The sequence below is a fragment of the Morganella psychrotolerans genome (assembly GCF_001676055.1).
In the GTDB taxonomy this organism is placed as follows: Bacteria; Pseudomonadota; Gammaproteobacteria; order Enterobacterales; family Enterobacteriaceae; genus Morganella; species Morganella psychrotolerans_B.
The window spans coordinates 115,343-173,013 of sequence record NZ_LZEX01000023.1; the positions used below are offsets into that span (position 1 = coordinate 115,343).

The following is a 57,671-nucleotide window of genomic DNA, read 5'->3' on the forward strand; positions in this document are numbered from 1 at the left end:
GAGTTATTCAGAGGAAATTCAGCCGGTGTAGTGCTGCATGCTGATGATTTAACCGAAGAACAAATGCAGTTAATTGCCCGCGAGTTGCGCCATTCTGAAACAGCGTTTGTTTTGAAAAGTGAAGAGAGTGACCTGCGGATCCGTTATTTTACGCCATCAGCAGAGGTGCCGATTTGTGGTCATGCCACGGTATCGGTGCACTATGTCAGAGCAAAGATGCTGGGACTGAAAAGTTGCACCCTGTATCAATCCTCTTTGGCAGGTCGTCATCGTGTTGATATTGAATATAAAAATAATGATTACATCATCACGCTGGAGCAGGGGGCGCCTTCATTTGAGCCACCTCTTGAAGGGAATGTCCGTTCCCGTATCATCAGCGCGCTTGGTTTGAATGAAGACAATATTCTGACAGGATTGCCGGTACAGATTGTTTCCACCGGGCATTCCAAAGTCATGATCCCGCTGAACCCGGATGTATCTGTTGATAATATCCATCCTGATTTGGCCGCACTTGCGGCGATCAGCGGCGAAATTGGCTGCAACGGCTTTTTTGTTTTCACCATCCGTCCCGGTACCTGTGAAACTGACGGGCGGATGTTTGCCCCGGCGATTGGTATTGCTGAAGATCCCGTAACCGGCAATGCCAACGGCCCGATGGGTGCATGGATTGTCCGCTACGGGCTGATGCCGCATGATGGCAAAACATTGCGGATCAAAGGGCATCAGGGACGGGCTATCGGGCGCAGCGGGACTGTGCATGTGACTGTGAATATCAAAGAAAATCAGCCGCAGAAAGTCAGCATTTCCGGGGAAGCGGTTATTTTATTTGATGCGCCGCTGCCGCTGTTGGAGTGAATTGCACCGAAAACATCGTAAAGAGGGGAAGATATTCCCCTTTTGTCATCAAATTTTTGTATTTCACCTGTGTCAGACTCATCGACTGATATTTTGATGTATACCCTTATTCATTCAAACTGCAGGTGCGTTGGCCGCACTCAGATAGCCAAGTCACATACTGGTGTATGCTCCCCGTCTATCTTCCTTTGCCGCCTTCCTGCATCTTGAATGACGTTGGGTATATACTGTGAGGTATTATGGAAAAATTAATTGAGATATATGATTTTATCGCATCAAGCGCCGTATTATCAGCGGTGTTTTTGTTTGCGGTTCTGTTAGTCACCTGGTTTCTCGGGCGGATGATTTTTTTGCGGGTGGCAAAACGTCTGCTGTCATTATTTACCAATCTGACTGATGACGAGACTATCCACAGTGTTGCCAAAAAAAGCGCCTCTGTCGTTTCAGTCACTCTGGTTCTCTATATTAATAAAATGCTGCCGACATTCTCGGCAGAAATGAATATTCTGTTCAATACAGTATGCAGTGTTTTTCTTATTATTAATCTGGCATCGCTTATCAATGATGGTCTGGATATTTTTATTCTGCGCCATTCCGGACGGGTATCTAACCGAAACAGCTCAATAAAAGGCTATATTGAGATTGCAAAAATCGGGGTGTGGGTCATCACATTCATCTTAATAATAGCCTTAATGACATCTCAGTCGCCCCTGATTATTATTTCCGGTTTTGGTGCTATTGCCGCGGTACTGATGTTCGTTTTTCAGCATACATTATTATCATTTGTGGCAAATATTCTGGTTTCAAACGGTAAAGTACTAAAATTGTATGACTGGATAGAGCTGCCCAACAGTAATATCAGCGGGGAAGTGATTGATATTGCACTGCATACCATTACTATCCGTAACTGGGATAATACCATTTCCCGCATTCCGACCAAGGATTTCCTGACAGAGAAATACACCAACTGGCAGCCGATGTTCTCTTCCGGCGGACGCCGTATAAAACGCAGTTTTTATATTGACCAGTCTTCTGTTTCATTTGCCACAGAAGGTCTGCTGACCGAACTGCGGGACTCTGAGCCGCTGCGCCGTCCGCTGGAAGCCATGTTGGAAGAGAGCAATCATAGCGGTGATATTAATGAGTGGATGGTAAGTAACGGAGTGACTAATTTACAGCTCTTCCGTAAATATATTCTGAACTGGATAAAGGCGCGCGGTGATGTGCGGGCTGATATGTATCTGGTGGTCAGAACCATGCCGCCGACCCCGAACGGGCTACCGGTTGAAATATATTGTTTTACCCGATCAACAACCTGGGTTGATTATGAAGAAACGCAGTCACAGATTTTTGAGTATGTGAATGCATCAGCAAAATATTTTAAACTGGATATTTATCAGCATCCGTCAGGAAATGATTTATCAAACATGAGACGCTATTTATAATGGATTCATATTACAAGACACCGGCAGGTATATAATATCGTGCCGGATAATATCCGGCCATGCTGATTTTTTATTTTTTGCCTCGAAAGGATATGGCATAACCTTTCAGTCCATTACGGTCTGCATTGGCGCTGTCGGATAAAGAAACAGTATCACTTCCTCTCCCCCGCTGACGAAATCAGAATATTTAGTGAGCTAACCACTATTGATTCCTCATATGGCACTTGGTACTATAGTACTCATTACTACTGCGGGGGATCGAGTGGCAATATTTAAGATATCATCCTTCAAAAAAAACTTTAAAAAACATACCATAAGCGATATCCAGCTACTTAATGCTGCACATGAGGTTCAACAAGGAAAGTATGAAGCTGATTTGGGTGGTGGAGTTATAAAAAAAACGCCTAGCCGTCAAAGGGCAAGGTAAAAGCGGTGGTATCAGGGTTATCCTTTTCTTTAAGGTTAAAAATAACCTTTTTTTTGCAGATGGCTGGACAAAAAACGCAGTTAACGCAAAAGGAACAAAAGAAATAGAGGATGATGAATTGCAGGTTTATAAAAAATTGGCAAATGAGTTTTTGAATTTTGATGAATGCACCCTTAGTAACTTAATTACTAAAGGAATTCTGGAGGAAATTACTGATGAGTAACAAGCTGAACAACATGCTTGAACTGGCAAAAGAGTTGAATGCGGCAGGCGCATCACCTGAAAACCTTGTACAAGACATTCAGAACGTCATCCATGCTCGCGAACTTAATGATAAAATTAAAGAAGTCTCAGCCATGAGCGGTTCTGAAATCAAGACACTCCGGGCCAGATTCGGTATGTCTCAAGCCGTATTAGCTCGCGCCCTGGGTATGTCGAAAGAGAGTGTTTCCAAGTGGGAGCGCGGAGAAAAGAAACCAAGCGGCCCGGCGTTAAGAATGCTGCGTATTCTGGAAACAAAAGGCCCTGAAATCTTAGTGATCTAAATGATGAAAATCCCCGGGATATAAGGAGCTTTCATCAAATACATCTTTAGGTAAATGAATTGATACGAGAGTATAAAACATTAGAATCTTTACTCGCTTCATTATCAGCTCTTGAACAGAATGAGTGGATTTATACAAATATAAAAAAATGGAATAACAATCCAGAATCCGCTGTTTTTTATTATATTCCCTGGGATTATCTTCAAGAGTTAGATGATGAGGATATCTATCTCGATAATGAGGATTTAGAAATGCCAAAATCCCTTGAAAGCAAGAGTTTACGTGGTTGGATGGTAGTGTGTGATTTGGCTTTATTCTATCAAAAGCAGCAAGAACACGAAAAAACATTACAATGGGTAATCGCGGAAATTAATTATTATCGTGAATACGATGCATATCGCTGCTTAATGTAGTTTATTGTTTTCCCTGACAAAAAACCTCTATAGTGGACCCATTGACCCCATTGACCCCATTGACTTTTGATACAATTCCCGCGTTTTTTCTTCCGGTAACTCTGCGAATAGGTACAGCACTGTATTTGTTTCTGCTGGCAGTTTGCCTGTTTATCCGCAAACCTGTTCATGTCTCAGTACCCTGCTGACCCGCGCTATACAGCCGGCAGTATTGTGCGGTATGGTTACGCCATCCGTGCTTACCATTTGTGAGCCTAAGTTGATAAAGGAAGCGTTATGAAATCACGCGCAGCAGTTGCCTTCGGGCCGGGGTTACCCCTTGAAGTTGTTGAAATCGATGTTGCTCCGCCGAAAAAAGGTGAAGTACTGATTAAAATCAGCCACACCGGCGTGTGTCATACGGATGCCTATACCCTTTCCGGTGATGATCCTGAAGGGCTGTTTCCTGTGGTACTGGGCCATGAAGGCGCCGGCGTGGTGGTTGAAGTCGGGGAAGGGGTGACCAGTGTGGTACCGGGTGACCATGTTATCCCGCTGTATACCGCTGAGTGCGGCGAGTGTGATTTCTGTACCTCCGGCAAAACCAACCTGTGTGTTGCTGTGCGTGAAACGCAGGGGAAAGGGGTAATGCCGGACGGCACCAGCCGTTTTTCTTACAACGGACAACCGCTGTATCACTATATGGGTTGCTCTACATTCAGTGAATACACAGTGGTCGCCGAAGTCTCTCTCGCAAAAATTAACCCGAAAGCGAATGCAGAGCAGGTTTGTCTGCTCGGTTGTGGCGTGACCACCGGCATCGGTGCGGTACACAATACCGCAAAAGTGCAGGAAGGGGATTCCGTTGCCGTATTCGGCCTTGGCGGTATCGGACTGGCAGTTGTGCAGGGCGCACGTCAGGCAAAAGCCGGACGCATTTTTGCTATTGATACGAATCCGTCAAAATTTGAACTGGCAAAACAGTTCGGCGCAACTGACTGCATCAATCCAAACGATTATGACAAGCCGATCCAGAACGTGCTGGTTGAGATGACCAAATGGGGTATTGATCATACCTTTGAATGTATCGGTAACGTCAATGTGATGCGTTCTGCACTGGAAAGTGCACACCGTGGCTGGGGACAGTCGGTGATTATTGGTGTGGCGGGTGCAGGAAAAGAGATCTCCACCCGTCCGTTCCAGCTGGTGACCGGGCGTGTCTGGAAAGGTACTGCATTCGGCGGCGTGAAAGGGCGGACACAACTGCCCGGTATGGTCGAAGATGCCATGAGCGGAAAAATCGAGCTGGCACCGTTTGTCACACATACCATGGAACTGGATAAAATTAATGACGCGTTTGACCTGATGCATGAGGGTAAGTCTATCCGCACGGTCATCCATTATTAATATACCCTTATTCATTCAAACTGCAGGTTCGTTGGCGGAACGAGGATAGCCGGGTCACATACTCATGTATGCTCCCCGGCAATCGGAGCTTGCCGCCTTCCTGTATCTTGAATGACGTTGGGTATATACGGGTCACAGATATTATTTAAGGGAATATTATGGAACGGATTGAACACCATCAGTGTTTCGGCGGCAGCCAGGAAGTCTGGCGTCATCATTCAGAAACGACTAATACGCCGATGACGTTTTCTGTATTTTTGCCGCCACTGGCAAAAACAGAAAAGTGCCCGGTGCTGTACTGGCTCTCCGGGCTGACCTGTGACGAGCAGAATTTTATTACTAAAGCCGGCGCACAACGCTACGCTGCGGAGTACGGCATTATTATTGTCGCACCTGATACCAGCCCGCGCGGCAGTAATGTTGCGGATGATAAAGAGTATGATCTGGGACAGGGCGCCGGGTTTTATGTGAATGCCACACAAGCGCCGTGGAATGAACACTATCATATGTATGATTATGTTCTGAATGAATTACATGAGCTGGTTACCGTGCACTTCGGAACATCAGCAAAACGCAGTATCTGCGGGCACTCAATGGGCGGTCACGGCGCGCTGGTTCTGGCGTTGCGCAATCCGGATGCCTTTTGCAGTGTCTCTGCGTTTGCGCCGATTGTTTCTCCGTCACAGGTACCGTGGGGGGAGAAAGCATTTTCAGCTTACCTCGGGGAAGATACGGCGGCGTGGGAACACTATGACGCAGTAAAACTGATCGAATCCGGGCATAAGGTGGCGGATATTTTTGTCGATCAGGGGCTTGCCGATCCTTTTTTCAATAAGCAACTGAAAACCGGATTACTGAAGTCTGCCTGTGAAGCCAACGGGATCCCGCACAATATCCGTATTCATGTCGGATACGACCACAGCTATTACTTTATTGCGAGTTTTATCCCGGAGCACATTGCGTATCACGCCGCACGGCTGAACGCATAAATTTGCCCCGCAATATTAACCCGGCTTCGCCGGGTTTTTTCTATGAGAAGTATTTGATCGGAACATGTGGTGTCTGCCAGACACCGTCATCCGCCAGATAAAACGGATATCCGGTTTTAAACATTTCACCTGCCGCAATGGTCAGCACAACAGGATCACCGTGGCGCGCACCGGCTTCCAGTGCTGTATTTTTGTCGGCACTGAGATGCACATTGTTGCGTGACCCGGCTATCAGACCCAGCTCGCAGATATCACTGATAAAGCTTATCGCCGTACCGTGAAAAAGAATATCCGGCGGGGTCTGCGGCGGATGGTCAATAGCTGTCTGTGTGGCGCAATGTCCCTGTGCCGCGCGGATAAACAATCCGTCAGATGAAATTGTGAAAGGGTCGGTGTGGTTATCCTGAACAATTTTCGCAAGCATTTCACGGCTGAGTGGTGTGCCGTGTATCTGCAACTGACGGAGTAATACGGTGATATCAGTCCAGCCGTCATTATCCGGATGGATATCAATGAATTCAGGTTCATGTCTCAGAACATGGCTTAATAATTTGCTGACTCTTTCGTATTCATTCATCTTATTTTTTTCTGTTGTTTATTCTCCGGCAATATAAACAGATATATTGCCTGTGCATGATACCTGTTTATGACCGGCAACAATCTGATTCAGGTCAGATTGAGCTGAGTTCCCGGTTTTTAGTTTCCTGACCCAGGAAGATAACCGCGAGGACCGCAACCACAATGGCCAGACTGAAAATCATGAAGATACTGCTGACCGCAAACTGATACTGGATCATGTATCCCGCCAGTAACGGGCCGATGATCCCGCCTATCCGCCCGACAGCGGTTGCTGTACCGGCACCGGTTGCCCTGACACTGTCCGGATATTGCTCCGGTGTATAGGCGTACAGTGCGCCCCACGCGCCGAGGTTAAAGAAAGAGAGCAGCATTCCGGCTATCACCAGCATGGTGGCGGAGTCAGCACAACTGAACCAGTAAGCACTCACTGCGGTTCCGGTGAGGTAGGTGACTAACACAAATTTCCGGCCGTATCGTTCAATCAGCCAGGCGGCGCTGAAATAGCCCGGTAACTGCGCCAGGGTCATAATCAGAACATACTGGAAGCTCTTGATTAAACTGAACCCTTTGAGCATTGCCACACCGGGCAGCCAGAGAAAAATGCCGTAATAGGAAAAGACCACGCAGAACCAGAGGATCCACAGCATCAGCGTGGCACGGCGGTATTGCGGCGACCAGATAAGCGACATGGACTGCGCGATGGTGAGTTTCGGGCGGGTTTGTGCGGTATAACGGGATGCCGGTTCCGGCAGTTTTGCCCGCAGCCACAGGGCATACAGTGCGGGCAGCGCGCTGAGCAGCATGGCGGTGCGCCAGCCGTAATCCGGAATAATGTAATAGGCGATCAGCGCCGCAATCAGCCAGCCGACCGCCCAGAAGCTTTCCAGCAGTACAACAATGCGTCCGCGTTCATGAGGTGCGACACTTTCACTGACCAGTGTTGAGGCGACCGGCAGTTCACCGCCCAGTCCCATGCCGATAAAAAACCGCAGAACCAGGACAACAGCAAGTGAGCCGGCAACAGCGGTCAGTCCTGAGCCCAGGCTGAACAGCAGCAGTGTCAGGATAAAGACCGGCTTACGTCCTTTCCTGTCTGCCATAATGCCGAATACAAAGGCGCCGATTGCCATTCCGGCTGCATTCATACTGCCTATCCAGCCGAGTTGTGCCGCACTCAGTCCCCAGTCAGCCTGCAATGCAGCCAGCAGGAAGGCCAGCAATCCCACATCCATGGCATCAAATGTCCAGCCCATCCCGGCTATCCATAATAGTTTGTTCCGCGAGAGTGTTGCCGGTGCCTCAGGTGTATTTGCCATCGTCATGTGTATTGCCTTTTCCGCCTATCCGGATGAGTGTGTTTAGTATACTAAACAAAAAGTGAGGTAATGTTAATACTAAAATACAGGTTTAAAGAAACAGCAACATCTGCTCAGGCACAAGAGTGTCACAGGCTGCTTATTTTTAAGGTTATTCCGTTATCTTCCGGCAGATTGCTGACCTATTATAAAAGGTTATTAACAGTGAACGGATGGTAATTCTGATAACCGGGGAGTCAATGAAATGGCATTAACGTACAGCTTGAAAAGTACGCTGCTGGTGGCCGGTATGGTGATATCGGCAGGCGCGGCGGCAGATGCACAAAATGTAATTGTTCAGGATGTAAAACTGAACAGTGCGACGATTTTTCTGCGTGGTGCGGAATTGTTTAACAGTACCACACTGACACTGCCTGCCGGTGCCAGCGAAATAGTGCTGTCAAATGTGGCAAACAATATTAATCCTGCCAGCCTCTCTGTCATATTGAATAATGATGATGTGACGATTCAGTCAGTCAATTTGCGCAGTGAAGCAAAAGAGCCGGTTTACCCTGCGGATATCAATGCACTGAAAGCGCAGATTGACACCGCTGAGCAGGCGGTTGCGCAGCTGAATATGTTTATTCAGATAAATGATGAACAACTGGGATTACTGCGGGATCAGGATTTTTTCGGCAGCAGCGGGGCATTATCCACAGAGCAATCGGTGCAGAAGCTGGCGTTTATCCGTGAACAGATGACAAAAATTTATGGTGAACAGCTCAGTTACCAAAAACAGATCAATGATAAAACAGAAGAAATCACCCGGCTGAAAGCGTTGTTTGCAGAAAAAACAGCGCGGTTTGACGGACGGCAGCCACAAATAGTGGTCAGTGTGGACGCGAAAAAATCGGTTACCGCTGAGCTGGATATTGCTTATATCACCGCTGATGCCGCCTGGGCGCCTGCGTATGATATTCGTACCACCGGGTTGGATAAGCCGGTCACTCTGACATATAAAGCAAATGTTATTCAGAATACAGGCATTAACTGGGATCAGGTAAAGCTGACATTATCATCGGCAGACCCGGTACAGACTATTGCACCACCACAGCTTTTCCCGTGGTATTTAGCTCAGGTTCAGGACTATGAAACCCGCGATATGATGGCGGATATGGTCGCCGCACCCGCTCCGATGATGATGGAGAGGGAAAAGTCAGCGAAAAATAAAAAAGTAAGCCGCGGGATAGCTGACTTTGTCAGCACCGAAAGTAATGGTATCAGTCTCAGTTATACTATCGCACAGCCGTATTCACTGCCTTCATCGCAGGAGTCGCGCTCACTGACCATTAAACAGACAGAGCTTGCCGGGAAATACCGCTACATCACCAGACCTAAGCTGGATGAGCATGTCTATCTTCAGGCCGATATTGATAATGCTGCGGCACTGAACCTGCTCAGCGGCAACATGAATATTTATTTTGCTGACCGTTATATCGGCACCTCGTTTATTGATGCCGCTGCTCTGACTGATAAACTGGCGATCCCGTTCGGGATGAATAAAGATATTCAGGTATCCCGCACTGTGAATGCGAAACTGAAAAAACAACCGGGTATTCTCGGCTCTGCCGTTGAGCAGTCAGAAGGCTATATTATCAATCTGAAATCGTTTTACAGTGAACCCGTTACGGTACATGTCTTTGATCAGCTTCCTGTCAGTCAGGACAGTAAAATCCTGGTGAAAGATATGGAATTTGGTGACGGAAAACTGGATAAAAAAACCGGTGAGATTGAGTGGGAAGTGGCGTTAAAACCACAGCAGGAAGTGGAATTGCCGCTGAATTATACTCTTAAGTATCCGAAAGATACCCAGATTTACGGGTTATAATCTATACCCTTATTCATTCAAACTGCAGGTTCGTTGGCGGAACGAGGATAGACGGGTCACATACTGATGTATGCTCCCCGTCTATCTTCCCTTGCCGCCTGCCTGCATCTTGAATGACGTTGGGTATCTATATGAAAAGCCGGTTAAAATAACCGGCCTCTATGATTAATTAAATGTGATGGCAACCTCTGCCGTTGCATTTACTTTTCCGTAGGGTAACGGGTCTGATTTATTACCTGCGGAGCACAGCCGCCATGTTACAGGGGTATCAACTGATTTAGTTTTTTCGGCTGGTGTGATAGTGGCTATTTTTATTTTACTCTGATTGAATTTTATACCATTGGATAAATTACACTGCCCGTTAAAATTAGCACCGACAGAGTTTTTTATTTCACCGGTAATATATCCGCCACCTTCTTTTAACTTCAGCCTGGAGTAGTCACCATTATATATTCCGGATACGGCTCTGAATTCCAGGTTCATATTGTAATTAGAGCCCTGGCCATTCTGCGAACAGCCGGCATTAATCACTGAGGTTGTTTTGCCCAGTTCTTTACCTGCTTCATTACTGTAGGGAACATCGCCGAAATTGATGGTTGCCGGTGTACTGACATTACATTCCAGGGTGGATACCTTAATTATTGTGCCGGGAGTGAACACGGGTTCAACCTGCGTGTTTGCTGCCCATAATGTGACATGTGCTCTGAAGTCGGTAATAGTGGTATTTTTTTGTGTACCATCACCGTGAATAGCCCAGGTTCCGACCATCCATATCCTGCGTGTTGGAGAGCTATGAAACGGGGATACCGTATTAACATCACCAAAGTTTGCACAGTTTCCGTATTTTTGTGATATCTGAAGTGCCGGCGAACTGGCGGGACTTGTTGTCAGATATGAGTTCGTACCAAACTCACCTGTACCTTCTATTACTCTGCCCGCTGTATTGGTATAGGTTATCTGAAAACTGGCCTGAGGAACGATAATAATACCGGGAGCCAGCCTGAACCCCTGGGCTCCGTTTATCATGGCGGAGTAATCTCTGTCGGAACAAAAAATATAATTGGCGCCAATACCCATTCCAATATTGGGGAAACCAATGGTCGGTCCCATGTTTGATGCACCGGTCCCCGTCATTGTTATGTTGAACATCTTACCTGACCAAAGTTGTCCCTTTCCGCCATTAACTGTAATTGTTTCAGCGAATGAGGCAGAATAAAGTGTCAGTGACAGTATGCCTGCAGAAATTAAACATTTAGTTGTACTTCTTTTTATTGTTGTCATTTTTTTACCTGAAAAATAATAATCACTATTAATTGCAATCCGATATAGTTTGTTTTTCTGATGGTGTTATCCAGCCACTTTCATCAATCAGAGTCCATTCGGCTTGCTGGTGATTTAAATCACGTTTAATTTCATATGGATAACTTTCATGCGGCGGTATCATATGACGTAATTGCTCTTCGCCGATATTTTCTTTATCGGTTTTAAGGGAACTGAATACCAGCCAGTATGGCGTATTATTTTTTGCAATTAGCATATTGTCTTTTTTGCATAACGCCGGTAATGAAGATGATGCATAAATAAAATCCCGGGTTAATTCTTTTGGCCGATAAAATAATTTTAGATTAATAACGGTAGCCAGAACAACACTATTACCGGTGGCATCCGGCTGTTCAGTAACCGGAATGGCTTTTAACGAAATAAAGAATGCAGACTCGTCTTTATCTGACAGTGGAATACTGTTTACCCGGCGGATATGCAGTGTTTTTTCACTGTGTGCGGTAAATTTATCAAGTGGCGGAGTGATGATAAATGGCATCTTTTTACGTTCTGACTGACTTACTCCTCCTGTCTGCGGGTCAATATCACGGACAGTAGATTGAAGAAGGTAGTCATTATCTGAGTTGTTTATAATATTGAGTGTAACGCCTTTCTGGTCATCTTCATGATAAATAACCCGGGTAACATGCAAGGATAATCCGCCGCTATCATCAGGTGCGGCCTGAACATTTGTCAGTGAACTTAATAAAATACATAAAGTTATAAAGAGATATTTCATAATAAGTACCATTTTTTGATAAGTTTTACTGACACTGTAGTGAAACTTCTTTAATAAAATGATTATCGTCATCAATTGATGTACTGTCCTTTTTCAGGTTGTAATTACTGCGACAGGATTGGTTTTCCGAATTACCCCATTTTGCCAGTATAGTTCCTTCTGCGGGAAGACCGGAAAGATAAACCTGTCCGTTGTCACCAACAATTCCGCTATTTGTATTATCACTTTCAGTGGCGACAATTGTACCAAATGGTAATTCATTCCCGTTTTGGCTTAATGTAAAGAGTACCTGGTAGCCCTGTTTCGTTTTAAATTTTGCGAGAACAACAGCATCTTTTGTCGGATAAACATTAATAACAGAGCTATCGACTTCCACATTGTCCGGCAGTGTTGTGACATCCAATGCAACTGAATTTTTATTATAGGGATTACCGGCAAAAACTAATGCCTGTCCATTGCTGTTTATATCGGAAAGCCCTGTATTAATTTTTGTACCACCTGCACCCGGCGCATCAATAATAACTAATGCTGTATTGCCCGCCTGTTTAGAAAAAATCATTCCTTTTTCATGGAGAACAACTGTGCCATTAATGTTAGCATTCAATGAATTATAATTATTTCCGTAACTATAACCGACGCTGCTGTTTGTAATGTTTCCGGTATAATTGGCATTAATATTTGTATTATTGGTCTGGTCGCTGTTATGTGAGTAATCCTGATTTAATGACAAACCCACTTTATTATCAAGAAAAGAGGTTCTTAAACCAAGATTATTCGTGGTCGATGCATTCCTGCTGCCATTGAGTGAATAGGAAGCTGATGAATTTTTTGCAAATTCATTATTACTCATCATTGATAAAGGGATCTGTATATTAGCGGTCCAGCGCCGGTCTTCCGGCCAGGTATTGTTATCACCTTTCTTTTTTTCAATGCTGTAAGAAAATGAGTAATTTATGTTGCTGAGAGATCCGTTATAACCCATCGATAAATTGTTATTTACGGTTTTATTATCCCAGAAGTCTTCACGGTTACCGGCAACAAAAACAGACCCATACTTACCCAGCTGCTGGCTGACACTCAGGCGCAAACTTGAGCGCTGCTTTCCGTGTGTCCATGCATTATCAGTATACTGGAAATTATTAATTTCATTGAAATCATGGTAATTCTCAGTTGAGTAACGGTATGCCGCCAGGTCAATAGTTGTACCGGTGGATAACATGTTTTTTGCATATTTTATCCGGTAAGACTGACCTTTTTCCCGCTGATGTGTATTTTCCGGTGTTGTATCTGATGTCGTAATATCAACAGACAGCGCACCGAATTTACCCAGAGATGTACCGACCCCCATAACAGTGGAGTAATATTTTTCTGAAATCAGGGCGCCGCCATATACGGTGATATTTTTCGGCAAACCATAACTGAATGCGCCAAGAAGGAATGACTTCTTTTTTGAGTTTTTACTGTTATATTCCCCTGATGACGCTTCATATTTAAATCCGCCTTCCCGCTCCATAACAGGCAGCCCGCTGGATGCATAAATCTGTTTTCTGACTGTACCGTCGGCTTCTGTTATTGTTATTTCTAATTCCCCGGATAACTGTGATTGCCGGATATCATCAATCGAAAAGGGGCCGGGAGAAACATAAGTCTGATAAATCACATTATTATTCTGGCTGACAGTGACGGTAGCATTACTGTTGGCATAACCGGTGATAGTCGGTGCAAATCCACGCAGTGACTCCGGTATCATGTCGTTACTGCTTGATAATGATATTCCTTTGATAGGAAATGACTCAAAAATATCTAAGGAAGGGAAGATTTCACCAATTTTAAGATTAGATTTTAATGATTTAATGTCACGGTATAATCTGACATTATTAATATCATGATTGTTAGCAGATGTGGTTTTTCCATTTAAACTTGATTTGTAGTAGTTATTACTGGCATTCATTCTCAGACGCCATGCCTGAAAATTTATACCACCATATAGTTGTGTGAATAAATTTTCGGACTTAGTACCATTTGATTCTGTTTTTCCACCCATAACATTATAGTTTAGTATTAATGCCGGTACGCCATCATCCCAAAGCAATGGGTCAGTAGAGCCATTATCTTTATTTTTCATGACGATCTGAGGGAAGCTGAACAGCAGATCCAGTTTATTTTCATTAAATGTAAACTGATAGTCCGGTATTAATTCAGATAAATTAATAATAGGCTTGTCTTCAGGTAAATCTTTCAGCGAAGGTGTGTCTTTTACATTTACACCAAAATTAATTAACTGTAATGGTGTCAATAATGGCGTCAGTTTATTTTCTTTATCGGAGTCGAAGGTAATAAGCTCTTCATTATTAAATTTATTATTAACACTAATGTTGACATAATATTCACCCGGAGGGAGTTGATCATCTTTTTCATAACTGGATAAATCCAGATCAGACACTGTATTATCACCGAAAGATAAAAATGCAGGATCAAAAAAATCATCGGCAAATGCATAGTTTGCAGATAGAAAAACAGATACAGGTATCATTGTTAATACAAAAAAATGTTTATTTTTTATTTTGTGTTTTTTCATTTTTAAGTATTTCCTTGTATTAAAAATAATATTTTTCTATTAGTTGTTTTTTATTTTTCCATGGCAGTACTCAGAGACTGTTCCATAGTCATTGATATACCGCCATTTTATTTCTTGTGATTTCGGAGGTATGTTTATTTTGATTTTATCAAAAGGGTAAATCATTACGGGCTTATCTAATATATTTTCATTGTTACTAACTATTATTTCACTTATGGTGATGAAATAAGCGGTGGTATTGGTTGCGGTAACCTGCGTATTTACTGTTTTTTCAAAATCCATGCTACATGCTGAATGATGAGTGAGTTCAGGTAATGACGGCGGTCTTATAAATACTTTAATGACACTTCTTAATCCAACTGCAATATAATCATTATCAATATGGCTATCAGGCGTTGAAGGAATTGCAAGAACAGAGAGGTATGCAATATCCTCACGATCCGATACCTGATGCTTCTTTTTCCATAACCTCAGGGTCTTTGTTTCATTTCCCTTTATTTTTAATAAGGGAGGTGAAATAATCATGCTGTCATTTTTCTTGTCGTTAATTTCAGGCCCGGTCAATATGTCGCTTTTTATAAGATAGGTATCACCACCATTATTATTTATTGACAAGCTATCAGTACTATTAACGATAATTACTCTTGTTTTGTTAAGTGTTATTCCATTTGTATTGTTTTGTGCATGGCCACTCAATGTAAATAGAAATAACGCTATGAAAATAATGTGGTTTAATATATATTCTTTCATTTAGTCATATCTGAAATCAAAATAAACAATAGCTTTCATTTCACCAGGTTCTTTTTGTGCTTTATTACAAGTTACGGTATCACCACACGTAAGCCCGGCATGAAAGTTGATTGACTCACCTATAGGTAAATCTTGTCCGTTATAGTTAAATTCAACGCGGTCTCCGGGATTTAATTCTTTATCCTGGTATACAGGCGATTGATCTTTATGAAATATCATTGCACCGATATTTTTAAGTTTAGAATTATCCTGTCTGAAAATCCATTTTCCATCCTGGCTTTTAAATCCATTTCCGGAGATAACCACTTGTGGTTTCAGACCGATACCTGGTAATCCAGTACAATTTTTAATATTAATTGAAAATTGTTTTATATCCGACAACTGTGATCCTTTCAGTTGTGATGTTATTACCCGGTTAAATCGTATACTCGAATTTGATGCTGATAATTCACAGGATAAACGCATAATATTTGCTGTGAAATTTAACTGAGCTGTCGTTGCTGCCTTTGCCTGAAAGAATGGCAATAATATCAATAAACTGATAATTATTTTTTTTATATTAACGGGTAAATTCCAACAGGCCACCAGCATCATTGATAATTGTCCATTTTATTTTTTTGTCAGTGGCCATTTTATTCAGCTGGTATGAATGCTTTTCAAATGGAGCAAGCATTGGTTTTTCTGAAATACCAATATTTTCACTACCTATTTTCACATTGACTAAATTAATGTAATAAGGTGATGGGTTTGTAATGGTAAGCTTTTTATCAGTGACAGAAAGCATAAGGTTTTTTTGTGCATCATCCACTGTTACCGGAAGATTTGCAGGCCTGTAAAAAAGTTTAATTACAGATGCAATTCCGACATTAATACCACCACCTACAGTGTTATTATCACTATCATTTTTATTCGCAGCACTCAGTGCTTTGCTGTTTATATAAAAAAGTGATTCCCTGTCATCAGGCAAATTTCTGTTTGTCTGGATTATCTTAATCTGATTAGATGACCCCGGCAGTACTTTGGTTAATGGCGGAATAACCTTAAAGTCATTTACTGCTTTTCCTTTCGGATCATCAGTAATTATCGTCTGTGTCAGGATCGGAGTATCTGAAGAGTTGTTGATGAGATCCAGTGGAGCACTTTTTTGCCCTTCATCATAGACAACCCGCAGTGCGCCTAACTGAAATGATATTCCTGCCGTTTTTGCATGAGCAGATATTGTCATAAGTAAAAGAAAAGGAATTAATATATATTTCATTTTTTTTTTTCGTATAAAGAGGGAGGGATATACACAGTTATTCAGATAACGCTGAATAGCGTGGATGCCCTCCCTGAAAATTAATTACTGATAAACAAATGAGAACAGAACAGGTGCATTAAAAGTACCGACTGTTACATTTTGTGATGTTGCAGTAGATGCATATGCCGCAGTTAAAGTGACGGTATTATCAGTTAAAGGATTTAAGGCGCCGCCTTCTCCTTCAGTTACTTTACCAATTTCAACGAGTGAGCCGTTTTCTACAGGATTTGCACCATTCATCAGCATAACACCGACATTACTGGTTGGGTTTTTAGATTTCTGCAGGAAAATGTTGTTGGTACCTGATACGGTATCACCACTCACTTCCAGTGATGCAGTACCAGCAGCAGCAGGTGTATCACAACCGGTTAATGCAATCTGAAATTCTTTCTGTCCGGTAGTGATAGCGCTGTTAGCATTTATAAAGTCGGATGTTTTTACTGTTCCGAGAGAGACCTGGCTTTGGCCGTTCACATTAATATCACAGCTGATTGCCTGAACGTTACCTAAAAACTCGACACTTGTTTGGTTTGCAGCCTGAGCAGCAGTAGTACCGAATAAAGCAGCAATAGATAAAACGATTAATTTCTTATGCATAATATACCCTAGTTTGTTTATACAGATAATAAACGGATTGTAGATTTTTATTTTTTCATAAAATAAAAACAGAAAAACAAGTTAAAAATATTATTTTTACAAATTTCTTAAATGTTGAAATCAATATTTAAAAATAATGAATTTAATGTTTTTGGATGATTTCAGGTATTTGATTATACGTATTAAATAAATCATTCATATAGATTAATTATTTTTACTTATTGTTTGTGTGGTTTTGTTTATTATATTTCAGTGAATTTTATCTTTATAATCAAGTGTTTATTTTTAAATGTAGATTTTTTGTTATTGGTTTCTGGTTTTTTGTATGACTGTCAATCATAAAAGGAATGAAAAATAGTTATTTATATCTTATATGTTTATTTTACAGGTTGTATGTATTGCCGCGGCAGGCTGTTACAATTCATACGAGTAATTCATGTCAGTATGTAATCCATTATTGCTATTCATTTTAATTATGTCATTTACATATCAATTTTTTTATTTAATTGATTGAAATTAATCGAATTTTTGATGGGTTTGTTTATCCTGTCATAATTTCATTTATATGTTTCATTATGTGTCGCAGGAATACAATAAAAAACATTAGGTGGAAAAACTTATTGTTTTGTTAAATATGGGGGAGGAGTTATTTTATTCATGATGAAAAAAATGACCGGATATCCGGTCATTTAGTTATTAATGATTTTTTTATTACGAATAAAAAGAGGAATTAACCGGGAACCTACTGGTCGCTGATAACCGTCCCTGTTTTTCCTTCAATTCCGTCTTTTGCTTTGCTCAGCAGAGTGATCAGGGCTTTACGCCCTTTGCGGCTGCGGCTGAATGACAGTGCCGCTTCCACTTTCGGCAGCATGGAACCCGGTGCAAAATGTTTTTCATCGATATAGCGCTGCGCATCGGCTGATGTCAGTTTATCCAGCCACTGCTCATTTGGTTTGCCGAAATTAATCGCGATTTTCTCAACGGCAGTCAGGATGATCAGCATATCCGCATCAATCATTTCTGCCAGTTTGGCGCTTGCCCAGTCTTTGTCGATAACCGCATTTGCACCGCGCAGGGTATTGCCTTCACGGATAACAGGGATACCGCCACCACCGACAGTGATCACCAGTTGATCGGCATCCAGCATCGCTTTGACGGTTTCTTTTTCAATAATATCAACCGGTTTTGGTGAAGAGACCACACGACGGTAGCCACGCCCGGCATCTTCACGCATTTCAAACCCTTTTTTGGTCAGCTCATCTGCTTCTTCTTTGCTATAAAATGCGCCGATAGGCTTGGTCGGGTTAAGGAATGACGGGTCGTTTGCATCCACTTCAACCTGAGTTACCAGTGTGGCAACCGGTTTATGGATCCCTCTGTTCAGCAGTTCTTCACGCAGTGCATTTTGTAAATCATAGCCGATATAGCCCTGGCTGAGTGCAACACAGACAGACATCGGCAGAACCGGCGATTTGGCTTCGGTTTTGCTCGCGGCCTCAAAGGCCTGTGTGATCATGCCAACCTGCGGACCGTTACCATGAGTGACGACGACGCGGTATCCCTGCGCTATCAAATCAGCAATCACAACGGAGGTGGTTCTTACTGCTTCTCTTTGCCCCGGCAGGTCATTACCCAGTGCGTTGCCGCCCAGTGCTAATACGATTGTTTTTTTCATTCTTTCTTACCCGTATTGAATTAGTTGAAACGATAATCGGACAATGATTAATAGTGCCGGAGCGGTGCCTGAAACGGACGTCGTTTCAGGAAACGACCGCGACCGGGCTCTGCGGTAAATGCGCCATCATGGTAAATAATGTCACCGCGTGACAAAGTACAACGGATGGCGCCCTGTAATATCATGCCCTCGTACGGGCTGTAATCGGCATTATCATGCAGATCTGCATGGCGGATAGTGGTTGTCTGCGCCGGATCGATAATAGTAATGTCGGCGTCAGCACCCGGCCGGATAACACCTTTTTCCGGCCAGATCCCAAACAGTTCCGCTGGTTTGGCACTGGTCAGGGACACAAATCGCTCCGGTGAAATCCGTCCCTGCATAACGCCGGCTGAGAACATCAGTAACATGCGGTTTTCCACACCGGGCAGCCCGTTAGGGCAGCGGGTGAAATCGCCGCCGGAGAGCGCTTGGCGTTGCTGATACGGGAAGGTGCAGTGATCGGTTGCCACAACATCCACGGAACCATCATTTATCCCGACCCACAGCGCATCAAGTTCCCGCTGGTTACGCAGCGGCGGACTTAAAATAAATTTCAGTGCATCACTGCGCTCATAGCAACGCTCATCCAGAAACAGATATTGCGGACAGGTTTCTATCCAGACCGGCTGATGCCGGGCTTTCGCCATTTTCAGATAATCCAGCCCCAGCCCGTTGGACAGATGCACAATATAGAGCGGGGCATTGCCGGACAGTTGCGCCAGGTTGATCATTCTGCCGATAGCTTCCGCCTCACATTCAGCCGGGCGGCTCAGAGCATGGAAAATGGGTGCGGTCTGACCTTTTTTCACAAATTCAGCTTTACGCTGTGCTATCACAGCATCATTTTCCGGATGCACAGTAGTCAGCGCGCCTGAGCGGTTAAGCTGTTGCAGTGCCCGTAAAATATCGGGGTCATCCAGTTTGTACTGATAAGTCAGATAGAGTTTAAAACTGCTGATCCCGTCCGCGACCATCAGCGGAATTTCATTGAGGATATCATCATTGATATGCTGAATAACACCATGAAAACTATAATCAATAACAGCGCGTCCCTTGGCGTAGCGGTGATAATTCTCAAGCTGATGGTGCAATGAGCAGCCGGCAGGACCAAACCCCATATGATCGATAATGGTAGTTGTTCCGCCACAGGCCGCCGCACGCGTACCGGTATAAAAATCATCACAGCTGCGGGCAAGCCCGACATCAATATTAAAATGGGTATGAACATCAATTCCGCCGGGGAAGACGTAACATCCCTGCGCATTAATGACCTGACAGTCATCCGGAGGATTTATGGACGGAGCAAGCTGTGCGATGAGACCATTCTCTGTCAGTACATCCTGCCGGTATTGTCCGTCAGCATTGACGACGGTGCCGTTGATAATGAGTGTGCGCATAGGGGGGTACTCCGGAAAAAAGCCCCGCACATGAGTGCGGGGCAGATATTGCTGACAAGATTATTTTTTCAGTTCAGCCATATAGCTTAACGGAATGGCTGCATACATTGCCGCACAGGTAACCAGATGGTCTTTCCAGGTTTTTTCATTTGGTGCGTGAGCTTCAGGCTCTTTACCCGGACCAAAACCGATAACCGGAATACCATGGCGACCCATGATAGACACACCGTTAGTGGAGAATGTCCATTTATCAACAACCGGCTCTTTGTTGAACAGGCCGCGGAATGCGCGATCCAGGGTTTTGACAGTGAAATGATCTTCTTCCACTTTCCAGGTCGGGAAGTAGCACTCTGTCGGATAAACCAGACCGGTCCATGATGCGCGCTCATAAGTGTACATGGATACCACACCTTTCGCGGCTTTCACTGCCGGTAATGCGCGGATTTCATCCAGAGCGCCTTCCCAGGTTTCGCCCCAGGTCAGACGGCGGTCGATAGACACGGCGCAACTGTCAGCCACTGCACAACGGCTAGGAGAAGTGTAGAAAATTTCAGAGACAGTCAGTGTACCCTGACCCAGGAATTCATCAGTTGCCAGACGTTTGCCCAGTTGCTGTAATTCACCCAGGATAGGACCCATTTTAAAGATAGCGTTATCGCCGCGCTCTGGTGCAGAGCCGTGGCAGCTTATCCCCGGAACGTCAATGCGGATTTCCATACGCCCGCGCTGACCACGGTAGATCTGGCAGTCTGTCGGCTCGGTACTGACCACAAATTCAGGTTTGATTTTGTCCTGCTCAATAATGTACTGCCAGCACAGACCATCACAGTCTTCTTCCTGAACAGTCCCGGTCACTAACAGGGTATACTGATCTTCCAGACCTAAATCTTTGATGATTTTACCGGCATACACCATGGAAGCCATACCGCCTTCCTGGTCAGATGTACCACGTCCGCCGATAATTTCGTCGTTTTCCATACCTTCGTACGGGTCGAATTCCCAGTTTTTGATATTACCGATACCCACGGTGTCGATATGCGCATCCATTGCAATCAGGTGCGGACCATGACCGATATAGCCGAGGATGTTACCCATCGGGTCAATATCCACTTTATCAAAGCCGACTTTTTCCATCTCTTCTTTAATGCGGTGGATCACGCGTTTTTCATCACAACTTTCGCTGGGAATTGCCACCATATCGCGCAGAAAGCGGGTCATGTCTTTTTTATAGTGTTCTGCTTTTTCGACAATTTTATCAAACGGGATTTGCTTAGCCATCTTTCAATTCTCCAATCAGTTAAATTCGTAATCAGTTAAATTTGTCACGGCGGATACACGCGGTACCGCCGTAAGATGATTATTTATGTGCCGGGTTTTTACCTTCCCAGACCACTTCACGGTAATGTTTTGTATCTGTGTCACCTTCGGTGTTGATAACCAGGATGACGGAATCACTGTTGAGGCCGAGTTTTGCCATCAGTTCCGCACGTTTCGGGTGATGATGAACCGCTGCCAGTACGCCGAGGCCCACTGCGCCGGACTCACCGGAAATCACCCGGGTATCATTGCCGTACGGGTTGCCGAGAACACGCATGCCGAGAGCGGCAACCGCATCTTCACAGGAGATAAACTGTGTTGCACAGTTGCGCATCAGTTCCCAGCCAATCGGGTTTGGTTCACCACAGGCAAGACCTGCCATAATGGTTGCCATATCCCCGCCGACATTGACGATTTCGCCTTTCAGACTTGAGCGGTAGAGGCAATCTGCCAGTTCCGGCTCAACAATAATGGAGTGCAGATCTTTTGCGCCGAACTCATCAACCAGATAGCCCAGCACGCCGCCTGCCATCGCACCCACACCTGCCTGTAACAGAACGTGAGTCGGGCGTGTAATCTTCATTGCTTTCATCTGGGCGACTGCTTCGGCAGCCAGTGTTGTGTAGCCCTGCATAATCCAGGTCGGGATCTTGGTATAGCCTTCACAAGCGGTATCCTGCACCACGAGCCAGCCGTGTTTTTTGGCATTTTCCATGGTGAGACGGACGGTATCGTCATAGTTCATATCAGTGACGATACACTCAGCGCCGAGACCGGTGATGTGATCCACGCGCTCCTGTGCGGAGCCTTTCGGCATATAAACAACGGCTTTCTGACCTAATGCACGGGCAGCCCATGCCACACCGCGTCCGTGGTTACCATCCGTTGTGGTGGCAAACGTCATTTTTTCGGTCAGAGTGCTTTTGAGTTTCTCAAAGGAGAAATCATCAATATTCATGTTGTACTTTTCGCACAACAGGTGGGCGATGGCATAAGAGCCGCCCAGGATTTTGAAGGCATTAAGTTCAAAACGCTGTGATTCATCCTTTACCAGGATGTTGCCCACGCCGAGTAACCCGGCGAGATCTTTCATGTCATACAGCGGGGTAGGATGGTATCCCGTAATTTTCTCATGAAATTTCAGCGCCTTGTGTGCTTCAGCGCGGGAGAAAAGCGGGGAGTGTTTTCCGTTAAAGAAACGGTTATCTGAAATATCTAACTTTAGTGAGAAGACAGACATATTGCCTCACCTCATATCATCGGGAGAAGGACCCGGCCGTTACCGGCCGGGTTCCGGATTACAAAATACGTTTACGTGCGTTTTTCAGCAGTTGCTCAAGCACGACGGCCGGCTGCGGGAATTTGCGGGCCAGGATCATGGCGGAGATAATGTATGGCTTCCAGCTTGCTTCTTTGTAAGTGGCGATACGGTATTTCTCAAATACAGCCTCTTCCACTTCACCCTCTTTACAGGAAACGCCGGAGATATCCGCAGGCAGACAGTGCATATAGAGTGCTTCGCCGCCTTTGGTCAGCTTCATCATCTCTTCAGTACAGTGCCAGTCTTTGTGATTCGCATTCTGTGCCAGGCAGCGCTGTTCCAGGGCTTTCAGGCCATCATGGTCATCAGCACGCAGCAGACCGGTACGGGCTTCCATGACTTTGTAAGGTGCCCAGGATTTCGGATACACGATATCCGCATCTTTGAACGCTTCAGCCATAGACGTCACTTGTTTAAAGCTGCCGCCGGACTGTTTGGCATTATTTTTTGCCACATCGATGACATCAGGGATCAGGTCATAACCTTCCGGATGCGCCAGCGTCACATCCATACCGTAGCGGGTCATCAGACCGATAATGCCCTGCGGAACAGAGAGTGGTTTACCGTAGCTTGGTGAGTACGCCCAGGTCATGGCGATTTTTTTGCCTTTCAGATTTTCCAGTGACCCGAAGTGCTCACGTAACCAGGCCAGATCCGCCATTGATTGTGTCGGGTGGTCGATATCGCATTGCAGGTTAACCAGCGCAGGGCGCTGCGGCAGAACGCCTTCTTCAAAACCTTCATCCAGCGCGGCACCGACTTCACGCATGTAAGCATTACCGGCACCGAGGTACATATCGTCACGGATACCAATTGCATCTGCGCAGAAAGAGATCATATTCGCGGTTTCACGTACTGTTTCACCGTGGGCAATCTGTGATTTTCCTTCATCAAGATCCTGCTGTGCCAGACCGAGCATATTCAGTGCGGATGCATAGGAGAAACGGGTACGGGTGGAGTTATCACGGAAAACAGAAATACCAAGGCCATTTGTGAACACATTGGTTGCGATATTATCGGCACGCAATCCTTTCAGCGCCGCGGCAATATCAAGCACCATCGTCAATTCATCCTGACTTTGCTCCCAGGTGAGTAAAAAGTCTTTTTGATGAAGATTCGATTTCAGTCTGGCGATATCTTTCAATAATTCATTAACGTTTTTCATCTTTAAATCCTATGTGAAATGGCCGGTGACAATTGAATATGCAGTGAGACGAAGGCATTTCTGCATGTGTACTCTGACTATTAACAATAAGCATGCCAGGTAAGTCGGGAAGGCTGTTTTTGGTCTGAATGCAGGATGAAGTTGGGAGAATGATCACAAATGTAAGGGGGTTTTAGATAGCTTATGTCTGACAAATGCGAATAAAAGTTATTTTCAGTACCGGCAATTCCGGGTCAGAATCAGACTGGTGAGAGGACAAAACAGAGGGAACGGGGCCAGAATGATAAAGTCAGCGCGGTGATTATCATATTGATAAAATAAAGTGATCACGCTTGCATTTTCATTATCAAAGCTAAAGAAAAGTGTGATTTTCGTACATGTGTTGGAGTTTCGGCGGAAAATATCTGGCAATGTGAAATCAGGTTATACCCTTATTCATTCAGGCTGCAGGTTCGTTGGCGGCATGAAGCCGGCCGGCATCCCGGACGATATTGGGTATACACTATATAACTATAATAAAATCATTTAATTACCGTGTTATGTACTTTCTTTCATATTATGTCATTTGAAGAGCATAGGAAGTCGTAAGCATGATCACTGAAAAATCACTGTCTGTGCTGATGCAGATACAACCGACGATCGTTCACTTCAGCAAGATGCTCGCCAGCGTGCTGCAACTTGATGTGGAAATCGTCGATGACAAACTGACAAGGATTGCCGGAACAGGGCTGTTTAATCAGCATCTGGGGCATCGTCTGACGAACAATTCTCAGCTTCTGCGCTATGTTCTGGAGACAAAAAAGGAAAAAATTGTCACCCATTCCTGTTTTGATCCCCTGTGCCTGAATTGTGAGGATAAAGATAACTGTAAGGAGAAAGCCTTTATCGGTACGCCGATCATTTTCCAGGATCGCTGTATCGGTGTGATTAGCCTGGTGGCGGTCACATCAGAACAACAGGAAAGGATCCGCGATAATATTCACGATTTCTCGGACTATGTGCAGCATATTTCGAATATTTTTGTCGCTAAACTGCTGGATGAACAAGAAGGTCGCAGCGGGGCACAAAAAGTCTTACTGAGCCTGATTGAATTTATGGATCAGGGCGTGTTGATCCTTGATGACTCCAATCATCTGAAATTTGCGAATCCCCATGCACTGAAAATTCTCCATATTCCGTATGAAAAAATCTCAGGCAAAGTTGTGACCATCCGTCCGCTGACTTACTTCAAGAGCCTGAACAGCGGGCACTTACAGCACATTGTGTCATACGATGGTGAGAGCAATATCATTATCGGTCAGTTGCATGTGGTGAACGGCTGTCAGATGTTCCTGATGGCATTCCATCAGTCTCACGCGGCAATTGATATGAGTGAGGCACGCCAGAGCGAGAACGGATTATTCATTGAACACCTGGTCGGAAAATCGGAACCTGTCCGTCAGCTCAAGCATCTGATTTCCCGTGTGGCCCCCAGTCCGTCGAGTATTCTTATTACCGGTGAAAGCGGCACGGGAAAAGAAGTGGTGGCGCGCGCTATTCACAAGCTGAGTAACCGCAGCGAAAAGCCGTTTATTGCAATTAACTGTGCCGCCATTCCTGAGCAGTTACTGGAAAGTGAGCTGTTTGGTTATGTGAAAGGGGCGTTTACCGGGGCGTCTGCCAACGGAAAACAGGGTCTGATTCAGGCCGCAGATAAAGGCACTTTATTTCTTGATGAAATAGGGGATATGCCGCTGCTTGTTCAGGCTAAATTATTACGCGCAATCGAATCCCGCGAAGTTCAGCCAATCGGGTCAAGCCGGACTATCCCGGTGGATATCCGCATCGTGTCTGCGACCAACCAGAACCTGGAGCAGTTTGTCAGTGAAGGTAAGTTCCGGGAAGATCTCTATTATCGCCTCAATGTTATCCCGATAGCTCTGCCGCCGCTGCGTGAACGCTACGGCGATGTGGAACTGCTGGTGCATCATTTCCTGAATGTGCATACCAAACGCCTCGGATTGGTGTATCCGGGGATTTCGGATGAGGTGATGGCAGTGATTAATGCCTGGCCGTGGCCGGGAAACCTGCGGGAACTGAGTAACCTGATGGAATATCTGGTGAATGTGGTGCCGCCGGGTGAAGTGATTGATATTTCACTGTTACCGCCGAACTTTGCGAAACATGCCGGACAAGCAATAAATACACCGGCATTGCCGGGTCAGATTGCCGGAGAGTCGTATCAAAGCGACATAACCATTCCGGTTAAAACTATTCCGGTCAAATCTGTTCCGATCAATGTTAATCCGCCGTTGCCGGCTGATGATCAGTCTCTGCACGGTGAAACCATGCTGGAAGAGATGGAAAAGCAGATGATCCGTGAAGCACTGCAACGTTATGATAATAAACGTCAGGCGGCAGAAGAGCTGGGAATAGGGATCGCCACGCTGTACCGGAAGATCAAAAAATACGAATTATCAGCAGACTAGTTATATAGTTGTTGATACAAAAAGCCGCACGGGGTCACCGTGCGGCTTTTTTGTTTTTAAATCATGCTGTTAGATTATGGTGATAATCTGTTCTTCCGGCAGACGGGATTTTGGCAGAGCGGCATTGAAATCATCCGTACTGCGATAGCCGAGAGATACCACTGCGACCGGGGCTAACCCTTTGGCAGACAAACCGAATTCATTATTCAGTGTATCAAAATCCATACCTTCCATCGGTACTGCATCCACACCCAGGGCGCCGGCACCCAGTAACAGCGCGCCCAGGTTCAGGAAGGTTTGTTTTTCCAGCCAGTGCGGCAGGTCACTGAGTTTTTCTTTATGGAAATTGACAAAGAAATTACGACCGCCGTTATTCGCTGCTTTGTGCTCCGGTGTGGCAAAACGTCCGTCTTTGTCTTCCTGCTCCAGCACGGCATTGATATGAGCGTCATCAATATCCGTTTTTGCGCACAGCAAAACAACATGAGAGGCGTGCGTAATTTTTGCGGTATTAAATTCATAGCCCGGCTGAGTGGATGCAGCGATACGCTGCTTTCCTTCCTCACTCTGTGCAATGATAAAATGCCATGGCTGAATATTGACGCTGGACGGGCTGTAGCGCAGCAGAGTTTTGATCTCTTCCATAACGTCCGCGCTGATTTTCTTTGCCGGATCAAATGATTTGGTGGAGTAGCGGCGCATTACAGCTTGTGTGATTGTCATAACGGAGTCCTTGTTGATTAATGTGTGCAGATTTTTTCAATGGTGCTTATCATAAGCTATGATGTATTTTTAACAAGTACGCACATTTTTGGTATATAGGTACAAAATGGATACTGTAAAAAAGACCCGCTACGAGTCATACGCTTATGAAGCCTGTCCGGTGGAAGCATCGCTGGAACTGATGGGCGGAAAAGGAAAAGGGATGATCCTTTATCATCTGATCAGCGGAACAAAGCGGTTTAATGAACTGCGGCGGCATCTGGTGTTTATTACACCGCGTATGCTGACAAAGCAGCTGCGTGAGCTGGAGGATGCCGGACTTATCCACCGGGAAGTGTATCCGCAGGTGCCGCCGAAAGTGGAATACAGCCTGACGGCAGCAGGTGAATCGCTGACGCCGATATTGCTGATGCTAAAAAGCTGGGGAGAAGAACACGCGCTGCCGGTATTGCTGAAGAAACAGGTACCGCAGCCCTGAAGCCAGCTGCGGCATCCTGTTTTATACCCTTATTCATTCAAACTGCAGGTTAGTTGGCCGCATCCTGAATGACGTTGGGTATTACTGATTTTTCTGAAGTTTATCAGCGGCGTCTGCGACCATCTGATAACCGGTACAGCGGCACAGGTTACCGGCAAGTCCGTGGCGGATCTGGCGGATAGTCAGGGGATGCCCCTTATGTTTCTCCAGAAGTCCGGTTGTCATCATAATCAGTCCCGGTGTGCAGAACCCACACTGTACGGCACCACTTTCTGCATAAGCCTGCTGTACTGCTGAAGGCTTGCCGTTCTTTATTTCACCTTCTGCTGTGCGGATCTGCTTGCCATCTGCCCAGACAGCAAGATACAGACAGGTATCGATAGCAACACCATCAATTAAAACAGTACAGGCGCCACATTCACCCACGGAACAGCCGTGTTTTACGCTGATTAACCCCTGCTCCCGCAGAACATCCGACAGCCTTGCCGCCGGAGAGACAGTCAGTTCACGTAATTGCCCGTTCAGTGTGCAACTAATAGTTATCCACTCTTTCATATTCATGCGATTTTTTCTCCCAGGCGTTCAGCCGCCGCGCGGATCACCCGTTCACTCAGAACACGGATGAGATGTAAGCGGAACTCTTTTTCGGCGCGCCATGAGGTGCGCGGTGCAACATCCTGCTCAATGGCCTGACTGACGGCTTTCAGTGTTGCCGCTGTGACCGGTTTCCCGATTGCTGCGGCTTCGGCATGCTCACAGCGCACTGGTGTAGGTGCTGCAACACCAAATGCAAGGCGCAGTTCTTCAAAGCGCCCGTCGCGGATTTCACACAGGGCCGCACAGTTGATGGTGGCAATATCCATTGCGCCGCGCATGGCGTATTTATAGCTCGCCGCACCTTTATTAAGGTAATTTTCCGGTGAGAAATGGAATGCGACCAGCAGTTCTCCCGGCTCAAATGCCACTTTTCCGGGACCGGTATGGAAGCCGCGCAGGGGAATACGGCGGACTCCCGCAGGTCCGGCAATTTCCAGCTCCGCCTGATAAACCAGGGAAGGGCAGGCGGAGTCACCGCTGGTGGCGCCGTTACAGATATTTCCGCCGTAAGTTGCCACATTGCGGATTTGTGGCCCGGCAATGGTTGCCGCTGCTTCACTTAATGCGGGAAGGCACTGGTTAATCAGCGGGCTGTCAATCAGTTCGGAGAATGTGGTGGCAGAGCCTATCCGGATATGACCTTTATCATCCGTACTTATTCCGCGCAGTGCCGGTAAATCATGGATATCCACAATATGACGGAAGCGCTCATTCAGGTGATGTAACTGAATTAAGACATCCGTTCCGCCTGCCAGCAGTTTTGCCTGCGGGTTTTCAGCAAGCAGGGCAACGGCATGAGTGATACTCTCAGCGCGTTTGTAAGTTTCAAAATCATACATTGTCATTATCCCCTGATTAGCCCGGCGTTGACAAATTCCCGGAACAGCCGTTTTGGTGTCATCGGAATTTCATTAATGGAAATACCTGTCGCCATCCTGATGGCATTACGGATAGCGGCAGCCGGGGAAATAATCGGCGGCTCTCCCAGCGATTTATGACCATAGGCGGATTGTGGCTCGTAAGTTTCGACAAAACCACATTCCAGATCCGGCAGGTCAACCATTGTCGGCATTTTGTAGTCGAGCAGGTTCGGGTTATGAACAACACCGGATTTTTCGTTGATAAGCATCTCTTCAAACAGCGCCCAACCGATCCCCATTCCCATCCCGCCATGCACCTGACCTGTTGCCAGTTGCGGGTTCAGGATCTGACCGGAATCATGCATATTAATGATGCGGTTTATTGTCACCTGACACATCGGGATATCGACAGTGACATCAACAAAGGTACAGCCGAATGCCGGCGGATTGGTTTGTGTCTTATAAGAGGATTCTGCGGAGAGCTGCCCGCCGATTTCCTGATGATAAAAACTGTGCATGGCGATTTCGGCAACCGTGGTGATGACGATTTCCGGCTCTGCTTCCAGAACAATATCCCCGTTGAGAATGGTCATATTAAAGGCGGCCTGGTGAGTCATCAGTGAAGCATGCGCCAGGATTTTCTGGCGTAATGTCAGTGCAGCCTCTTTCAGTGCGGGAGCCGTAACATAACTCTGGCGTGATGCAAATGCGCCCGGGTCAAATGGCGTGATATCAGTATCCTGTGTGGAGATCAACTGAATGGTATTGATGGGTACGCCGAGGGTTTCAGCGACCATCTGGGAAAATACGGTGTCAGATCCCTGACCGATTTCTGTCGCACCGACCTGCACATTAATGGTGCCGTCCTGGTTCATCAGCAGGCGGGCACTGGCAATTTCCACGCCGACCGGATAGGTGTTGGAGGAATAACTGAAGCAGGCAACGCCGACACCCCGGCGGATATCGCCTCTGGTTGCCAGCGCCAGCGCTTTGCGTTCATCCCAGCCAAACAGTTCTTTTCCCTGTTTCAGACATTCAATTAACCCCGCGCTGTAAATCGTTTTCTTATTGACCGGGTTGCAGTCTCCGGTTTGTGCCGCATTACGCAGGCGGATCTCGACGGGGTCGATATTGAGTTGTGCGGCGGCATCATCCATCAGGCATTCGAGAGCAAATGTGACCTGTGGCGCGCCATAGCCGCGCATCGCACCGGCTGCAGGAAAATTGGTATACACAGTTGCGGCAGAATAGCCGTAGTCGCAGCGGGGATAAAGATACGGAATTTTATTTCCCCCGGCGGAGGCAATGGAGTGCCCGTGAGAGGCATACGCGCCGGTATTGGATATCACATCCAGATGATAACCATTAAGCGTGCCTTCTGCGGTCAGCCCCATTTGTGCATCGATATGGAAAGCATGACGGGTGCGTGTGGCAAAAAAGCACTCTTCGCGGCTCAGTTCCACTTTGACCGGGATCCCGCCGAGTTTGAGTGTCAGCCAGGCGGCCATCGGCTCTTCCAGAACATCCTGCTTGTTACCAAAGCCGCCGCCGATATACGGCTTGATCACACGAATGTGCGACCAGGGCACATCCAGTGCCTGCGCGACTACCCGGCGGACAATATGCGGGATCTGTGTGCTGGATACGATAGAGATTTTATGATCGTTTTCCTGCCATGCGTAGCAGGTAACGCCTTCCATATGGCAGTGCTGGACGACCGGTGTATCAAAATGACCACGGAACTGATACGGCGAACGGCTGACAGTCGCTATTGCGCTCTCTGCATTGATGGATGTGCGTTTGAGCAGGTTGCCGCAGGCATGGATCGGCGGGGCATCAGCAGTCAGAGCCGCTTGTGGTGAGGTGATCACCGGCAGTTCATCATAAGTGACTTTCACCCGCGCGGCCGCTTTTTCTGCGCTCAGTTCATCACGGGCAACCACAATAGCCACACCGTCGCCGTGGTGGCGGACATGGCGGTTGAGCAGCAGACGGTCAGCCACATCGCGTTTGGCAGGCTCCAGTGACCAGGCATGACCTGCGGTCGCAAACGGGATTGGCGGTACATCGTCACAGGTAAAGACCGCAACCACACCCGGCATCGCGAGCGCTTCGGCGGTATCAACGGAAGTGACCATACCGTGTGCAATAGTGCTGCGGACATATTTGGCGTAATGCATACCCGGCATGGGCATATCATCGGTATAGCGGGCACGCCCTGACGTTTTACTCAGGGCATCGACGCGCAGGTAAGGTGTACCCACGGCGTGTTTTCCGACTGCTTCAGACATTATTGTTTCTCCGGCTTTCAGGAAAAAAGTGCATACCTGAAAACAAGCAATAAATACGCCAGCAGGGAGAAATAGCGTAATTTACTGAGGAATTTGTGACTAAGGTAAAAAAAATAAGGTGGAGTACGGTAAAACGCCGATTTATTTTCCGGTTCTCTCTCATATTGAGAGAGAAAATATCGTCATTATTGATAATCCGGCACTAAACAGAGACAGAATGATAATCCATTGTTTGATAGCGATATCAGTCATATTAAGCGTAATAAACCTGATAAATCCTGTTAATTTTAAATTATGTACAGATAATGGTTTTATCATTAAATAATAAGGAAAATAAGCAGGTAAAGCGGAACACAAGCACTGTCGCAGAATTAAGAAAAAAGAGATAACACACACAAAATATTCATTTATACTCCGGCTGAGAACTCAGGATAACATCAGGTTGCGCACTTATCCTGCAACTGTCGTAATGCTTTCAGATTTACAGCAGAGTTGTCTGTGGCGGTTAATCGATTTTATTCGTGAATAAGATATAATACGCCATCAGGGATAGTTTTATTTTTTATGTTCTTTTTTGGACGTATACACATACCCTGATACATGTTTTGATTAATTATTACAGAATTTCCGGCAATTATCCGGAACGTATCCTGTAAAATAAATTGGCTGATTTATGTTCTCGGTCTGTAACAACAGGCCGGCAGAGCAGAATAATAACGAAGAAAAATTGTTAGCGCGATAAGCATGAAAATTCAGATTGTGCGGCTGTGGTAAGGTGTTCGGATAACAAAAAACGAATAGTTCAGACTCACCCGCGGCGTAATGTATGTTATATAAGCCTGAGTTGTGACAGGTTAGAGTTTATTTTCACAAGCTCTGGCTATACAATTGGTGCCTATTTTTGCACAACGCAGCAGTGGCCAAATTATTTCTCTAAGGTGAAACTATGTTATCCAAGACAGCACTGAGCAAAATGACGGGGATACTCCTGTTAGGAGGCGTTGTAACCCTGTCAGGTTGTTCATTATTTATTCCGCCTGCCCCGGCACCAGTGGCACAACCGGTTCAGCCGGTTCAGCCTGAGCCGGTGAGAACATCAGCACCTTTGCCAAAACCTGAATTGCAGCACTCTTCCGGACCGGTCTCCCCTGAGCTGAGCATGTGTATAAAAGAACTCGATTCACTGAAAACGATTTCACCAAAAGACTATAGTCAGATGGTGTCTGCGTTCCGTGAAATCAGCCAGATCAACGGACTGTATCGTCAGCTTGAAAGAACTGCCAGCCCGGATACGCTTAAATTGTTGAAAATGACCGTTGAAGCGAAAACCAAAGTCCTGTGCGCGCAGGTTCGTTATTACTCTGTTCTGTCTATTGAGAATACCCTGGAGAAGGTTAACGGGTTATGAGACTGAACATTAGGTTGTGTATTACGGTAGCATTGTTTGCAGTAGTACAACCGGCAACGGCATCTGAATTTAATCAGGTTATAGAAGATTTTGATCGTTATATTCAGACTGAGAAAGACTCAGGCAATTTTCCTGCTTCCGTTTCGCAACCTAATAGGTATCCCGCTCAGCGGGTTGATCAGTCTCCGGCAGTAAAATCTGTGGGAAAAACGACCGGGTCGTCACGCAAGGGCACACAAAAAGTATCCCGTGCAGAAAGAAAACCTGTCCCGTCTGCGTCTGAACGCGCAACACGGACAGTGAGTACTCAGAAAGCGGAAACAACAGCCCCGGCAATCTCTGTGCCGGCACAATGTGAAACTATTGTGGTTAAGGAACCGGTTGTTGTAACCAACCCTATTCCTGTCGGATACCCTCAGTGGTCGCCGGCTTATCTGGTTCGTGACAGCCAGAAATGGAGCGGAAAACACAAGGGATTTGTTTTCTCGCCTATTCCGGGACGCCAATCCTCCTCACTTATCCTCACACCGGAAATTATGTTCTCCATGTTGGGTGAACCTTTCCGTTCAATGACTTATTTTTCAGAACTGCCGCTGACTGTGGCCCGTGTGCTGGAACCTGAAAACTGGTTTAAGCCGACGGATACACAGAAACAGCTGCGTCTCACCCGTGTAAAACTACAGGATGTGAGCCGTGAACTGGCGGCATTGAACGAAAAGTACCAGCAGGTTAAGCGCGACTATGATGATTCCCTCATTGAGATTGCAAAAAATGAGATGGCGTTAAAATCGCTGACTCTGGCAAACAATGAGCTTAAAGCTGCCTCAGAAAGCGGTAACTCGCAGTTAGCCGCTGAACTGGATCAAAACAGAAAAACCATTGATTCACTGAATCAGCAGATAAGTGAAAATTTATCACGCTACAGTCAGTCAGAAAGTCAGATTGCAGCACTGACCGGCGAAAAAACAGCGCTGGAAAAACAGATTTTATCTCTCAACAAAGAGAAAGAGCTGTCAGATAAAAATATTGCATTGCTGGAAAATAAAAATGCTGATGTGGCAAAAATATCACAGCAACTTATCGGATTAGAGCAACAACTGGCTGCCCGTGATGCTGAAAAATCAGCACTGACTGAACAACTTTCGCAGAAAGATGCGGATAACAGCAGACAGACTGAGTTGCTTAAGGCTGATTTGCTGGCACTTGCTGCAGAAAAAAGTGCATTGGATAAACAGATAGCAACACTGACAGCTGATAACCTTCTGTCAGAAAAAAATCGGGCTCTGTTGCAGGACAAAAATGCCGACATGGCAAAAGTCTCACAGAAACTGACCGGGCTTGAGAAACAGCTCGCAGTTCGTGATGCAGAAAAAGAGAGTCTGACAACTCAGTTGCGTCAGCAGGCGGCAGATAACAGCAAACAGAGCGATCAGCTGAAAAAAGAGTTGCTGGCACTGACTACCGATAAGGCACTGTTAGTAAAACAGATTGCACAACTGAATACAGATAAAGACCTGGCAGAGAAAAATATGACTCTGTTACAGGACAAAAATGTGGATATGGCGGCAGTTACTCAAAAACTGACGGAGCTTGAAAAGCAGTTACAGCAGCAGGAAGCGGATAAACAGCAGCTGACTGAAAAAGTGCTGGCACTGACCACCGATAAAGCAAAAGAAAGTGATGCTCTGAACCGGGATTTACTGGCACTGACGGCAGATAAAGCCGGTCTGGAAAAACAAATTACCAGGCTGACATCAGACAGTGCAGCAGCAGAAAAAAATATGGCTCTGTTGCAGGATAAAAATGCTGACATGGCAAAGGTGTCGCAAAAACTGGCAGAGCTTGAAAAACAATTACAGGCGCAAGAGACTGAAAAACAGCGGCTTGCTGCAAAACTGCAATTGCAGGATACCGAAAACAGCACGCAGAATGCACAGCTGAAAACCCGTATTGCGGCGTTAACGACAGAAAAAGCAACACTTGAAAAACAGGTTGCACAGATGGGTACGGATCAAAATCTGTCGGAAAAAAATATTGCCTTGCTCAGCAGCAAGAATGCGGATATTGCAAAAATATCACAGCAACTGGCAGCGACTGAAGAAAAACTAAAACAAAGTGATACGGAAAAATCATCGCTCGCAGCACAGCTGGCCAGTCGCGAAACAAACAGTGATAAGCAGGGTGCTCAACTGAGAAAAGAGCTGACCGCTCTTACCGCGGATAAAGCCGGGCTGGAAAAACAGATTACAACGCTGACGGCAGATAATGCGGCATCAGCAAAAAATACCGGATTGCTGAATACTAAAAATGCAGAAATGCAGAAAATGACACAGCAACTGGCGGATTTAAATAAACAACTTCAGGCAAGAGATGCGGAAAAGCAGGTGCTTGCTATGCAGTTGTTACAAAAAACGACAGATAGTCAGCAACAAAGTTCGCAGTTGAAGAAAGATGTGTCAACGCTGACAGCAGATAAAGCCGTTCTGGCTGAGCAAATTGCCCGTCTGACGGAAGAACAGGCTACGGCCGGCAAAAATATCGCGCAGCTGAGTAATAAAAATGCGGATATGGCGGCAGTCACGCAAAAGCTGAGTGCACTGGAACTGCAACTGAAACAGCGTGATGCTGAAAAACAGGTGCTGGCTGCACAACTGACAGAGCGTAGTGGCGATAATGATAAACAGAGTGCTCAGCTGAAAAAAGAGCTGACAACCCTGAGTGCGGATAAAGCCGGACTGGAACAACAGATTACGCAACTGACCGCGGATAAAGCTGCGGCTGAAAAAAATATCTCGCAGCTGAATAGTAAAAATGCGGATATGGCGGCGGTCACGCAAAAACTGAGTGCGCTGGAACTGCAACTGAAACAGCGTGATGCTGAAAAACAGGTGCTGGCTGCACAACTGACAGAGCGTAGTGGTGATAATGATAAACAGAGTGCACAGCTGAAAAAAGAGCTGACAACACTGAGTGCGGATAAATCCGGGCTGGAAAAACAGATTGCTGAGCTGACGGCAGATAAAGAACGTTCTCAGAAAAGCATGGCTTTGCTGAGTTCAGAAAAGACCGATATGACCAAAGTCTCCGGTCAGTTACAGGCGCTGGAAAAAGAGTTACAGCAGCGCGATGCCGATAAGCTCAAACTGATGGCTCAGTTACAGAGCAGAGAAATTGAAAATGTCCGCCAGAGCGATAATCTGAAAAAAGATTTGGCTGCACTGGCTGTCGATAAAGCGACACTTGAACAAAAAATCGCCCAGCTGACCGCCGATAAAAAAGTGTTATCAGCAAAAGTCTCCGGTTCAGAAAAAGAGAGCGGAGTAATACAGACAGATAATGCTGAGTTGAATAAAAAACTTATCGCCGAGCAGCAGCGGGTTGCGCGGCTGGATAAAGAGTTAAAAGAAAAAGCGCAGCAGGTTGAAACGTTAGCTAAATCCGATGTGGCGTTAGCGAAGTTGAATACGCAGCTGGATAATCAGAAAAAACAACTGGCAGATAAAGATGCCGAGCTGGTAAAAGCCACAGCTAAGTTGAAAGAGAATGCTGATATTGCTGCTAAATATACCGCATTACAGAAAGAAATGGATAAGCAGAAAGACACTATCAATACACAGCGTACGACTAATAACACGCTGAATACTAAGATAGCGAAAGAAGAAGAAAAAAATAAAGCGGTTACTGCGTACACATTCCAGCAGGTTGGCGAACTGAATAAACGGAAAAATAAAGAGCTGATTACCCGGCTCGAAAGTCAGAAGTATGAAAAAATGTCGCCGGATGTCTATTTCCGTGTGACAAAACAGGGACAAAAAAATAAAGCCCTGAAAGGTAAAACAATTACGTTTGCTATGCGTGAAGAGCTGACAGATGGTTCAGTAACCGTTTCTCATGGTAAAGATGCACCTGCCGTGGTTCCGTTTAACGAACTGCCGGGAGATTTAGCGAAATTTGTGTCTCTTGCCGGTGTCGGCGGACAGGTTGATGTTTATATTAAACCAGAGGGTGGCTACGGTGTTGAAGGAATTGAAGGTCAGATCCCGCCAAACTCAATGTCGATGATTACGCTGAATGTACTGAAAATTGAATAAATTGCAGATACCAACGTTCTTCAGGTTGCAGCCGGCTGGCTGAGGGTAGCCCAGACCCTGCAGTTTGAATGAATAAGGGTATAAAGATATAAAAAAAGGCATCCCTTGGATGCCTTTTTTGTATCTGATGATCCGGATGACTGTTAATTTCTGTAAAATGAGAAAATTAACACAGCACTATTGAGTTACAAAATACCAGTCAAAAGGAAATAATATTATTTTGATATGCTAAATAAGCAGAAACGTTGAAAGCGGGATTCAGCGAAACAGCCACCCGTTTTACGTATGAAAGGTGTTAAAAAGTCAGATGCCAAAATTGTAACAAAATACTAAAATGCGTAATTAAGTATAAATTTATTATCGTGGTTTTTTTATTGAAGGTAAAAGTGGTGTTATGAAATTAATTTTCAGACAATATCACTAATTACAGCATGTACTGATAGCCTGTACATGATTCAGATAAATTTAGTATGTTACTTTGTTACGAGTTATTGTAATAAGTAAAATACTCAGTTTTAGGTGGGATCACTGGTAATATACCCGATCCCACATTAACGGAAATATGCCAAAGACAGTTAAGTGAATTAGACAAGAGTAAAAGTATAAAATCATCGGTATGTTATTTTCTTATAAATAACGGAATATAAATAATAATATCAATCTGAATTAGATGGAATCGGAATAATTCTTGTAGAAATCGTATTCCTGCACAAGCTGAGGCAACGATTTAATACGTAATTTGGTATACATATTAGAGCGATGAACTTCAACGGTGCGCGGAGACAAAGACAGTTTTTGTGCGGCTTCCTTACTGGTGTTACCATCCAGAATCATATCCATGACTTCTTTCTCGCGTGCGGATAATTTGCTAAATTTATCTTTAAGCCTCTGATAAGTGTGATATTTATTAAGGCTTTTTTCATATTGACCAAATGCATCATGAATAGCATTAACCAGCAATTCAGAATTAATTGGTTTTTTAAAGAACTCCAGTACACCGGCTTTGAAGGCCCGGCGGCAGGTTTCAAAAGAGGGATATGCGGTAATAACAATTGTCGGAATAATACTTTTAAGGCGTTTAAGTTCATCAATCAGATAAAATGCTTCTGCTGAAGACTCACCGACTTCCAAAATAATACATTCGCGGGCATGCTCTTTGGGCGTATTAACATAGTATTTAAGAAAAGCCTGCTCAGATGAGTAGGATTTTACTTCACAATTCATGTCGTCGAGCATGAAGTTGATATTGTTGCTTGGCAGGTCTGCACAGTTGATCAAATGAATAACGGCATCCATAAATAACTCCTTTATTAAAATAGGATACTGAAATAAAAAGGTATTTGCTTATAAAATACACGGGTGTTGAATTTACTTAAGTTCATCTACTCAACCGCTGGTATTGTAGACAAGATAACTTCAATAAAATGTTTAAATAGATAAGGAAGTTCATTTCCTAATCGGTGTGCAGTCTTGAAGAAAAGTGATAGTAATTTGGCATTTTTTCTTATTTTGAATATAAAAAACAATTGGTTATGCCTTGCCTGACTTTGTTTAATTATAGGTTATTACACTATTTTTGTGAAACAAATGTTTACATTTACTCTTGGGGTTATAGTGCTGATATGTTATAAATGATTGCTCATACTTTTCTTTATCTTTCGTACTACAGAAATTTATACTCATTTTCTACTGATAATAATATGGCATCACTTAAAGATGTTGCCCGGCTGGCATCAGTATCTCTGATGACAGTATCGAGAGCGATAAATAATCCTGATTTATTGAAACCTGATACTCTGAAGCAGGTTCAGCATGCTATTGACGTTCTGAATTACGTGCCTGATTTATCAGCCCGTAAAATCAGGGGAAAAAGCACAAAGCTGTCAGGATTAGGTGTTCTGGCTTTTGATACAGCATCGACCCCTTTTTCTGTTGAGCTTCTTCTCTCTATTGAACAGTGCGCCAGAAAATATGGATGGAGCAGTTTTGTTGTCAATATTTCATCACAGGATGATTTAACCAATGCAGCCAGACAAATACTGTCTCAAAGACCTGATGGCATTATTGTCACCAGTATGAAGCTGCGCGAAATAGAAATCCCTGAATTATTGCGGGATAAAAATCTGGTACTGACGAATTGCTTTGATTCAACTGATGATTCATTGCCGGCTTATATTCCGGACGACTACCATGGTCAGTACAATGCAACCAAACATCTTATTGCGCAGGGATATCGCCACCCGCTCTGTCTCTGGCTGCCCGCAGAGTCTGTCTCTGCCGGTATCCGTCGTGATGCTGTTCAGGATGCCTGGCAGGATGCACAATTATGCCGTGATGACCTTATCCAACACAATATCAGGCACCCTGATACACAATACCGCGATGCTATTTCACTGATTGAGCGGTATTGTCCTGATAATACGCCACTGTTCGACAGTATTATTTGCGGAAATGACCGTATTGCATTTATCACTTATCAGGTCTTATTAACCCGTGGAATACGAATTCCTCAGCAGATCGGTATTCTCGGGTTCGATAATATGGCGGGTGTTGGTGAGTTATTTTATCCGCCACTGACAACAATCCAGTCACCTTATTATCAGTTAGGTGAAGCGGCTGCATTACATCTTATCGAAGAACGCCGGTCACAGGGGCGCGTGTATGTACCTTGCCGCGTTTTGAAGCGGGATTCACTCTGAAATCCGGCTTGTTTTTTGTTCGTTCTCCGCTTACTGCACATTTGTACAGACTCAGTATATTCACCCTGCCGTTTTATTTCTTATTCCGTCTGATTCAGGTTAATTTTATTTATTAACCGGCACGGGTCAGTCCGGATGCTGTTTATTAAATGTTCATTTCCCCGTAAATGGATTTATCTGTCAGTTTAAGCAGTTAAATAAGCAAATTTCACGGAATAACCAGGCATAAAACTTTCAATTGTATTTTTTTTATGCTGTACGTTCTGTTTACGTATCATAATGATAATTAATCATACTAATCTTATGATGTTAACGTTAAACTTTTGAATTTAAAAAAAAACAGCAACATTTTTTAGGGACAAAGCTACCGCACGGATGATTTTTTAATCTCCGGAGGGGGAAGTCTGCGTTGTTACTCTGATTATCATGAAAATGAACATTAAATGATTATTTATCTTTTATCATCAATGCATTAACAGTAATAATGATTTTCAGGGTATAAAAAATCAGGGGATCTATCTAGCTATAACTACGCTAAGTTAACGTTAACATCCAATATTAGGAATAATACCCAAAATTGAATTGTTAATGATACTTATTATGTTAACGTTACCAATGAAAAAATCAAGTTAAATTGATGTTTTGTAGTTATATGCACGTAGTCCTTATTATATTTTTCATGAACATATTTTGAACGTCATGCAGTGAATTATAAATACGTACTTTTCCTGTAATTCACTGACGAATTTAATTCTTTTTTGTAATAGCAAAAAACATGTCCAGATAATGATGATCCTCAACTTATTGCAGGTATTTAAATTGAGCTGACGCATGGGATTTGCGGAGCAGAGGGGTATGATAGATGTCAGGATAATAACTAACGGGACTGACTGAACCATGTTTTTACGATCTGGCGCGATGCTGGCGATTTTTTCTTATTTTTTATGGGGAATAACGCCGTTGTTTTATCGTCTTTTGCCGGGCGTACAACCTCTGGAGTTATTATCTCAGCGGGTTATCTGGTCGATTCCGTTATTACTGCTTGTCCGTGTGTTTTTGAAAAATCGTACCCGTTTTCGCGGAGTATGGGCAGATAAGCGCTCATTGTTTCTCTGTTTTTTCAGTACCGGCGTTATGGCGGTATCATGGTGTACCTTCACCTATTCGATGACACATGATTTAGTGCTTGAAGCCAGTATGGCTATTTTATTACGCCGCTGTTTTCTATTTTGCTCGGTGTGGTATTTTTACATGAACGCCTGAGACGGGCTGAAAAAGTGGCATTGTTATTTGTTTGTGCCGGGGTGGGCTATCAGCTGATTCAATACGGGCGACTGCCGGGGCTGGCGCTGATGATGGGCTCCGCATTTGCATTTTACGGGTTCATCCGTAAATTTATCCGCTATGATCTGACCACATCACTGTTGATTGAAAGTCTGTGGCTGCTGCCACTCGCGGTTGTGCTCTATTTCTGGCTGGAAAGCACCGGGCAAAGCACATTTGCCACAGCCGATAGTTTTACCCGCCTCTGCTTTATCCTGACCGCGCCGGTGACGTTGTTGCCGCTGCTCTTTTTTACTGCTGCTGTACGTTCAACCACACTGACAACCATCGGGCTGGCACAATATCTGGAGCCGACTATTCAGTTCCTGCTGGCGGTATTCCTCTTTAATGAACATTTTGATGCAGTTAAAGGCGTGAGTTTCTCACTTATTTGGCTGGGATTATTGTTCTGTATCCTCTCACTTATCCGCTATCACCGGAAAAATACCGCAAAAATCGGTCTGGGTATGAAACCGCGTTAAGTACTCACATTAATTTACTGCCCGGTTTATAAGTGACTAAAGCAAACGATTGCGTATATAATGATACCCATTATTTTCCGGTATTTTCTGAACAGGTGACAGTAATGACAATGTTAGGCACAGCGTTACGTCCGGGAGCAACAAAAGTGATGCTGCTCGGCGCGGGAGAGTTAGGTAAAGAGGTGGCAATTGAGTGCCAGCGTCTGGGAATCGAAGTAATTGCCGTTGATCGCTATGATAATGCACCGGCTATGCATATTGCGCACCGCCGTTATGTTATCAATATGCTCGATGGTGCAGAGTTAGAGTCTGTCATCCGCAAAGAGAAGCCTGATTACGTCGTACCGGAAATTGAGGCGATTGCGACAGACACCTTGTACCGCCTGGAGCAGGAGGGGCTGAATGTTGTTCCGTGCGCCAATGCCGTGAAGCTGACGATGAACCGGGAAGGTATCCGCCGTCTGGCAGCGGAAGAGCTGGGTTTGCTGACATCAGAATACCGCTTTGTTGATGATGAAGCCGCGTTTATCCGCGCCGCCGGTGAGATTGGTTTTCCCTGTATTATCAAACCGGTGATGAGTTCATCGGGTAAAGGTCAAAGTGTTATCCGCAGTGAAGCCGGACTGAGTGCGGCCTGGCGGGCATCCCAGGATGCCGGTCGTGCGGGGAAAGGGCGGGTGATTGTCGAGCGGATGATCCCGTTTGATTATGAAATTACATTGCTGACAGTTCGCGCCGTCGACGGTGTGCATTTTTGCGCCCCGGTCGGGCATCGCCAGGAAAACGGCGATTACCGTGAATCATGGCAGCCGCAGGCGATGTCTGACGCGACGCTGCTGCGGGCGCAGCAGGTGGCAGAGACGATAGTGAACGGGCTGGGGGGTTTTGGTCTGTTTGGCGTGGAACTGTTCGTGCGCGGCGACGATATTATCTTTAATGAAGTCTCACCACGACCGCACGATACCGGGCTTGTGACTTTGGTTTCACAGAATATCTCTGAATTTGCACTGCACGTACGCGCATTTCTGGGACTGCCGGCGGGGGATATTATTCAGTATGCACCAGCGGCGTCAGCTGTTATTTTGCCTTCACTGACCAGTGATAATGTGTGTTACAGCGGGTTGGAAAATGCACTGCACGGAACGGTTCAGTTACGTTTATTCGCCAAGCCGGTCATTGACGGCTCCCGCCGGATGGGTGTTGCGCTGGCAACGGCGTCCTGTACCGAAGAGGCGGTGTCTGTGGCAAAACAGGCTGCTGCTGCCGTGGTGGTTACCGGTTAATTCGATTTGCTGATATAGCAGAAACAGCAGAGTGAATTTTCTGCTGTTTCTGTTCTGACTGACTTTCTGATCTCAGCCTTATTTTATTCATCACTCAAAATTTTAATAATCAATTAATTTATGGCGGGCAATAGTGTCATAGTCTCTATTTTCATCAAAATTAAAGGGGCTGTGATATTGCGCTGACTTTTGAATTGACACATTCTCTGGTTATGGAACAATACCGCGCAATAAATATCATAGTGATACTCGTCATACTTCAGGATGCCCGGGTGATGACTGAGCAACGTTTGGCCCGGCCTGCGTAGCTTGTCACCTGTATGTATTCCGGATTGAGTGATTTCTCTCATATTGTCTGTCAGGTTATGTATAAAAAAATACGATTTTCAGCACTTTTATCTCAGGCATCATTAATTCTTTTTGTTTATCTTCTGCATATCAGTTTTGGCTATCCGCCAAAGCTTGTGTATATTTTTAGCGCGCTGGCATTTTTCGCTTTTATTGCATCCGTGAGCCGTAAGGTATATCTGGTGGTGATACTACTTTATGCGCTGGCCGGCATATTTTATGCGCCGGTAGGAATTAATTATGGCTTTCCTGATGTAAATTCAGTCGGTTCACTGATTTATACTAACAGTCGTGAGTCTGCTGAATTTTTTCTGGGAATATCTCTGCGGATTTACCTGTTTATGGCCGCATTGCTCGGCTGTGCCATAATTGCAATGCGGTTAAAGATCAATGTCAGAAAACCGGTGCGCTACTGGTTGTTTGCACTTTTCTTTATTCCGGCGTTCTGGTCACCGGTAAAAAATGTGGTTAAAGCGGGCTGGAATTCTGAATTCAGTATTGTGGATTCCGGTCTGCCTGAATTTCGTTTCTTTTATGATATTGCCCAGAGCTATAACGACGTGATGGCATCCAACAGTCATTTCGCAAAAATAATTCAGACCCCTGATAACTGGAAACCGGTTGCTGTTTCCGGGAAGTATGACACCTATATTCTGGTCATCGGCGAAAGTGTCCGTAAAGATTTTATGCAGGCATATGGTTTCCCTTATGCGGAAAATACCCCCTGGATGAGCCGGGCAAACGGCACATTATTTATGGATTTTATTTCTGCCGCCGGTGCTACGCAGCCCTCTCTGACCAATGCGTTTACATTGCGTGAAAGTACCAAACGCGATCTGAATAACAGTCTGATTACTCTGGCAAAACGGGCCGGATTTGAAACGTACTGGCTCTCTAATCAGGGATTACGCGGCAAATATGATTCTCCGGTTGCTATGATAGGAAAGCAGGCGGGTAACACGGTCTTTCTGAAAGAGGGGAGTGCGGAGGATCGCGATTATTTTCAGGATGAAAATCTCCGTCCGGATATCCTGCGTCTTCTTGCAGAGCCATCTGATAACCGTAAGCGGCTGATTGTTATCCATCTTATGGGATCACATCCACAGCCTTGTGCGCGGACCAATAATCAGTTTGATAAATTTATTACATCTGAAAATATCTCCTGCTATGTGCAAAGCATTGCGAATACCGATAAATTTCTGTCAGAGATAGCAACGGACGCAGATAAGCACCATGTAAACTGGACGATGATCTATTTCTCCGATCATGGTCTGCGTGTGACAGACAATGGTCTTGATACGATGAATCTGGTGCATTCTGATGAATTTAAACAAAATTATCAGGTACCATTCTTTCTGACCTCCTATGATGCAACGGAACAAAAAACGGTTCAGTCACGCCGCAGCGGGCTTTCTATGTTGCCGTTTCTGGCTCAGTGGATGGGGATCAGCGAACCGCGCCTGTCTCAGCAGTGCGCCTGGCGTGATAATGTCCCTTGTGAGGAGCAATCCGGCTATATTTCGTTTCATAACAAAGAACAATCTTATGACGATTTACCGGATGATTTGCCTGTACTTATACCCGATGCTGATAAAACCGGAGAGTAAATGATGCGCAGGTTTCTGAGTGTGGTGCTTTTACCGGCAGTACTGCTGTCGGCTGCGGCCTGTTCTGATACTCAGGCGGTGAAAGCCCGCGAATGGGTTCAGGTGCGGTCAGAAACCCCTTCAGATGCAGATGAGTGCTTTAAACCGGATAACCCGTATCAGGTCTGTCTCTATCAGGACAAAAGGACTTACGGTTTTCATTTTGTGGATATAAATTTGCAGGAACCTTATGCGCCTTACTATTTTGATAACGGACCTGATTATGCGTCTGAGGGTCGTTACCGTGTCAAAATCGGGGATAAAATCGGGTTTGCTGACAGTGTCTCCGGAAAACTGGTGATCCCGGCCATTTATGAATGCGCACATCCGTATAGCGGGGGAATGGCGCAGGTGGGAGTGGGGTGTGACAGAGAAAGTGACGGTGAGCACAGTTGGTGGGTCAATGGCTACTGGCTGCGCATCGACCCATACGGGCTGATTACCGGGTTTGAAACGTCCCCCCGCCGGTAACGCTCAATTGCAATGCGCCAATTATAATGTGCCGTGACGGCGGCGCATCAGGATTCGCAGACGCCAGCTGTGCAGAATATAGGTACACAGCAGCACAAAGGCGATCACTCCCCAGACAATCATTTCACCATAGCGGGCGCCGAAGTCCGCAATCTGTGCTTTCGCCGGGTTATCTTTCTGATAATAAACACCGGTCGGGCCGGTTTGACATTCTGACTGACAAACCAGGCTATCCGGTGAAGTGAATGTCACAATTTTATTATCCGGCGTGACAAATTTAACCAGCGGCCAGCCGACAAGCTGTTGCCCTGAACGGGTATCACGCATTTCTGTACGCGGGTATCCGGTTATCTGCCCGTCAATGTAACTTTCATTCTGTTGTGTCTGCCAGGTCTGATAAATCATAAAACCGGCCAGAAAAAGCACACAAAAGGTCGGAAGGCGGAGAAAGCGCTGTATCAGCATATTGCGCTGTGTTTGTTTGTCGGTACAGGCTGCGTGGCGCATGTAATGAGAATCAGGTTTTTGGGTCATATTCGTTGCTGTCTTCTGTCGGTTTAGGAGTGATAATTACAGATAAAAGTGTATATACCCTTATTCATTCAAACCGCAGGTTCGTTGGCGGCATGAAACCAGCCGGGTCACATACTAATGTATGCTCCCCGTCTGGATTTCCCTTGCCGCCTGCCTGCAATTTGAATGACGTTGGGTATAAAATAATACTTTTATAAAAAAAATGATAAAAATTACAAAAAAATTTAAAAATCATAACGTTAACCTGATCACAGAATTCAGTGCCTTTAGTACAGGATAAAACCGCCCGGCAGCAAATTATGACCGCTTAATCCGCTATATTACCGCTTACGGGATAATTCCCGTTTCCTGCCTTGATTTTTCTATCATAAAACACACTTGCAGAAAGTTTCTATTTTCTTTTTTCCGGACCATTTTTCGCCGCACGGAAGCGGACCATTTGCTTATCACAGTCATACTTAAAGGTGTGTTATGAACTCTAATCGCTTATTTAAGCACATTCCCTGGGTGATATTAGGGATAATAGGTGCTTTCTGTCTCGGTGTAGTTGCATTACGCCGCGGCGAGCACGTCAGTGCATTATGGATCATTGCTGCATCGGTATCAGTCTATCTGGTGGCTTACCGCTACTACAGTCTGTATATCGCAACAAAGGTCATGAAACTCGATCCGACCCGGTCAACACCGGCGGTTATTAATAATGATGGTCTGAACTATGTTCCGACTAACCGTAACGTTCTGTTTGGTCACCACTTTGCCGCAATTGCCGGTGCGGGTCCGTTAGTCGGACCGGTACTTGCCGCGCAAATGGGTTATCTGCCGGGCACACTCTGGTTGCTGGCGGGTGTGGTGCTGGCGGGTGCGGTACAGGACTTTATGGTACTGTTTATCTCCTCACGCCGTAATGGTGCCTCTCTTGGTGAAATCATTAAAGAAGAGATGGGTACTGTTCCCGGAACGATTGCACTTTTCGGCTGCTTCCTCATCATGATCATCATCCTTGCGGTGCTGGCACTGATTGTGGTTAAAGCGCTGGCAGAAAGTCCGTGGGGTGTGTTTACGGTCGTATCCACCGTGCCGATTGCCCTGTTTATGGGGATCTACATGCGATACATCCGGCCGGGACGCATTGGTGAAATCTCCGTTATGGGTGTGATTTTACTGATCGCTGCTATCTGGTTCGGTGGCGTGATCGCGGCTGACCCTTACTGGGGTCCGGCGCTGACGTTTAAAGATACCACAATCACCTATGCACTGATTGGCTATGCGTTTGTTTCCGCACTGCTGCCGGTCTGGCTGATTCTGGCACCGCGTGATTATCTGGCAACCTTCCTGAAAATTGGTGTTATCGTCGGTCTGGCTGTGGGTATTGTGATCCTGAATCCGGATCTGAAAATGCCTGCCATGACACAGTTTGTTGACGGTACGGGTCCGGTCTGGAAAGGGGCACTGTTCCCGTTCCTGTTTATTACCATTGCCTGTGGTGCTGTTTCCGGCTTCCACGCACTGATTGCATCCGGTACAACACCGAAATTGCTGGCCTGTGAAACCGATGCCCGCTATATCGGTTACGGCGCAATGCTGATGGAGTCCTTCGTGGCGATTATGGCACTGGTTGCCGCATCGATTATCGAACCGGGTCTCTATTTTGCGATGAACACCCCGCCGGCAGCATTAGGTATCACCATGCCTGATCTGCATAATCTGGGAACCGCTGATGCACCGATGATCATGGCTCAGCTGAAAGATGTTACCGTGCACGCCGCGGCAACGGTCAGTTCCTGGGGCTTTGTGATTACACCGGAAGAAATTTTGCAGACCGCAAAAGATATCGGTGAGCCGTCCGTTCTCAACCGTGCAGGTGGTGCGCCGACACTGGCTGTGGGTATCGCACATGTCTTCCACCAAATCATTCCTGCTGCCAATATGGGCTTCTGGTATCACTTCGGGATCCTGTTTGAAGCGATGTTTATCCTGACTGCGCTGGATGCAGGTACACGTTCCGGCCGCTTTATGTTGCAGGATCTGCTGGGTAACTTTGTTCCGTTCCTGAAAAAAACCGATTCTCTGGTTGCCGGTATCATAGGTACTGCGGGTTGTGTGGGTCTGTGGGGTTATCTGTTATACCAGGGCGTGGTTGATCCGCTGGGTGGTGTTAAGAGCTTGTGGCCGCTGTTCGGTATCTCCAACCAGATGCTCGCCGCTGTCGCGTTAGTCCTTGCCACTGTTGTTCTGATTAAGATGAAGCGCACCAAGTATATCTGGGTAACAACCATCCCTGCGGTGTGGTTACTTATTTGTACAACATGGGCGTTAGGTCTGAAATTATTCAGCGACAATCCGCAACTGGAAGGTTTCTTCTGGCTGGCGAATGAATATAAACGCCGTATCGCAGAAGGGGCGGATTTAACCCCTGAGCAGATTGCGAACATGCAGCACATCGTGGTGAATAACTACACCAACGCCGGTCTGAGTATCATCTTCCTGGTTGTTGTTTACAGCATCATTTTCTACGGTGTCCGCACCGCGATGAATGCACGTAAAAACCCGGAACGCACAGACTGCGAAACACCGTATGTGGCAGTGCCGGAAGAAGGGATTAAAACCGTTTCTTCACACTGATAACAGCTTGTTTTTCTGCTGAGCAGTCCCGTCCCCCGCATGATGTAAGTCACATTGTGCGGGGGATATTTTTTATCTGCGCTATTATTTGTTACCCTGATACTTTCTGTATTTTTGTCTGTCAGTAAGAAGGATCTGATGATGCAACCTATTTCTGTGACTATCCTGACCGGTTTTCTGGGCGCCGGAAAAACCACTCTGCTAAGCCATATTTTGCATGAAGATCACGGGCAAAAAATTGCAGTGATTGAAAATGAATTTGGTGAAGTGCCGATTGATAATGAAATTATCGGCGATCGCGCCACACAAATAAAAACCCTGAGTAATGGCTGTATCTGTTGCAGCCGCTCAGATGAACTGGAAGATGCACTGCTCGACCTGTGTGATAACCTGGATAAAGGTAACATTGACTTTGACCGCCTGGTGATTGAATGCACCGGTATGGCTGATCCGGGTCCGATTACACAAACTTTTTTCTCGAATGAAAAACTGTGCGAGCGTTATGTCCTGGACGGCATTATCACGCTGGTGGATGCGGTTCACGCACCGCAGCAACTGGATCAGTTTACTATCGCGCAGGCACAGATTGGCTATGCGGATCGCATTCTGCTGACCAAAACGGATATTGAGCCGGATAATGATGCGCTTATCACCCGCCTGCAGCGTATTAATGCCAAAGCACCAATTCATAAAGTGCTGAACGGTGATATCAGCCCGGAGCTGTTGTTTAATGTGGGGGGATTTATGCTGGATGACAATGTTACTGTCAGTCAGCCGGTATTCCGCTTTGCGCCTAAGCAGCAAAATGATATTCAGTCACTGGTGATCACCATGGACAAGCCGGTTGAAATCAGTGCGATTTCCCGCGCGATGGAGACTCTGTTACTCAGTTATGCAGATAATTTACTGCGTTACAAAGGGCTGCTGTGGATTGAAAATGAGCCGCGCCGCTTATTATTCCAGGGCGTTCAGCGCCTGTACAGCGCGGATTTTGACCGCGAATGGCGGGAAAGTGATAACAAACAGAGCGTGCTGATTTTTATCGGTATGCAACTGCCGGAGCAGGAAATCCGCAATGCATTTGCGACCCTGACGGCGTAATTTCAGTATGTCCCCGGACTCTCCGGGGAAATACTGCCGGTTGTCTGTGAATAAGCATAAATATTGGTCGCGGAATGTTAATTCTTGTTTTTTGATATGGCATAAAGGATAATTTTTATCATCGGGATAAAATGATGATATATGAGTGGGAAATGGAAAGCACAGTAATCTGTTATTATAAAAAAGATAAATTATCAGCGTGTGAATATAATGAACCTGAATTATTAGGAAGAGAAGTTTATGAGGATATTAATGAATTTGTTTTACCTATAAACCGTAAAAACACACCATTCTTTATTACCAAGAAATTTTCAAACCAAGAAAACACCCGCTGGAAAGTAGAGTATGTTGTTGGTTCTGTTTCTCAAAAAGGAATGTATGAAATTTTCCTCTCTGAAAAAAATATTGATACTGATATTTATTTAAATCAAACAGCTAAAAAAGTAAAAAAGGTCTTCTGGGGAATAGTTAAAAAGGGTGCTATTGTTATTGTTGAATTTGGGCATATATATCAATTAACAAACCGGTCAGGAGAAATTCAAAACACGTATTCCTACCCATGCTATCATCAGAATGGCGAGATGCATAAAAGAAGGCCAGCCATCGTGGTCAGTGCGGACAAACATGGTGTGAAAATAGTTCCTGTTACGTCACAAAAACCAGATTCCTATCCCGTTAATAAGTCAGTGTTTAAATTGGAAGAAAGTTCGGTTGAATTTATTTCTGATTTTTCAAAAGATAAAGAAAGTTATGTCTTATGTGAAATGATTCAGACTGTTTCTCCGGCCAGGATTTTACCTCCCAATGCAAAAAATCGCAGCTCTCATAAATTTTTCAGAGATGAACATTATACCAGAAGAATAATAAGATCCGATGTATGGAAACTTGAAGAGGCGTTACTACCGTCCATCGGTCTGCCTGATTTACGAAAGGACTATACTGATAATAAAAAAAGAATAGATAGTTTAGAGTCAGATAATAAAATATCAGAAGAAAAGTTAAGGCAATGTCATTTGGAAAATCATGAAATTAATAAAAAAACTGCATATATTAAAACAGCTATATATGATTGCCGGTGATAATTTATCGGAAGTCACGATTGATCGAGAAATTAATGAGTATTTAAGTATTGACTAGCTACCCCGGCTATGTTGTAATTTATTCACTAGGTACGGATCAAGAGACTGTCCTCTCCGTATGACGCTGAAAAATGCATGCAGACGAACATAATAATACTGACAAAAAAACCACCTTCAGGGTGGTTTTTTTGTCGGCCCTGTTCAAAGAGGATAACAGATAGCTCCGATAGAAACCGGTGTTTGAGTTGTTCGTCATGGGGATTATTAACGTCATGAAAAAACCGGCCGTTACAGCCGGTTAAGGAAAGGGGGCTTCCTCAAAAGCTAAACCCGGGAAAATCAGACTGATTTTGCCTTGTTTGCCATGATTTCAATAATCTGCACATCTGTGTGCTGCATTGAGAGGCTTGCCAGAGCGCATAAGTTGGCGATAGAGCCGTCCACATCGGCACACACAATACCGTCGTTACCACCGACACACTGCTTATCCATTGCCATCAGTACCGCTTTGTAGGCGGCACTCACGCCGCTGGAGACTTTCATGGCACAGCTGTTGGATGCACCATCGCAGATAATCCCGCTGATATCACCGATCATACTGCTGATTGCCATCGCAACCGGCTCATATTTTCCTTCAAATAACCAGGCGATACCGGCTGCCGCACCCATTGAGGCGGTTGTTGCTGCGCATAACGCAGAAAGTGGCGGAAACTGGCTGTGAATATAGATAGCCATCAGATGTGACAATGTCAGTGCGCGGATAAGCTGCTCTTCATCGGCCTGTAAATACTCAGCGACGACAACCACCGGCTGTGTGGCGGCAATACCCTGATTGCCGGAGCCTGAGTTGCTCATTGCAGGCAGTTGTGCGCCGCCCATGCGTGCGTCAGAGGCTGATGAGGTGCGGATCATAATATCGGACAGTAAATCTTTTGCCAGCAGCCCGCGGTTGCGTTGTTTTTCCAGCGTACGCCCGATTTGTAATCCGTACGGGTTTGTCATGCCTTCGCGGGCGAGGGCGTCATTCAGCTCAGCCGCCTCACGCATAAAATTGAGCATTGAGACGGGGGCTTGTGTGGCGAAATCATAGATATCCTGCGCACAGGCACCGGCAAACGGATTATCACCGCCGCCCTGATGAGCAACAGCATCATCCTGATAAACTACCTTGCCATTGTGACTGATTTCAGTGACGTGGGTGTGATCGCCGCAAATAATAGCAGTTGCCTGCTCGTCGCCGCTGTATACGGTTGCTTCGGAATAGAGTACATGGTTGCAGGGCGCTTTGATTTCCACAGATACAGCGCCGGATGCAAGAAAGGCTTTTCCTGCCGCAATATCATCTTGTGTCACGCCGCACAGAACATTGAGACCGGCATCCGGCTGACCGCCGATAGCTCCGAGGGCTGCGGCAACGGGTAAGCCGGTCATGCCTGTTCCCGGAACCGTTACGCCCAATCCGTTTTTCATCAGATTAGGTGAAACAAAGCAGCGGATTTGTGTTGGTGCGCCGCTCAGACAGGCGGCTGCTTTTGCCGCCGCCAGTGCCAGTGAAATGGGTTCGGTGCAACCGGTTGCCGGTTTCACTGACTGACGCAGTACCGTAACAAAATTATTCCATCGGGAAGGGGTGTGGTGTGTTGCCATTTTTCAGCCTCAGTACGCTAATCCGTTATGCTGCACAGTGTAACGAAAGGGAAGCAGAAAAATCCTTTCAAAGTTCAGGGGTATTTTCAGAATCCGGAGAAAATCTTTCTCCGGATAATAAAAAATAGGGTAAAAAGGGACAAAGGGAGCAATAAATCAGACTACAGCTAAAAGAGATAAACCGGCTATGCTAATTATTTGATTTAAAAGAACTAATGAATGTGATCGGCCGGCATTTGGTTATGCGAAAAATAAAAAGTGTGATATTCCCCCGTGATGCTCATCACGAATAGCTATGAATTGAAGCCTGTTTTGGAATATATAACTGTATTTGTATTTATTTATGAGCTGTTTTGGTGTTATTGACTGATAATCTGTTTTTTAAATGACACTGTCCTCAACAGATTACCGGAGGGGCTTACCATAAAAATAAAGCAGGACAGCGCCGGGCTGTCCCGCCAATACTCAATAGAAAAGACCGATAATCGTGCTGTGAATAACAAACCCGACCATCAGCGGGACGGCTGTGCGTTTGACGACATCAAACGGCTGGAGTTTTGCACCGCTGGACACGGCAATAATGACACCGGCAACCGGAGACATACCCCGCCCCATATGTGATGCCTGCTGCATTGGCAGGATCATCGCAATCGCACTTGCACCCATGCTGTGTGCGATTTGCGGAATGAGTTCAACAAAGGCGAGGAATGGTGCATTACCGGAACCCATAATAATAGCGGCAGCCAGGGTGATCAGCGCAAATACCAGCGCCATGGCAAATGGCGGTAAACCGACGGATTCCGCCATCACAATCAGGTGATCAATCGCTCCGCTGACTTTGATACCATGGGCAAATACCCCGGCGGCAACCAGCAGCCCGACAACATTACTGAATGCATGCCCCATCCCGTTAAGGAAATGCTGGAATCCGTTACAGACCGCTTTGAAATTACGCACCCTCAGTGTTTCAACCACCATACAAATGGCCATCGCAATCAGAACGATTGTTACCACGTCAAGATGAATACCTTCAAAAAACAGGTTTGATGTTCCCACCGCCATGATAATCGGCAGCATCGGCAGCAGGGCGTAATATCCCGGCACGCCTTTGGTTTTTTCCTTCTCATGAGCAATAACGGATTTACCGATTTCAGGAATAAATCCCTGTTTCCGGTCACAGTGGCGCTGCCAGAAGATATGAGTGATCCCGACAGCCAGAACGGTGGCGAGAGCAGCAGGACCCTGATAATAAAGCACATAGTCAACGACTGACATATCCACGGCTTTTGCCCCGCGGATGGCATCAATCGCGGTCGGGGTATAGGCCACACCCAGTGACGTGGCGATAACCCCGGCAGCAGATGCCGGTGATAAACCGAGCCCGATCATAATCGGGAACATGGTGCCCATCAGCAGAACGGCAAGCCCGGTCGCTGACGGAATAGCCAGTTGCAGAATACTGGCGAGAAGGAAGGAGAAAAACAGCAGAACATACGGTGAACGCATGTTTTTCAGTGGTTTAGTGGCAACATTAACCACCGCTTCATTGGCACCGATATGATCCATATAGTGGGCAAAGCCCATCAGCGCCATGATCATCAGACCAAGATCGGCGGCGCGGCTGCTGAAGAGATCACGCATCACTTCAAACGGATCAAGCCAGGTTATCCCGGTAGAGGCAAGGTTTTTCGGCAAAATAGAGCCCCAGCCGAAAATCAGGGTGCAGCTCATCAGCGCCAGACCAGCGATAAACAGCACCGGTTCTGCTTTGTAGCCCCTGAGGATAAAACGGGCAACAAGGATAACGACGACAAGAACAGTCAGGATAGAGAACATACTCAGACCCCCGGTTTAAAGCGGGAAGCTGTCAGTGTCACGACGTTTTTCAGCACATCGCTTGCGGCATACAGGGATTTTACCGGCAGATATTCATAAATTGAATGGAAGTTATGGGCGCCGGTGAAGATATTCGGACACGGCAGGCCATTTTGTGACAGCGCCGCACCATCGTAACCACCGCGCATCGGGATCACTTTCGGCTCAATACCGCAGGCGCGGTAAGCGGCTTTGGCAATATCGACAGGATAGCCATTTTCACCTTGCAGACTGTTGAATACATTGGAGTAACGGTCAGCCAGCGAAATTGCCACACTGCCTTCCCCCCAGAGTGCATCACACTGCTCCGCTAACTGTTTCAGGAAGGCCATCCGGCTCTGATAACCGGTTTCGGTAAAGTCACGCATATCCATTTTCAGCACGGTACGCGCACTGTTTCCGGATAGTTGTTTTACCCAGTAATACCCCTCACGCCCTTCGGTATACTCAGGTGCTTCACCGCCCGGCAGCATAGCAATAAATTTATGCGCCATCAGCAGTGAGTTCTTCAGTTTGCCTTTTGCGGACATCGGGTGTGCGGACTTTCCGGTGAAAACGATTTCAGCATCACCGGCATTCCAGTTTTCATACACCAGTTCGCCGATACCGCAGCAATCGAGGGTATACGCAAAATCGGCACCGAACTCTTTAACATCAAACACTTTCGCACCGCGCAGACCTTGTTCTTCATCCGGAACAAAGCCGACTTTTACTGTACCGTGTTTGATTTGCGGGTTTTGTTTAAAGTATTGCAGCATGTCCATAATAGACGCAATGGCGGCTTTATCATCGGCACCAAGCAGGCTGGTGCCGTCGGTCACAATAATATCGTCACCCAGATAATCCGCCAGTTCCGGGAATTCACTTTTGCGCAGATAAATCCCCAGCTCTTTATTCATACAGATGTCATCACCGGTATACGGCAAAATTTGTGCATGTGTATCATTGGTTTGTTCTGCACTGGTATCCAGATGCCCGAAAAAGGCGACCGCAGGCACGTCATAATCCAGATTTGACGGCAGTGTTGCAGTGACGATGGCGGTATCACGCAGTTTGATGTCAGTGAGTCCCAGTGCTTCCAGCTCCTGCACCAGCTGTTTTGCCAGTACACGCTGGCCTTCAGAAGACGGCATAATACCCGCCGCGCCTTTTTCCCTGTCTGTCGTTGTATTAATTTTTGTGTAGGCAATAAAGCGGTCAACGATATTCATTATTGGTATTCTCCGGCTGCGTAATGTGTGTGTTTTTGTTTATTTTATTGATGTATTTAATTGGGCAATTTTTATATGCCTCTTATTGTTTAACACATATTTCACCGGTTCGGATATCCGACCTGTTTATTTTTTCACAATTTGTTCACGGAGATGTGTTTTATCAAATATAAGTAAGTAATATTGCACTTAATAATGAGGAAGGGAGCGTGGAATTGTTTTAATTTGTTGATATTTAGTTTGTTATTTATTTTTTTGTTTTTGTTATGATTGCTGATTTGTTATTAATATTTATTTTTCGGAATGTTTGCTGCGTGATTCCGGGAAGGGCAGAATAAACAGAGGGAAAGCGGGGGAATATTCCCCTCCGGGTTAGTATAAACCGGAAGGGAAAATAACGGAGCCGATCAGCCCTCAAGATCAAGACGTTTTGACTGCCACTTTTTAGAGCGCCAGCGCCAGGTATTAACCAAACCGCGCAGCCACTCATCACACAGAAAACCCATCCAGATACCAAGAATACCCATTTCCAGTTTGATCCCCAGCACGTAACCTACCGGCAGAGCAACGCCCCACATAAAGATAAGGGCAGTACAGAGCGGAAAGCGGGCATCACCTGCGGCACGCAGGGCGTTAACCATAATGATATTCAGGGTGCGTCCGGGCTCTAAAAAGACAGAGAGCAGGAACAGCGGCAGCAGCAGTTTGATGACGGATTGATCATCACTCAGCCCGTATGCAAGGTGGTCGCGGAACAGCCAGAATAAAAAGACGATAGGAATGGTGCTGAAAAAACCGGTTTTCAGGCTTCTCATGCCGCGCTGATAGGCATCGTCAAAGCGTTTGGCGCCGACAAGATGCCCGACAATAATCTCATTACCGATACTGATGGTTATGCCGAACAGCATAATAAACAGGGATAACTGGAAATAGATTGTTTGTGCGGCCAGCGCAGTTTCCCCCATCAGGCCGATAAAGGCGATGGCAACCATATAATGCAGCATCCAGACCAGGTTTTCTCCGGCAGACGGCAGCCCGACGTGCAGGATCTGGCGCAACATATTTTTAGACCAGTGAAACAGCATGCGCGGCACAAATTTGATCCGCAGGCCATAAAAGAGCAGAGCGCACAGCAGCGCAACGGCAATCAGACGTCCGGCGACAGTTGACCATGCCACACCGACCAGGCCGTATTCGGGCAGACCAAACAAGCCATACAGCACAATGCAGTTCCCGATGACGGTCACAACGTTGGCAACGAGCGTGACATACATGGCGGGCTTGGCTTTGCCGTACACGCGCAGACAGGCTGCCAGAATAATGGTAACCGCTTCCGGAATTAAGCAGATCCCCAGAATATGCAGATAATTAAAGGCATCTTCCATCAGATGTGCCGGCGTATTCATTAACTCCAGAATTTTATAACCGAAAACGATGGTAAATCCGGCAGACATTAATCCTAGTAACAAATTGAACGCGATAGAAATATGAATCGCCTGGCTGGCTTTATCACGTCTTCCTGCACCGATGTATTGGGCTATTACCACACTGCATCCGACACTGATAAAGTTAAAAATAGTAATAAACAGGTCAAATGCCTGATTACCGACCGCCATTGCCGCCAGATATTTTGACGAAACGTGGCTGACCATCCAGGTATTAATCAGGAAAGTGGAAAAGTGTAATAACAGGTCGATAAAAATCGGCCAGCTTAATGAAAAGAGCCCGCGCTTTGTAACATCAGACTGATGCATGACAACCTTCTTGTTGAGAGTGATTTTCTTCCGTGAGGGGATCAGGGGAGCCGGATTTTACCAGGATAATATTGCTAAGAATAGCGAAAGGTGAAAAATAAAACATTTTTTTCATAACTATACCCAACGTCATTCAAGATGCAGGCAGGCGGCAAAGGAAGATAGACGGGGAGCATACATCAGTATGTGACCTGGCTATCTGAGTGCGGCCAACGAACCTGCAATTTGAATGAATAAGGGTATATTTAAGAAATCAGTATTTCCTTTCATATATAAGTGTGATTTGCTGGAGTTAATAATCAATAATGACAGAGAGAGCCCCGTGAAAAAAATACGTGCAGCCGTCGTCGGTTACGGCAATATTGGTCAGTATGCGATTGAGGCTCTGGAAGCCGCTGATGATTTTGAGATAGCCGGTGTTGTCCGTCGCAATCCGTCGGTTGATGATGCGCAGATTGCGTATCCGGTTGTGGCGGATATCCGTGAACTCGGATTGGTGGATGTGGCGCTGCTGTGCTCACCGACCCGTGCTATCCGTACAGTTGCCGCTGAAATATTAGCACTGGGCATTAATACGGTTGATAGTTTTGATGTCCACAGTGAAATTGTGTCACTGAAACAATTTCTTGATCCGATTGCCTGTGCCGGAAAGAG

General features: G+C 45.6%; 45 protein-coding genes and 1 pseudogene (2 of these 46 running past the window's edge). 22 read left to right on the forward strand and 24 right to left on the reverse strand.

Annotated elements, in window-relative coordinates; all coding sequences use genetic code 11:
• The 8 genes from AYY17_RS12525 to fghA all read left to right on the forward strand — a co-directional run.
• Window positions 1–855 carry the 3' portion of a PhzF family isomerase gene (locus tag AYY17_RS12525; protein ID WP_067424136.1) on the forward strand. It extends 39 nt beyond the left edge of the window, so only the last 855 of its 894 coding nucleotides appear in the window; the start codon falls outside the window, past its left edge; the stop codon is at window positions 853–855.
• 239 nt (window positions 856–1,094) lie between these two features.
• Window positions 1,095–2,300 (forward strand): mechanosensitive ion channel family protein, encoded by a 1,206-nt coding sequence (locus AYY17_RS12530; protein WP_067424138.1) that lies wholly within the window; start codon window positions 1,095–1,097, stop codon window positions 2,298–2,300.
• A 217-nt stretch (window positions 2,301–2,517) separates the two neighbouring features.
• Window positions 2,518–2,727 (forward strand): type II toxin-antitoxin system RelE/ParE family toxin, encoded by a 210-nt coding sequence (locus AYY17_RS22555; RefSeq protein ID WP_268873031.1) that lies wholly within the window; start codon window positions 2,518–2,520, stop codon window positions 2,725–2,727.
• A gap of 19 nt (window positions 2,728–2,746) precedes the next feature.
• A complete protein-coding gene (locus tag AYY17_RS22560; RefSeq protein WP_268873036.1) occupies window positions 2,747–2,950 on the forward strand; it encodes a type II toxin-antitoxin system RelE/ParE family toxin in 204 nt (67 codons plus the stop codon).
• On the forward strand, window positions 2,943–3,272 hold the full coding sequence (locus AYY17_RS12540) for a helix-turn-helix domain-containing protein (protein ID WP_067424140.1): 330 nt from the start codon (window positions 2,943–2,945) through the stop codon (window positions 3,270–3,272). The genes AYY17_RS22560 and AYY17_RS12540 overlap by 8 nt, the downstream gene beginning before the upstream one ends.
• Before the next feature lie 59 nt (window positions 3,273–3,331).
• Window positions 3,332–3,685: a hypothetical protein gene (locus AYY17_RS12545; RefSeq protein WP_067424142.1), complete on the forward strand. Its 354-nt coding sequence runs from the start codon at window positions 3,332–3,334 to the stop codon at window positions 3,683–3,685.
• Window positions 3,686–3,961: 276 nt separating this feature from the next.
• The gene (locus tag AYY17_RS12550; protein ID WP_067424144.1) at window positions 3,962–5,071 is read left to right on the forward strand and encodes an S-(hydroxymethyl)glutathione dehydrogenase/class III alcohol dehydrogenase; all 1,110 of its coding nucleotides are present in this window, start codon (window positions 3,962–3,964) and stop codon (window positions 5,069–5,071) included.
• Between the two features lie 158 nt (window positions 5,072–5,229).
• Complete coding sequence (gene fghA / locus AYY17_RS12555; RefSeq protein WP_067424146.1) at window positions 5,230–6,060, forward strand: S-formylglutathione hydrolase; 831 nt, start codon at window positions 5,230–5,232, stop codon at window positions 6,058–6,060.
• A 40-nt stretch (window positions 6,061–6,100) separates the two neighbouring features.
• Here the strand turns inward: fghA and AYY17_RS12560 are convergent, their stop codons facing one another.
• Window positions 6,101–6,637 (reverse strand): RNA 2'-phosphotransferase, encoded by a 537-nt coding sequence (locus tag AYY17_RS12560; protein ID WP_067424148.1) that lies wholly within the window; start codon window positions 6,635–6,637, stop codon window positions 6,101–6,103.
• A 94-nt stretch (window positions 6,638–6,731) separates the two neighbouring features.
• A complete protein-coding gene (locus AYY17_RS12565) occupies window positions 6,732–7,961 on the reverse strand; it encodes an MFS transporter (protein WP_067424150.1) in 1,230 nt (409 codons plus the stop codon).
• Between the two features lie 238 nt (window positions 7,962–8,199).
• Between AYY17_RS12565 and AYY17_RS12570 the strand changes: the two genes are divergently transcribed.
• Window positions 8,200–9,822 (forward strand): DUF4139 domain-containing protein, encoded by a 1,623-nt coding sequence (locus AYY17_RS12570; protein WP_067424152.1) that lies wholly within the window; start codon window positions 8,200–8,202, stop codon window positions 9,820–9,822.
• Between the two features lie 165 nt (window positions 9,823–9,987).
• Here the strand turns inward: AYY17_RS12570 and AYY17_RS12575 are convergent, their stop codons facing one another.
• From AYY17_RS12575 to ygeW, 12 genes are all read right to left on the reverse strand, one after another.
• Window positions 9,988–10,932, reverse strand: coding sequence for a hypothetical protein (locus AYY17_RS12575; RefSeq protein WP_156656705.1), 945 nt, complete (start codon window positions 10,930–10,932; stop codon window positions 9,988–9,990).
• A 199-nt stretch (window positions 10,933–11,131) separates the two neighbouring features.
• Window positions 11,132–11,881 (reverse strand): fimbrial biogenesis chaperone, encoded by a 750-nt coding sequence (locus AYY17_RS12580; protein ID WP_162271115.1) that lies wholly within the window; start codon window positions 11,879–11,881, stop codon window positions 11,132–11,134.
• Between the two features lie 25 nt (window positions 11,882–11,906).
• The gene (locus tag AYY17_RS12585) at window positions 11,907–14,459 is read right to left on the reverse strand and encodes a fimbria/pilus outer membrane usher protein (RefSeq protein ID WP_067424159.1); all 2,553 of its coding nucleotides are present in this window, start codon (window positions 14,457–14,459) and stop codon (window positions 11,907–11,909) included.
• 39 nt (window positions 14,460–14,498) lie between these two features.
• Window positions 14,499–15,209: a fimbrial biogenesis chaperone gene (locus AYY17_RS12590; RefSeq protein ID WP_067424160.1), complete on the reverse strand. Its 711-nt coding sequence runs from the start codon at window positions 15,207–15,209 to the stop codon at window positions 14,499–14,501.
• Window positions 15,210–15,803: a fimbrial protein gene (locus AYY17_RS12595; RefSeq protein ID WP_067424162.1), complete on the reverse strand. Its 594-nt coding sequence runs from the start codon at window positions 15,801–15,803 to the stop codon at window positions 15,210–15,212.
• Window positions 15,769–16,467, reverse strand: a complete 699-nt coding sequence (locus tag AYY17_RS12600; RefSeq protein WP_067424164.1) for a fimbrial biogenesis chaperone — start codon at window positions 16,465–16,467, stop codon at window positions 15,769–15,771. Before AYY17_RS12600 ends, AYY17_RS12595 begins: the two co-directional genes overlap by 35 nt.
• An 84-nt stretch (window positions 16,468–16,551) precedes the next feature.
• Window positions 16,552–17,106 carry a fimbrial protein gene (locus AYY17_RS12605; protein WP_067424166.1) on the reverse strand — a complete coding sequence of 185 codons (555 nt, stop codon included), beginning with the start codon at window positions 17,104–17,106 and terminating at the stop codon, window positions 16,552–16,554.
• 742 nt (window positions 17,107–17,848) lie between these two features.
• Window positions 17,849–18,784: a carbamate kinase gene (gene arcC, locus AYY17_RS12610; protein ID WP_067424168.1), complete on the reverse strand. Its 936-nt coding sequence runs from the start codon at window positions 18,782–18,784 to the stop codon at window positions 17,849–17,851.
• Between the two features lie 47 nt (window positions 18,785–18,831).
• Window positions 18,832–20,223: a dihydropyrimidinase gene (gene hydA, locus AYY17_RS12615; protein ID WP_067424170.1), complete on the reverse strand. Its 1,392-nt coding sequence runs from the start codon at window positions 20,221–20,223 to the stop codon at window positions 18,832–18,834.
• A gap of 60 nt (window positions 20,224–20,283) precedes the next feature.
• Window positions 20,284–21,501, reverse strand: a complete 1,218-nt coding sequence (locus tag AYY17_RS12620; RefSeq protein WP_067424173.1) for a YgeY family selenium metabolism-linked hydrolase — start codon at window positions 21,499–21,501, stop codon at window positions 20,284–20,286.
• 79 nt (window positions 21,502–21,580) lie between these two features.
• Window positions 21,581–22,780: a diaminopropionate ammonia-lyase gene (dpaL, locus tag AYY17_RS12625; protein ID WP_067403665.1), complete on the reverse strand. Its 1,200-nt coding sequence runs from the start codon at window positions 22,778–22,780 to the stop codon at window positions 21,581–21,583.
• Between the two features lie 58 nt (window positions 22,781–22,838).
• Entirely contained in the window at window positions 22,839–24,026 is a 1,188-nt protein-coding gene (ygeW, locus tag AYY17_RS12630) for a knotted carbamoyltransferase YgeW (protein WP_067403667.1), read from the reverse strand.
• A 590-nt stretch (window positions 24,027–24,616) separates the two neighbouring features.
• Here ygeW and AYY17_RS12635 point away from each other — a divergent pair.
• Window positions 24,617–26,494 (forward strand): sigma 54-interacting transcriptional regulator, encoded by a 1,878-nt coding sequence (locus AYY17_RS12635; RefSeq protein WP_067424175.1) that lies wholly within the window; start codon window positions 24,617–24,619, stop codon window positions 26,492–26,494.
• 69 nt (window positions 26,495–26,563) lie between these two features.
• Here the strand turns inward: AYY17_RS12635 and nfsB are convergent, their stop codons facing one another.
• Window positions 26,564–27,217 (reverse strand): oxygen-insensitive NAD(P)H nitroreductase, encoded by a 654-nt coding sequence (gene nfsB, locus AYY17_RS12640; protein ID WP_067424177.1) that lies wholly within the window; start codon window positions 27,215–27,217, stop codon window positions 26,564–26,566.
• A gap of 106 nt (window positions 27,218–27,323) precedes the next feature.
• On the opposite strand from nfsB, the gene AYY17_RS12645 reads away from it, so the two are divergent.
• Window positions 27,324–27,695, forward strand: a complete 372-nt coding sequence (locus AYY17_RS12645) for a winged helix-turn-helix transcriptional regulator (RefSeq protein WP_067424179.1) — start codon at window positions 27,324–27,326, stop codon at window positions 27,693–27,695.
• A gap of 81 nt (window positions 27,696–27,776) precedes the next feature.
• On the opposite strand, the gene xdhC is transcribed toward AYY17_RS12645, so the two are convergent.
• From xdhC to xdhA, 3 genes are read right to left on the reverse strand one after another with little or no spacing between them, the layout of a single operon-like run.
• Complete coding sequence (gene xdhC, locus AYY17_RS12650) at window positions 27,777–28,256, reverse strand: xanthine dehydrogenase iron sulfur-binding subunit XdhC (protein WP_067403677.1); 480 nt, start codon at window positions 28,254–28,256, stop codon at window positions 27,777–27,779.
• The gene (gene xdhB / locus AYY17_RS12655; RefSeq protein ID WP_067424475.1) at window positions 28,253–29,131 is read right to left on the reverse strand and encodes a xanthine dehydrogenase FAD-binding subunit XdhB; all 879 of its coding nucleotides are present in this window, start codon (window positions 29,129–29,131) and stop codon (window positions 28,253–28,255) included. The genes xdhC and xdhB overlap by 4 nt, the downstream gene beginning before the upstream one ends.
• 5 nt (window positions 29,132–29,136) lie before the next feature.
• Entirely contained in the window at window positions 29,137–31,443 is a 2,307-nt protein-coding gene (xdhA, locus tag AYY17_RS12660) for a xanthine dehydrogenase molybdenum-binding subunit XdhA (RefSeq protein ID WP_067424181.1), read from the reverse strand.
• Window positions 31,444–32,389: 946 nt separating this feature from the next.
• Between xdhA and AYY17_RS12665 the strand changes: the two genes are divergently transcribed.
• Both AYY17_RS12665 and AYY17_RS12670 read left to right on the forward strand, forming a co-directional pair.
• Window positions 32,390–32,851, forward strand: a complete 462-nt coding sequence (locus tag AYY17_RS12665) for a hypothetical protein (RefSeq protein WP_067403679.1) — start codon at window positions 32,390–32,392, stop codon at window positions 32,849–32,851.
• Window positions 32,848–36,942 carry an FKBP-type peptidyl-prolyl cis-trans isomerase gene (locus AYY17_RS12670; RefSeq protein ID WP_067424183.1) on the forward strand — a complete coding sequence of 1,365 codons (4,095 nt, stop codon included), beginning with the start codon at window positions 32,848–32,850 and terminating at the stop codon, window positions 36,940–36,942. Before AYY17_RS12665 ends, AYY17_RS12670 begins: the two co-directional genes overlap by 4 nt.
• Window positions 36,943–37,608: 666 nt before the next feature.
• Here the strand turns inward: AYY17_RS12670 and AYY17_RS12675 are convergent.
• Entirely contained in the window at window positions 37,609–38,238 is a 630-nt protein-coding gene (locus tag AYY17_RS12675) for a response regulator transcription factor (protein WP_067403684.1), read from the reverse strand.
• Window positions 38,239–38,642: 404 nt separating this feature from the next.
• Between AYY17_RS12675 and AYY17_RS12680 the strand changes: the two genes are divergently transcribed.
• The 5 genes and pseudogenes from AYY17_RS12680 to AYY17_RS12700 all read left to right on the forward strand — a co-directional run bounded on the left by AYY17_RS12680 (window position 38,643) and on the right by AYY17_RS12700 (window position 45,194).
• Entirely contained in the window at window positions 38,643–39,641 is a 999-nt protein-coding gene (locus AYY17_RS12680) for a LacI family DNA-binding transcriptional regulator (protein WP_067424185.1), read from the forward strand.
• An 897-nt stretch (window positions 39,642–40,538) separates the two neighbouring features.
• Window positions 40,539–41,446 (forward strand): annotated as a pseudogene (gene rarD, locus AYY17_RS12685) (EamA family transporter RarD).
• Window positions 41,447–41,550: 104 nt separating this feature from the next.
• The gene (gene purT / locus AYY17_RS12690; protein WP_067424477.1) at window positions 41,551–42,729 is read left to right on the forward strand and encodes a formate-dependent phosphoribosylglycinamide formyltransferase; all 1,179 of its coding nucleotides are present in this window, start codon (window positions 41,551–41,553) and stop codon (window positions 42,727–42,729) included.
• Window positions 42,730–43,094: 365 nt separating this feature from the next.
• On the forward strand, window positions 43,095–44,684 hold the full coding sequence (locus tag AYY17_RS12695; protein ID WP_067424479.1) for a sulfatase-like hydrolase/transferase: 1,590 nt from the start codon (window positions 43,095–43,097) through the stop codon (window positions 44,682–44,684).
• Window positions 44,685–45,194, forward strand: coding sequence for a WG repeat-containing protein (locus AYY17_RS12700; RefSeq protein ID WP_235845379.1), 510 nt, complete (start codon window positions 44,685–44,687; stop codon window positions 45,192–45,194).
• A gap of 21 nt (window positions 45,195–45,215) precedes the next feature.
• Here the strand turns inward: AYY17_RS12700 and AYY17_RS12705 are convergent, their stop codons facing one another.
• Window positions 45,216–45,728, reverse strand: coding sequence for a hypothetical protein (locus AYY17_RS12705; RefSeq protein WP_067424187.1), 513 nt, complete (start codon window positions 45,726–45,728; stop codon window positions 45,216–45,218).
• A gap of 471 nt (window positions 45,729–46,199) precedes the next feature.
• On the opposite strand from AYY17_RS12705, the gene AYY17_RS12710 reads away from it, so the two are divergent.
• From AYY17_RS12710 to AYY17_RS12720, 3 genes are all read left to right on the forward strand, one after another.
• On the forward strand, window positions 46,200–48,350 hold the full coding sequence (locus AYY17_RS12710; RefSeq protein WP_067424189.1) for a carbon starvation CstA family protein: 2,151 nt from the start codon (window positions 46,200–46,202) through the stop codon (window positions 48,348–48,350).
• A 141-nt stretch (window positions 48,351–48,491) separates the two neighbouring features.
• The gene (gene yjiA / locus AYY17_RS12715) at window positions 48,492–49,451 is read left to right on the forward strand and encodes a GTPase (protein WP_067424191.1); all 960 of its coding nucleotides are present in this window, start codon (window positions 48,492–48,494) and stop codon (window positions 49,449–49,451) included.
• A 152-nt stretch (window positions 49,452–49,603) separates the two neighbouring features.
• Complete coding sequence (locus AYY17_RS12720) at window positions 49,604–50,530, forward strand: type II toxin-antitoxin system PemK/MazF family toxin (RefSeq protein WP_162271116.1); 927 nt, start codon at window positions 49,604–49,606, stop codon at window positions 50,528–50,530.
• Between the two features lie 339 nt (window positions 50,531–50,869).
• Here the strand turns inward: AYY17_RS12720 and AYY17_RS12725 are convergent, their stop codons facing one another.
• From AYY17_RS12725 to AYY17_RS12740, 4 genes are all read right to left on the reverse strand, one after another.
• Window positions 50,870–52,177: an L-cysteine desulfidase family protein gene (locus tag AYY17_RS12725; RefSeq protein WP_067424194.1), complete on the reverse strand. Its 1,308-nt coding sequence runs from the start codon at window positions 52,175–52,177 to the stop codon at window positions 50,870–50,872.
• A gap of 465 nt (window positions 52,178–52,642) precedes the next feature.
• Complete coding sequence (gene dcuC / locus AYY17_RS12730) at window positions 52,643–54,013, reverse strand: C4-dicarboxylate transporter DcuC (protein ID WP_067424196.1); 1,371 nt, start codon at window positions 54,011–54,013, stop codon at window positions 52,643–52,645.
• Between the two features lie 2 nt (window positions 54,014–54,015).
• Complete coding sequence (gene pepT / locus AYY17_RS12735) at window positions 54,016–55,263, reverse strand: peptidase T (RefSeq protein WP_067424198.1); 1,248 nt, start codon at window positions 55,261–55,263, stop codon at window positions 54,016–54,018.
• Between the two features lie 407 nt (window positions 55,264–55,670).
• Entirely contained in the window at window positions 55,671–57,017 is a 1,347-nt protein-coding gene (locus tag AYY17_RS12740) for an MATE family efflux transporter (protein ID WP_067424200.1), read from the reverse strand.
• A gap of 322 nt (window positions 57,018–57,339) precedes the next feature.
• Between AYY17_RS12740 and AYY17_RS12745 the strand changes: the two genes are divergently transcribed.
• Window positions 57,340–57,671: the start of a diaminopimelate dehydrogenase gene (locus AYY17_RS12745; RefSeq protein ID WP_067424201.1), read on the forward strand. The gene runs 562 nt beyond the window's last position; only the first 332 of its 894 coding nucleotides appear in the window; it begins with the start codon at window positions 57,340–57,342; its stop codon lies off the right edge, out of view.

Bases quoted from the DNA above. Each gene is read 5' to 3' on its own strand.
- AYY17_RS12530 (WP_067424138.1), top strand. From the start codon at position 1,095: ATGGAAAAATTAATTGAGATATATGATTTTATCGCATCAAGCGCCGTA.
- AYY17_RS22555 (WP_268873031.1), top strand. From the start codon at position 2,518: ATGGCACTTGGTACTATAGTACTCATTACTACTGCGGGGGATCGAGTG.
- AYY17_RS12540 (WP_067424140.1), top strand. From the start codon at position 2,943: ATGAGTAACAAGCTGAACAACATGCTTGAACTGGCAAAAGAGTTGAAT.
- AYY17_RS12550 (WP_067424144.1), top strand. From the start codon at position 3,962: ATGAAATCACGCGCAGCAGTTGCCTTCGGGCCGGGGTTACCCCTTGAA.
- fghA (WP_067424146.1), top strand. From the start codon at position 5,230: ATGGAACGGATTGAACACCATCAGTGTTTCGGCGGCAGCCAGGAAGTC.
- AYY17_RS12560 (WP_067424148.1), bottom strand. From the start codon at position 6,637: ATGAATGAATACGAAAGAGTCAGCAAATTATTAAGCCATGTTCTGAGA.
- AYY17_RS12565 (WP_067424150.1), bottom strand. From the start codon at position 7,961: ATGACGATGGCAAATACACCTGAGGCACCGGCAACACTCTCGCGGAAC.
- AYY17_RS12570 (WP_067424152.1), top strand. From the start codon at position 8,200: ATGGCATTAACGTACAGCTTGAAAAGTACGCTGCTGGTGGCCGGTATG.
- AYY17_RS12575 (WP_156656705.1), bottom strand. From the start codon at position 10,932: ATGGGACCGACCATTGGTTTCCCCAATATTGGAATGGGTATTGGCGCC.
- AYY17_RS12580 (WP_162271115.1), bottom strand. From the start codon at position 11,881: ATGAAATATCTCTTTATAACTTTATGTATTTTATTAAGTTCACTGACA.
- AYY17_RS12585 (WP_067424159.1), bottom strand. From the start codon at position 14,459: ATGAAAAAACACAAAATAAAAAATAAACATTTTTTTGTATTAACAATG.
- AYY17_RS12590 (WP_067424160.1), bottom strand. From the start codon at position 15,209: ATGAAAGAATATATATTAAACCACATTATTTTCATAGCGTTATTTCTA.
- AYY17_RS12595 (WP_067424162.1), bottom strand. From the start codon at position 15,803: ATGATGCTGGTGGCCTGTTGGAATTTACCCGTTAATATAAAAAAAATA.
- AYY17_RS12600 (WP_067424164.1), bottom strand. From the start codon at position 16,467: ATGAAATATATATTAATTCCTTTTCTTTTACTTATGACAATATCTGCT.
- AYY17_RS12605 (WP_067424166.1), bottom strand. From the start codon at position 17,106: ATGCATAAGAAATTAATCGTTTTATCTATTGCTGCTTTATTCGGTACT.
- arcC (WP_067424168.1), bottom strand. From the start codon at position 18,784: ATGAAAAAAACAATCGTATTAGCACTGGGCGGCAACGCACTGGGTAAT.
- hydA (WP_067424170.1), bottom strand. From the start codon at position 20,223: ATGCGCACACTCATTATCAACGGCACCGTCGTCAATGCTGACGGACAA.
- AYY17_RS12620 (WP_067424173.1), bottom strand. From the start codon at position 21,501: ATGGCTAAGCAAATCCCGTTTGATAAAATTGTCGAAAAAGCAGAACAC.
- dpaL (WP_067403665.1), bottom strand. From the start codon at position 22,780: ATGTCTGTCTTCTCACTAAAGTTAGATATTTCAGATAACCGTTTCTTT.
- ygeW (WP_067403667.1), bottom strand. From the start codon at position 24,026: ATGAAAAACGTTAATGAATTATTGAAAGATATCGCCAGACTGAAATCG.
- AYY17_RS12635 (WP_067424175.1), top strand. From the start codon at position 24,617: ATGATCACTGAAAAATCACTGTCTGTGCTGATGCAGATACAACCGACG.
- nfsB (WP_067424177.1), bottom strand. From the start codon at position 27,217: ATGACAATCACACAAGCTGTAATGCGCCGCTACTCCACCAAATCATTT.
- AYY17_RS12645 (WP_067424179.1), top strand. From the start codon at position 27,324: ATGGATACTGTAAAAAAGACCCGCTACGAGTCATACGCTTATGAAGCC.
- xdhC (WP_067403677.1), bottom strand. From the start codon at position 28,256: ATGAATATGAAAGAGTGGATAACTATTAGTTGCACACTGAACGGGCAA.
- xdhB (WP_067424475.1), bottom strand. From the start codon at position 29,131: ATGTATGATTTTGAAACTTACAAACGCGCTGAGAGTATCACTCATGCC.
- xdhA (WP_067424181.1), bottom strand. From the start codon at position 31,443: ATGTCTGAAGCAGTCGGAAAACACGCCGTGGGTACACCTTACCTGCGC.
- AYY17_RS12665 (WP_067403679.1), top strand. From the start codon at position 32,390: ATGTTATCCAAGACAGCACTGAGCAAAATGACGGGGATACTCCTGTTA.
- AYY17_RS12670 (WP_067424183.1), top strand. From the start codon at position 32,848: ATGAGACTGAACATTAGGTTGTGTATTACGGTAGCATTGTTTGCAGTA.
- AYY17_RS12675 (WP_067403684.1), bottom strand. From the start codon at position 38,238: ATGGATGCCGTTATTCATTTGATCAACTGTGCAGACCTGCCAAGCAAC.
- AYY17_RS12680 (WP_067424185.1), top strand. From the start codon at position 38,643: ATGGCATCACTTAAAGATGTTGCCCGGCTGGCATCAGTATCTCTGATG.
- purT (WP_067424477.1), top strand. From the start codon at position 41,551: ATGACAATGTTAGGCACAGCGTTACGTCCGGGAGCAACAAAAGTGATG.
- AYY17_RS12695 (WP_067424479.1), top strand. From the start codon at position 43,095: ATGTATAAAAAAATACGATTTTCAGCACTTTTATCTCAGGCATCATTA.
- AYY17_RS12700 (WP_235845379.1), top strand. From the start codon at position 44,685: ATGATGCGCAGGTTTCTGAGTGTGGTGCTTTTACCGGCAGTACTGCTG.
- AYY17_RS12705 (WP_067424187.1), bottom strand. From the start codon at position 45,728: ATGACCCAAAAACCTGATTCTCATTACATGCGCCACGCAGCCTGTACC.
- AYY17_RS12710 (WP_067424189.1), top strand. From the start codon at position 46,200: ATGAACTCTAATCGCTTATTTAAGCACATTCCCTGGGTGATATTAGGG.
- yjiA (WP_067424191.1), top strand. From the start codon at position 48,492: ATGCAACCTATTTCTGTGACTATCCTGACCGGTTTTCTGGGCGCCGGA.
- AYY17_RS12720 (WP_162271116.1), top strand. From the start codon at position 49,604: ATGGAAAGCACAGTAATCTGTTATTATAAAAAAGATAAATTATCAGCG.
- AYY17_RS12725 (WP_067424194.1), bottom strand. From the start codon at position 52,177: ATGGCAACACACCACACCCCTTCCCGATGGAATAATTTTGTTACGGTA.
- dcuC (WP_067424196.1), bottom strand. From the start codon at position 54,013: ATGTTCTCTATCCTGACTGTTCTTGTCGTCGTTATCCTTGTTGCCCGT.
- pepT (WP_067424198.1), bottom strand. From the start codon at position 55,263: ATGAATATCGTTGACCGCTTTATTGCCTACACAAAAATTAATACAACG.
- AYY17_RS12740 (WP_067424200.1), bottom strand. From the start codon at position 57,017: ATGCATCAGTCTGATGTTACAAAGCGCGGGCTCTTTTCATTAAGCTGG.